Origin of the sequence: Pseudomonas frederiksbergensis, from assembly GCF_003732275.1 — a bacterium.
GTDB classification, from domain to species: domain Bacteria; phylum Pseudomonadota; class Gammaproteobacteria; order Pseudomonadales; family Pseudomonadaceae; genus Aquipseudomonas; species Aquipseudomonas frederiksbergensis_H.
The window spans coordinates 1-56384 of sequence record NZ_MOBM01000019.1 but is presented as its reverse complement, the minus strand read 5'-3'; the positions used below and the strand labels follow the sequence as shown (position 1 = coordinate 56384).

52 protein-coding genes and 1 pseudogene (1 of these 53 running past the window's edge) are annotated in these 56384 nt (G+C 60.0%); 23 read left to right on the top strand and 30 right to left on the bottom strand.

The genetic code is table 11. The features are described 5' to 3' along the window. Nucleotides 1–152 carry the 5' portion of a hypothetical protein gene (locus BK662_RS14315; protein ID WP_008011267.1) on the bottom strand. The gene continues 142 nt to the left of window position 1, outside the view, so 152 of the gene's 294 nt are visible here — the first part of the coding sequence; it begins with the start codon at nt 150–152; the stop codon falls past the left edge of the window. A 182-nt stretch (nt 153–334) separates the two neighbouring features. Here BK662_RS14315 and BK662_RS14310 point away from each other — a divergent pair, with 182 nt between their 5' ends. The 5 genes from BK662_RS14310 (at nt 335) to BK662_RS14290 (ending at nt 4841) form a co-directional block, all read left to right on the top strand. Then, nucleotides 335–637 (top strand): MazG-like family protein, encoded by a 303-nt coding sequence (locus BK662_RS14310; protein ID WP_008011269.1) that lies wholly within the window; start codon nt 335–337, stop codon nt 635–637. Continuing rightward, nucleotides 637–1386 carry a methyltransferase domain-containing protein gene (locus BK662_RS14305; RefSeq protein ID WP_123358602.1) on the top strand — a complete coding sequence of 250 codons (750 nt, stop codon included), beginning with the start codon at nt 637–639 and terminating at the stop codon, nt 1384–1386. Before BK662_RS14310 ends, BK662_RS14305 begins: the two co-directional genes overlap by 1 nt. Before the next feature lie 12 nt (nt 1387–1398). Continuing rightward, complete coding sequence (locus tag BK662_RS14300; RefSeq protein ID WP_123358601.1) at nt 1399–2025, top strand: DUF4136 domain-containing protein; 627 nt, start codon at nt 1399–1401, stop codon at nt 2023–2025. Nucleotides 2026–2078: 53 nt separating this feature from the next. Beyond that, the gene (locus tag BK662_RS14295; RefSeq protein ID WP_123358600.1) at nt 2079–2636 is read left to right on the top strand and encodes a DUF4136 domain-containing protein; all 558 of its coding nucleotides are present in this window, start codon (nt 2079–2081) and stop codon (nt 2634–2636) included. A 222-nt stretch (nt 2637–2858) separates the two neighbouring features. Continuing rightward, complete coding sequence (locus BK662_RS14290) at nt 2859–4841, top strand: pilus assembly protein TadG-related protein (RefSeq protein WP_123358599.1); 1983 nt, start codon at nt 2859–2861, stop codon at nt 4839–4841. On the opposite strand, the gene BK662_RS14285 is transcribed toward BK662_RS14290, so the two are convergent. Continuing rightward, nucleotides 4811–7579 carry a PAS domain-containing sensor histidine kinase gene (locus BK662_RS14285; RefSeq protein ID WP_123358598.1) on the bottom strand — a complete coding sequence of 923 codons (2769 nt, stop codon included), beginning with the start codon at nt 7577–7579 and terminating at the stop codon, nt 4811–4813. The two genes, BK662_RS14290 and BK662_RS14285, sit on opposite strands and share 31 nt — an antisense overlap. After that, a complete protein-coding gene (locus BK662_RS14280; protein WP_007907464.1) occupies nt 7576–8016 on the bottom strand; it encodes a TadE/TadG family type IV pilus assembly protein in 441 nt (146 codons plus the stop codon). The genes BK662_RS14285 and BK662_RS14280 overlap by 4 nt, the downstream gene beginning before the upstream one ends. 75 nt (nt 8017–8091) lie before the next feature. Between BK662_RS14280 and BK662_RS14275 the strand changes: the two genes are divergently transcribed. The 3 genes from BK662_RS14275 to BK662_RS14260 all read left to right on the top strand — a co-directional run bounded on the left by BK662_RS14275 (nt 8092) and on the right by BK662_RS14260 (nt 10859). Continuing rightward, entirely contained in the window at nt 8092–8562 is a 471-nt protein-coding gene (locus BK662_RS14275; protein ID WP_123358597.1) for a prepilin peptidase, read from the top strand. 113 nt (nt 8563–8675) lie between these two features. After that, the gene (locus tag BK662_RS14270) at nt 8676–9464 is read left to right on the top strand and encodes a response regulator transcription factor (protein WP_123358596.1); all 789 of its coding nucleotides are present in this window, start codon (nt 8676–8678) and stop codon (nt 9462–9464) included. Between the two features lie 1020 nt (nt 9465–10484). Next, a complete protein-coding gene (locus tag BK662_RS14260; protein ID WP_123358595.1) occupies nt 10485–10859 on the top strand; it encodes a DUF6124 family protein in 375 nt (124 codons plus the stop codon). 168 nt (nt 10860–11027) lie between these two features. On the opposite strand, the gene BK662_RS14255 is transcribed toward BK662_RS14260, so the two are convergent. The 5 genes from BK662_RS14255 to cpaB all read right to left on the bottom strand — a co-directional run bounded on the left by BK662_RS14255 (nt 11028) and on the right by cpaB (nt 16312). Further along, nucleotides 11028–11918, bottom strand: a complete 891-nt coding sequence (locus BK662_RS14255; RefSeq protein WP_123358594.1) for a type II secretion system F family protein — start codon at nt 11916–11918, stop codon at nt 11028–11030. Next, the gene (locus BK662_RS14250; protein WP_123358593.1) at nt 11915–12799 is read right to left on the bottom strand and encodes a type II secretion system F family protein; all 885 of its coding nucleotides are present in this window, start codon (nt 12797–12799) and stop codon (nt 11915–11917) included. Before BK662_RS14250 ends, BK662_RS14255 begins: the two co-directional genes overlap by 4 nt. Nucleotides 12800–12810: 11 nt before the next feature. Beyond that, nucleotides 12811–14091, bottom strand: coding sequence for a TadA family conjugal transfer-associated ATPase (locus BK662_RS14245; protein ID WP_123358592.1), 1281 nt, complete (start codon nt 14089–14091; stop codon nt 12811–12813). Next, complete coding sequence (locus tag BK662_RS14240) at nt 14088–15293, bottom strand: CpaE/TadZ family protein (protein ID WP_123358591.1); 1206 nt, start codon at nt 15291–15293, stop codon at nt 14088–14090. The genes BK662_RS14245 and BK662_RS14240 overlap by 4 nt, the downstream gene beginning before the upstream one ends. A gap of 89 nt (nt 15294–15382) precedes the next feature. Continuing rightward, nucleotides 15383–16312, bottom strand: coding sequence for a Flp pilus assembly protein CpaB (cpaB, locus tag BK662_RS14235; RefSeq protein ID WP_123358590.1), 930 nt, complete (start codon nt 16310–16312; stop codon nt 15383–15385). 323 nt (nt 16313–16635) lie between these two features. Between cpaB and BK662_RS14230 the strand changes: the two genes are divergently transcribed. Both BK662_RS14230 and BK662_RS14225 read left to right on the top strand, forming a co-directional pair. Next, entirely contained in the window at nt 16636–16833 is a 198-nt protein-coding gene (locus BK662_RS14230; protein ID WP_123358589.1) for a Flp family type IVb pilin, read from the top strand. 84 nt (nt 16834–16917) lie between these two features. After that, nucleotides 16918–17319 (top strand): response regulator, encoded by a 402-nt coding sequence (locus tag BK662_RS14225; RefSeq protein ID WP_123358588.1) that lies wholly within the window; start codon nt 16918–16920, stop codon nt 17317–17319. A 557-nt stretch (nt 17320–17876) separates the two neighbouring features. Here BK662_RS14225 and BK662_RS14215 read toward each other — a convergent pair. Together BK662_RS14215 and BK662_RS14210 are read right to left on the bottom strand one after the other, a co-directional pair. After that, complete coding sequence (locus BK662_RS14215; RefSeq protein ID WP_123358587.1) at nt 17877–18731, bottom strand: MaoC family dehydratase; 855 nt, start codon at nt 18729–18731, stop codon at nt 17877–17879. Between the two features lie 2 nt (nt 18732–18733). Next, on the bottom strand, nt 18734–20086 hold the full coding sequence (locus tag BK662_RS14210) for a 3-oxoacyl-ACP reductase (protein WP_123358586.1): 1353 nt from the start codon (nt 20084–20086) through the stop codon (nt 18734–18736). 184 nt (nt 20087–20270) lie between these two features. Between BK662_RS14210 and BK662_RS14205 the strand changes: the two genes are divergently transcribed. Next, a complete protein-coding gene (locus BK662_RS14205) occupies nt 20271–21548 on the top strand; it encodes an acetyl-CoA C-acetyltransferase (protein WP_123358585.1) in 1278 nt (425 codons plus the stop codon). Nucleotides 21549–21555: 7 nt separating this feature from the next. Here BK662_RS14205 and BK662_RS14200 read toward each other — a convergent pair whose 3' ends face one another. Then, nucleotides 21556–22584: a bile acid:sodium symporter family protein gene (locus tag BK662_RS14200; RefSeq protein ID WP_123358584.1), complete on the bottom strand. Its 1029-nt coding sequence runs from the start codon at nt 22582–22584 to the stop codon at nt 21556–21558. 84 nt (nt 22585–22668) lie between these two features. Here BK662_RS14200 and BK662_RS14195 point away from each other — a divergent pair, with 84 nt between their 5' ends. Further along, on the top strand, nt 22669–23460 hold the full coding sequence (locus BK662_RS14195) for an AraC family transcriptional regulator (RefSeq protein ID WP_123358583.1): 792 nt from the start codon (nt 22669–22671) through the stop codon (nt 23458–23460). Between the two features lie 102 nt (nt 23461–23562). On the opposite strand, the gene BK662_RS35840 is transcribed toward BK662_RS14195, so the two are convergent. Beyond that, nucleotides 23563–24291: a methyl-accepting chemotaxis protein gene (locus BK662_RS35840; protein ID WP_370694720.1), complete on the bottom strand. Its 729-nt coding sequence runs from the start codon at nt 24289–24291 to the stop codon at nt 23563–23565. Nucleotides 24292–24420: 129 nt separating this feature from the next. Continuing rightward, nucleotides 24421–25353 (bottom strand): annotated as a pseudogene (locus tag BK662_RS35835) (cache domain-containing protein); the annotation flags it as partial. A gap of 601 nt (nt 25354–25954) precedes the next feature. Between BK662_RS35835 and BK662_RS14185 the strand changes: the two are divergent. Together BK662_RS14185 and BK662_RS14180 are read left to right on the top strand one after the other, a co-directional pair. After that, nucleotides 25955–26848 carry a PA4780 family RIO1-like protein kinase gene (locus BK662_RS14185; protein ID WP_123358581.1) on the top strand — a complete coding sequence of 298 codons (894 nt, stop codon included), beginning with the start codon at nt 25955–25957 and terminating at the stop codon, nt 26846–26848. A gap of 308 nt (nt 26849–27156) precedes the next feature. Beyond that, nucleotides 27157–28371, top strand: a complete 1215-nt coding sequence (locus tag BK662_RS14180; RefSeq protein ID WP_123358580.1) for an MFS transporter — start codon at nt 27157–27159, stop codon at nt 28369–28371. On the opposite strand, the gene cueR is transcribed toward BK662_RS14180, so the two are convergent. From cueR to BK662_RS14165, 3 genes are all read right to left on the bottom strand, one after another. After that, on the bottom strand, nt 28325–28738 hold the full coding sequence (gene cueR / locus BK662_RS14175; RefSeq protein ID WP_007907120.1) for a Cu(I)-responsive transcriptional regulator: 414 nt from the start codon (nt 28736–28738) through the stop codon (nt 28325–28327). The genes BK662_RS14180 and cueR overlap by 47 nt on opposite strands. Beyond that, nucleotides 28735–31128, bottom strand: coding sequence for a heavy metal translocating P-type ATPase (locus tag BK662_RS14170; protein WP_123358579.1), 2394 nt, complete (start codon nt 31126–31128; stop codon nt 28735–28737). Before BK662_RS14170 ends, cueR begins: the two co-directional genes overlap by 4 nt. Nucleotides 31129–31289: 161 nt before the next feature. Then, nucleotides 31290–31673, bottom strand: coding sequence for a hypothetical protein (locus BK662_RS14165; RefSeq protein WP_123358578.1), 384 nt, complete (start codon nt 31671–31673; stop codon nt 31290–31292). A gap of 159 nt (nt 31674–31832) precedes the next feature. Here BK662_RS14165 and BK662_RS14160 point away from each other — a divergent pair, with 159 nt between their 5' ends. Beyond that, nucleotides 31833–32030 carry a heavy-metal-associated domain-containing protein gene (locus tag BK662_RS14160; RefSeq protein ID WP_008069687.1) on the top strand — a complete coding sequence of 66 codons (198 nt, stop codon included), beginning with the start codon at nt 31833–31835 and terminating at the stop codon, nt 32028–32030. 107 nt (nt 32031–32137) lie between these two features. Beyond that, a complete protein-coding gene (locus BK662_RS14155) occupies nt 32138–33334 on the top strand; it encodes a multidrug effflux MFS transporter (RefSeq protein WP_123358577.1) in 1197 nt (398 codons plus the stop codon). 9 nt (nt 33335–33343) lie between these two features. On the opposite strand, the gene BK662_RS34800 is transcribed toward BK662_RS14155, so the two are convergent. Further along, a complete protein-coding gene (locus BK662_RS34800) occupies nt 33344–33514 on the bottom strand; it encodes a hypothetical protein (RefSeq protein ID WP_167344822.1) in 171 nt (56 codons plus the stop codon). Nucleotides 33515–33777: 263 nt separating this feature from the next. After that, nucleotides 33778–34791 carry a zinc-binding alcohol dehydrogenase family protein gene (locus tag BK662_RS14145; RefSeq protein WP_123358576.1) on the bottom strand — a complete coding sequence of 338 codons (1014 nt, stop codon included), beginning with the start codon at nt 34789–34791 and terminating at the stop codon, nt 33778–33780. A 118-nt stretch (nt 34792–34909) separates the two neighbouring features. On the opposite strand from BK662_RS14145, the gene vimR reads away from it, so the two are divergent. The 3 genes from vimR to BK662_RS14130 all read left to right on the top strand — a co-directional run bounded on the left by vimR (nt 34910) and on the right by BK662_RS14130 (nt 38409). Continuing rightward, nucleotides 34910–35839 carry a transcription regulator VimR gene (gene vimR, locus BK662_RS14140; protein WP_123358575.1) on the top strand — a complete coding sequence of 310 codons (930 nt, stop codon included), beginning with the start codon at nt 34910–34912 and terminating at the stop codon, nt 35837–35839. Between the two features lie 315 nt (nt 35840–36154). After that, nucleotides 36155–36889 (top strand): ArsR/SmtB family transcription factor, encoded by a 735-nt coding sequence (locus BK662_RS14135; protein WP_123358574.1) that lies wholly within the window; start codon nt 36155–36157, stop codon nt 36887–36889. 137 nt (nt 36890–37026) lie between these two features. After that, complete coding sequence (locus tag BK662_RS14130; RefSeq protein WP_123358573.1) at nt 37027–38409, top strand: MFS transporter; 1383 nt, start codon at nt 37027–37029, stop codon at nt 38407–38409. A gap of 221 nt (nt 38410–38630) precedes the next feature. On the opposite strand, the gene BK662_RS14120 is transcribed toward BK662_RS14130, so the two are convergent. The 3 genes from BK662_RS14120 to BK662_RS14110 form a co-directional block, all read right to left on the bottom strand. Next, nucleotides 38631–39584: an adenosine deaminase gene (locus BK662_RS14120; protein ID WP_123358572.1), complete on the bottom strand. Its 954-nt coding sequence runs from the start codon at nt 39582–39584 to the stop codon at nt 38631–38633. 81 nt (nt 39585–39665) lie between these two features. Next, nucleotides 39666–40631 carry a 2-oxoglutarate and iron-dependent oxygenase domain-containing protein gene (locus BK662_RS14115; RefSeq protein ID WP_123358811.1) on the bottom strand — a complete coding sequence of 322 codons (966 nt, stop codon included), beginning with the start codon at nt 40629–40631 and terminating at the stop codon, nt 39666–39668. A gap of 140 nt (nt 40632–40771) precedes the next feature. Next, nucleotides 40772–41854 (bottom strand): BMP family ABC transporter substrate-binding protein, encoded by a 1083-nt coding sequence (locus tag BK662_RS14110; protein WP_123358571.1) that lies wholly within the window; start codon nt 41852–41854, stop codon nt 40772–40774. A 296-nt stretch (nt 41855–42150) separates the two neighbouring features. On the opposite strand from BK662_RS14110, the gene BK662_RS14105 reads away from it, so the two are divergent. Beyond that, the gene (locus tag BK662_RS14105; protein ID WP_123358570.1) at nt 42151–43239 is read left to right on the top strand and encodes a calcium:cation antiporter; all 1089 of its coding nucleotides are present in this window, start codon (nt 42151–42153) and stop codon (nt 43237–43239) included. A 120-nt stretch (nt 43240–43359) separates the two neighbouring features. Here the strand turns inward: BK662_RS14105 and BK662_RS14100 are convergent, their stop codons facing one another. The 3 genes from BK662_RS14100 to BK662_RS14090 form a co-directional block, all read right to left on the bottom strand. Beyond that, on the bottom strand, nt 43360–44718 hold the full coding sequence (locus BK662_RS14100; RefSeq protein ID WP_123358569.1) for an 8-oxoguanine deaminase: 1359 nt from the start codon (nt 44716–44718) through the stop codon (nt 43360–43362). Nucleotides 44719–44973: 255 nt separating this feature from the next. Beyond that, nucleotides 44974–45660 (bottom strand): SDR family oxidoreductase, encoded by a 687-nt coding sequence (locus BK662_RS14095; protein WP_123358568.1) that lies wholly within the window; start codon nt 45658–45660, stop codon nt 44974–44976. 25 nt (nt 45661–45685) lie between these two features. Next, nucleotides 45686–46036 (bottom strand): MerR family transcriptional regulator, encoded by a 351-nt coding sequence (locus BK662_RS14090; protein ID WP_123358810.1) that lies wholly within the window; start codon nt 46034–46036, stop codon nt 45686–45688. A gap of 82 nt (nt 46037–46118) precedes the next feature. On the opposite strand from BK662_RS14090, the gene BK662_RS14085 reads away from it, so the two are divergent. Beyond that, nucleotides 46119–46541, top strand: coding sequence for a hypothetical protein (locus BK662_RS14085; protein WP_123358567.1), 423 nt, complete (start codon nt 46119–46121; stop codon nt 46539–46541). An 84-nt stretch (nt 46542–46625) separates the two neighbouring features. Here the strand turns inward: BK662_RS14085 and BK662_RS14080 are convergent, their stop codons facing one another. The 6 genes from BK662_RS14080 to BK662_RS14055 all read right to left on the bottom strand — a co-directional run bounded on the left by BK662_RS14080 (nt 46626) and on the right by BK662_RS14055 (nt 53197). Then, nucleotides 46626–47552 (bottom strand): ABC transporter permease, encoded by a 927-nt coding sequence (locus tag BK662_RS14080; protein ID WP_123358566.1) that lies wholly within the window; start codon nt 47550–47552, stop codon nt 46626–46628. Further along, entirely contained in the window at nt 47552–48658 is a 1107-nt protein-coding gene (locus BK662_RS14075) for an ABC transporter permease (RefSeq protein WP_123358565.1), read from the bottom strand. Before BK662_RS14075 ends, BK662_RS14080 begins: the two co-directional genes overlap by 1 nt. Nucleotides 48659–48669: 11 nt before the next feature. Further along, complete coding sequence (locus BK662_RS14070; protein WP_123358564.1) at nt 48670–50235, bottom strand: ABC transporter ATP-binding protein; 1566 nt, start codon at nt 50233–50235, stop codon at nt 48670–48672. A 588-nt stretch (nt 50236–50823) separates the two neighbouring features. Beyond that, nucleotides 50824–51405, bottom strand: a complete 582-nt coding sequence (locus tag BK662_RS14065) for an IMPACT family protein (protein WP_123358563.1) — start codon at nt 51403–51405, stop codon at nt 50824–50826. 7 nt (nt 51406–51412) lie between these two features. Continuing rightward, nucleotides 51413–52063: a TetR/AcrR family transcriptional regulator gene (locus tag BK662_RS14060; RefSeq protein WP_038978834.1), complete on the bottom strand. Its 651-nt coding sequence runs from the start codon at nt 52061–52063 to the stop codon at nt 51413–51415. Between the two features lie 213 nt (nt 52064–52276). Further along, the gene (locus BK662_RS14055; RefSeq protein WP_008006295.1) at nt 52277–53197 is read right to left on the bottom strand and encodes a LysR family transcriptional regulator; all 921 of its coding nucleotides are present in this window, start codon (nt 53195–53197) and stop codon (nt 52277–52279) included. A gap of 139 nt (nt 53198–53336) precedes the next feature. On the opposite strand from BK662_RS14055, the gene aptA reads away from it, so the two are divergent. Both aptA and BK662_RS14045 read left to right on the top strand, forming a co-directional pair. Beyond that, entirely contained in the window at nt 53337–54686 is a 1350-nt protein-coding gene (gene aptA / locus BK662_RS14050) for an omega-aminotransferase AptA (RefSeq protein ID WP_123358562.1), read from the top strand. Nucleotides 54687–54750: 64 nt separating this feature from the next. Beyond that, on the top strand, nt 54751–56244 hold the full coding sequence (locus BK662_RS14045) for a CoA-acylating methylmalonate-semialdehyde dehydrogenase (protein ID WP_123358561.1): 1494 nt from the start codon (nt 54751–54753) through the stop codon (nt 56242–56244). Nucleotides 56245–56384 lie beyond the last annotated feature (140 nt).

Below are 56384 nucleotides of genomic sequence, written 5' to 3'. Positions count from 1 at the left end.
GTGTCCATGCCCAGCGCCTGGGCCAACCCTTCGACAAAATTGCTGCCGGCGTTGCTCAACAGGTTGAACAGGCCACTGAGGGCGTCGATGATGAACCGGATGGCCGAACCGATTATCTGGCCGAGCCATTCGAAAAAGCTTTCTACCTGCATGTGTGCGTCCTGATGGAGTAGTGGCGTGGTTGCCTGATCCGAACCTTGGGCTATTTATCGTGCTGCGTAGGAGCTGCCGAAGGCTGCGATCTTTTTGAGTATGACGCAAGTGCGCAGGCACAACGCTGCCACTTGCCTTCACCCGCCATCCCCCTGAAGCTATACGCCTTCAGGAGAGCCCGATGAACCTTGTTGAACTGACCGAACGCCTGCACGCCATTCGCGACCGTAATGACTGGCGGCAATTTCACAGCCCGAAAAACCTGGCCATGGCCGCAAGCGTGGAAATGTCCGAGCTGGTGGAGATTTTCCAGTGGCTGACCGAAGACCAGTCGCGTCAGTTGCCGGCAGACAAGCTCGCCCATGCCGGGCAGGAAATCGGCGACATCGTGCTGTATCTACTGCTGCTGTGCAGCGAGTTGGGGTTGGACATGAATGAAGTGGTGCGCAGCAAACTCGCGGACAGCGAACGGCGGTTCAGCTGATGAGCGACCGTCATTTCGATCAGCTGGCGACTCGCTTCGCCGAAAAAATCTACGGTGGCGCCAAAGGTGCGATCCGGCTCGCGGTGCTGCAAGCCGACCTGGCCGAAACCCTGCCGGACCGCCCGTTGCGCGTACTGGACATCGGCGCCGGGCTGGGCCACATGTCGTTGTGGCTGGCCGAGCGCGGTCATCAGGTGACCCTAGCCGAGCCCGCCGAACCGATGCTTGAAGGCGCCCGTCAGCGCTTCGCCGAAGCGGGGCAGACGGCGACATTCATTCAGGCGCCGTGGCAGGAACTGCTCGGTCAGCTCACCGAACCTTACGATCTGGTGCTGTGCCACGCCGTACTGGAATGGCTGGCCGAACCCCATGCGATTTTGCCGGTGCTGCATCAGTTGACGAAGCCGGACGGCTGGTTGTCCCTGGCGTTCTACAACCGCGACGCGTTGATCTACCGCAACCTGCTCAAGGGCCATTTCCGCAAAATGCGCAAGAACAACATGGCCGGCGAGAAGCAGAGCCTGACGCCGCAGCAGCCACTGGATCCACGGGAACTGGCGGCGCAACTTGAGAGCATGTGGCAGGTCGAAACTCAGAGTGGGGTGCGGGTTTTTTACGACTACATGCCGGTGGAATTCCAGGCCCGCGTCGAACTGCCGGACTTGCTGGAAATGGAACTGGCTCACCGCCGTCACCCAAGCTTCGCCGGGCTTGGGCGCTACCTGCACTGGATCTGTCGGCCGATCTGACCGGAGCGCGAAATGAAAAGTCGTTCAGGGTTACTGGTGATCTGTCTCGGGTTGGCGGCCTGTCAGGGCAGCAACCCTTATGTCGCGACCTCCAATCCCCTGCCACCGGCACCGCCCCAGGCCGCCACCACCTTCGACCGCAGCGCCTACCCGGCGCCACCCCGCGATTACGGACGCTATCGCAGCTGGGCCTGGCTCAACGGGCGCCTGCCTCCGGGCACGGCCTGGGCCGACTCGGCGCAGGTGGCCGAAGCGGTCAGCAATGCCCTCGATCAACGCGGCTTGCGCCCACTGCATGACAACCGCCCGGCGGACCTGTTGGTCAGCGCCGATTTGCATCTGGAAACCCGCTTGCGTCAGGTCCAGGACGACTATGGTTACGGCGGGGGGTATTACGGCGGCGGTTATGGCGGTTACAACCGCTACGGCAGCGGTTACGGCATGTACAACACGGTGCCGGTCATCCGTACTTATCAGGTACAAGTCGTGGTGGTGCGCGTCGATCTGTTCGACGCGAGCACCGGCCAGCCGGTGTGGAGTGCTAGTGCTGAAACCAGCAATCAGGGCAACCAGAGCGAGCGTGCCGATGCCATTCGTGAAGCTGTCGAAAGGGCCATGTCGGCGTATCCTCCTAATTAGCTTCCCATACAGGAAGCCTCCCGCAGGTGCATGTCTTCTATCGGAGAAAAATCATGTTCCGCCGACTCGCTTTACTGGCCATGACCGCGCTGCTCACTGCCTGCGCCGCTAACCAGGTCAACCATGACTTCGATACCAGCCGCGACTTTGCCGCCTATCGTAGCTGGAGCTGGAAAGAGCCCGCCGTGCAATACCGTCCCGATGATCCGCGGATCAAGAGTGACCTGACCGAACAACGCCTCCGCCAGTCCGTTGCCGATCAGCTGGATCAGCGCGGTTTGCGTCCAGCCGCCGCCGGCGCCAGCCCGGATCTGAAGGTGCAGACCTACCTGATCGTCGAAGATCGTCAGCAACAGGTGACCACTAACTATGGCGGCGGTTGGGGTAGCCCATGGAACGGTTATTGGGGCGGGCCGATGTACAACGAAACCCGCAACATCAGCTACAAGGTGGCGACCATCCAGGTCGACCTGCTCGATGGCAAGGACGGCAAACTGGTGTGGCGCGGCAGCGACGAGCAAACGCTCAGCCGCACCCCGAACCCGCAGGACCGCAGCAATACGATCCGCGAGACGGTCGGGCGGATATTGGCTAACTATCCACCGCGCTAAACCAATACCACCGATCCACTGTGGGAGCGAGCCTGCTCGCGATAGCGGTCTGTCAGTCACATCAACTTCGGATGTGCCGCCGTCATCGCGAGCAGGCTCGCTCCCACATGGTTTCTTTGTCATCGGCAGTAGCATGTTGCCAGCAATCTGGTGGACCCTTGTCTACACTGCTTCACATCGTTGGAGGTAGCCCTCGGCAGTGTGCCGGCAAAGGAGTGCGCCATGTCTCCCTGCTTGCAGTTTCGTAGCCCGGCCCGGCAACGGGGAGCGATCGGTTTGATGGCGGTGCTGACCTTGGGCATGGCCTTGGTGTTCCTGCTGCTCGTGGTCGATAGCGGCCGCCTGTACCTGGAAAAACGCAGCTTGCAACGGGTAGCCGATATGGCCGCGCTGGAGGCGGCCACACGCGACGGTGATTGCGCCGTCGGTGCCACGGCTACCGCCTATGCCACCGCCAGCGCAAACCGCAACAATTTCACCCTGCCTGACCCCACGCGCAGCCTGACGGTGGCCTGCGGCGCCTTGACCCTGGACGCCAACAATCTTCGGGTTTTTACGGCTAATCCGAGCAGCAGCGAAGCCATTCGGGTGAGTGTCAGCCATTCGATCCTGCAGAGTTTCGCCGGGGGGATTGGCGCCGTGTTCGGCGGTCCTCCAGCCGGTGCGACCCTCAACCTGACCGCGACCGCCGTCGCAGCGTTGCCGCCACCGCTGGCATCGCTGACCATCCGCACGACGGCACTGAGTATCGATACCAGCAAGTCGGCCACCCTCAATGCGCTGTTCGGTGGTTTGCTGGGCGGTAATCTGAACCTCTCCGTGGCGGGCTGGAGCGGCTTGGTGAGCACCAACATCAGCCTGCTCGGTTACCTCGATCGATTAAAGGTAGACCTCGGCCTCACCGCCGCCGGGTATAGCCAGGTATTGGGCACTTCGGTGGCCGTCAGCCAGTTGATCCAGACCGCCGTCAATGTGCTGGACCCCGGCGGCACTCTCGACACGACGGCGACCATCGTCGGGCTGCAAGCACTCAAGGTTGCCGCGGGCACAACGACCGTGGTGCTGGGCAATATGCTGCACGTCGAGAACGGCAGCAATATGTCGGCGTTGGCGACTAACGTGAGCGTGTTCAACCTGATTGAAGGCATCGTGCAACTGGCCAACAAGAAGAATGGTCTGGTGGCAACGCTGCCGATCAATCTGGCAGGGCTGGCGCAAATCACGGCCCGAGTGCAGGTTCTGGAACCGCCACAACTCTCCGCGATCGGCAATCCAAAAAACGCTGCGCTGAATCCATTGGGACCCAATCGGATCTACGTGAGAACCGCGCAGGTGCGCACATTGCTGTCGATCGACTTGCCGGCGCTCGACGCCATCGTGGCGCTGTTCAATGCGGTAAACGATCTGGCAGGACCGCTGACCAACACCCTCAATGCCTTGCTCAATCTCAACCTGGTGGCGGTGCTCAATTCACTGACCTGCGCCTTGGGCGTGCCCTGCCAGACACCCGACATCAAGCTGTTGCCGGGGCCGATACGGCTCGATGTAGCGCTGGACGTCGCCAGTGCCAGCAGTTACGTCACGGCCTACAGCTGCGTCAGTAACACCAACAAAACCCTGACCACCAGCACCAGTACATCGCTGGTTAACCTGAAAATCGGCCGGATTGATTCGGCCAGCATGTTCGGCAGCAACACCACGCCGCCGGCGGTCACGGTGCAGCCGTTGAAGGTGATCGATATCGGGATTAAAACCTGTCGCAGGCTTCTCTTTCTGCCCATCACCTGCGATCCGCGTGTGCCCGGCGTCGGTGGCGGTATCGATATCGTTGCCGACACCAGCGTGGCGGCGAACGCCAACATTGCCCACGTCTACTCCGCACCACCGGCCAGCAGCCTGCCGGAAATCAACCAGCCACCGTTCTACTACTCGTTCACCACCAGCAGTATTGTCAGCAACCTGCTCAACACCCCGCTTAACATTCACGTGGATATGTATGGTCCGTCGGGCAGTCTCGTCAGTGGTCTGGGGACGATCCTGAGCAGCGTCACCAGCTTGCTGATCAGCGCGATCAACAGCGTGCTCAGCCCGTTGCTCGACAGCTTGATCAACACCTTGCTGTTAAGCCTTGGGATCGATTTGAACAAGGTCGACGTCGGCGCCAACCTCAGCTGTCACTCGGGGCGCGCGACTTTGGTGATCTGATCGCCCGTGGCAATCGGCAACTCGATACAAAACCGCGCGCCCTCGGTCGAGTTTCTTACACTCAACTTACCGCCCATGTTTTCGACGATGCCGTAACTCACCGACAACCCGAGCCCGGTGCCGATGCCCACCGGTTTGGTGGTGAAGAACGGTTCGAAAATCCGCTCCAGCAGCCGTGGATCGATACCGCCGCCGTTGTCCTCGACCCACAGTCGCACCGAGTATTCATCACGTTCGGCGTACACCGAAATCCACGGTTTGAACTCCCGGTCGGCCTCGCGTTTGCTCAGCAGCGCATCCCGCGCATTGACCATCAAGTTGATCAGCACCTGTTCCAGCTGATCGACGTAACCGCGCACCTGCACTTCGAATCCGGTCTCGCTGACCCGCAGTTCGACCCCTTTGCCACGCATCCCTTCGGACAGCAGTGACAGCGTGCCCTCAATGGCTTGAGCCGGATTGAAGGGATGCTGCTCGATCTCCGAACGCCGACCGAATACCCGCATGTGATCCACCACCCGCGCCGCGCGCTGGACTTGCGCGTCGATGCGGTTGAGTTTGTCTGTCAGATAATCGATTTGCGCATCGCCATTGCTCAGGCGCTTGAGCACATTGACGATGGCCATGCGCATCACGTTCAGCGGTTGATTGATTTCATGCGCCAGCCCGGTGGCCATTTCACCGAGGGTGGCCATTTTTGCGCTTTGGGTGAGCTGTTGCTGGGCGCGCCGGACTTCGGTGTTGTCGCGGCCCACGGCTTGAATCTCAAGCAAGCGACCCTGCTCGTCGAACACCCCGCGATCCGACCAGACCCACCAGGCGTGTTCCCGACCCGGCAGTTGCAGGTTGATTTCCGCAGTGCTGACCGGGAACTCCGGGCTCAGGTGACTGAGCCGCTGGAGGAACGCTTCGCGCTGTTCCGGCGACATCCAGCTGCCCAGGTTCACTCCCGGCAGCTTCTCGGGCTGGCATTCCAGGTAGGTCGCCAGCGGGCGGTTGCCGAAGGTCAGTGTCAGGTCTGGAAGGTAGCGACAAATCATCGCCGGGGAGTCTTCCACCAGGATCCGATAGCGCTCTTCACTCTGTTTTACTTTCTCGGCGGCCAGGGTCGCCTCCGTGACATCCAGCCACAGCCCCACAGCTTCCACCGGCAGCCCGAGGTCGTCGCGCAGCAGTTTGGCTTCGTCCAGCAGCCAGTGATAATCGCCGCGACTGTCGCGCAACCGATAACGGGCGCGCACCGAACCTTCGCGCAGCAGCTGCCGGGTGCGCTCGAAATAGCCGTCGCGGTCCTCGGGATGGACGCGTTCCACCAGCGCGCCGGCGGCACAATCGGCGAGCGACCAACCGAGCAGCGGCAACAGGCTGTCGCTGAAAAATGTCGGTTGCAGCGCACCTTCGACATAGCGCTGCACATAGATCACCGCCGGTGAACTGGCGATCAGGTTGTCCAGCCGGGCATGGGCGGCAGCGGCGTTCTGCTGCTGATTTTTGATGTCACTGATGTCGAGCATGAAGCCCACCAACCGCCGGTTTTTGCCGATGCCCAAGGCCTGACCTTGCAGTCGATACCAGATCGGCGTTTGCGCCGTGTCGGGGCGATGCAGGCGCACGCACAGCAGCAACGGCGCGCCTTCGTCCTGCAAGGTTTGCAGGCGAATCGTCAGCTCTTCACGGTCGGCGGGGTGGATCTGTTCGAGCCAGTCGTGCAGTGGCAAACGAGTGCTCGAAAGGTTCAGCATGCTTGCCAGCGACGGCGCCAATTGCACCTCGGCATCGTCGCTGAAAACCTCCCACCAGCCGGTGCCGAGCAAGGCTTGCAGAGACTCCAGCCGCTCCAGTTGCAGATGGTGCTGATGCTCGCGCAAACGCTCAAGCAACGGGCTGGCCAAAGCGGCGGTGAGTTGCAACCAGTCGCGCTCGCTCAGGTCGGGGGCACGTTCTTGCACCGGGTAGAAACCACAGAGCAACCAGGCCACCACGCCCAGGGCATTGTGGTAAGGCACCGCGAACCCTTCGGCATTGCCGAAGATGCCTTGCAGGCGTGGGTGTTCGCTGGGGGTCAGTTGCTGGGGCGCGGAGCCATTCAGACTGTCGAGACCGGTGCCCAGGCGTTGGTCGATTTCCCACAAGCCGGGTGCATCGAAGGCCGCGTAATGCTGGTGGATCAGCCAACCCTCTGCCTGTTCGTCGAGCAAGGCCATGGCGATACACGGGATCTGAAAACGCTGGGCCAGGCCTTGCAGTTGCTCCGCCAGCACTTCGGGCAAGCGCGTCAGGCTGCACAGACGCAATTGTTCGCTGATCTGCGCCGCCAGTAGTTGGCATTGTTCGCGGCTGCGCGCTTGTCGACGTTCGAGCAGCAGGTCGCCGATGTCGATCAACTGCAACAGCCAGTTTTCGCCCAACGGCTGCACCCAGCCCCGCAGATGCAGCGGTTGTTCGCCGAGGCTGAAAAAATCCAGGTCCAGACTCTGCCCCTGCCACTCGGCAGGCGCGCCTTCGACCGACAGGCCGCTATGGGGCATGAGGTAATCGAGCAGATGCGGTGCCTGCGCACCGGGCATTTGTTGCGCCAGCAGATGCCGCAGCGGGCCGGTCAGCTGAATCACTCGGCCCTCGTCATTCAGATGCAGCTGCAAACCGACACGTTGCACGCTCGGAGGGTCCGCACTGGTCGAGGGCTGCGGCGGTTGGCGGTTGAGCAGGCGCCCGAAGAGTTTGTCCCCGGAACTCAAAATTGCAGGCTCGATCGGGCGGTAAGGGTCGCCGGCAGATTGGGCACCGAGCCGATCCCCGGCAGGACCAGGAACGGCAGCACCTGATTCAGTTTACTGGTGGGGTAATTGATGGTGACCGTCAGCACGCCACCGATATAGGTGGCGCTGGCATCGGTGGCCACATTGAAGTTCAGCGCGGCGGGAATCCAGGCCAACTGCCGGGTCAATTCGGTGGTCGCTATGTTTCTGACGGCGGTGTCGTAATTGGCGGTGCTCGGGTCCAGCGCCACACTGCGGCGCACCGCTTCGGCCGTCGACTGATTGAACGATTGCATCAGCAACAGCGGCAGGCTGTAACTCACCAGCCCATAAAACACGGCGAAAAAGATGATGAACACCAAAGCGAACTCAATCGCCACGGCACCTTTTTGTTTGCGGGGGAGGCCTGTTTTCATGAGTGCGTCTACCCTGACCATCACGACGTAGTATCAGCATAGAATCATTCAGCCAAAACGGACGTTTTTTACCGGATGCAGAACTTTGTCCTACTTATCTGGCTGACGCTTTGCGCAGCACAGGATGTCCGAGAGCGGCACATCGCCAATGGCCTGACCCTTGGCGCGGGTGTACTGGCGCTGATGTATCTGTTGTGGACGGGCACCACATGGTTGGGGGCCGAGGCGGTGCAGGGCGGCTGGGCTTTGTTGTTGGCACTGGTCTTCACCTTGCCCGGTTATGCATTGAGACGTCTGGGGGCGGGCGACGTGAAACTGATGGCGACGCTGGGCCTTGCGACGGACGGTATGCACCTGCTCGGCGGCTTCATCGGCGCCGGATTGGCCAGTGCGTTCTGGCTGCTGTTGGCGCCAAGACTCTGGCTGTATATGGGGCAGGGGCTTAGAGATCGTCTTCGTTACCTGGGACCTGGAACGTCAAAAAAGCAGCCCTTTGCGCCGTTCGTACTGGTGGGCATGCTGCTCACGCTGGTCTGGATGCATTAGTCGCCGGGCGCCACTCGTTCTATGTACATAGTTGGAAAGTGCGTCTACTTTCAAAACAGTTGTTGTACAGCTTTTGGAAGTGGGTACAGGAACGGTCAAGTCTGGAGTGACACGTGAACAAGCTTATCTCGGCAATAAAAGTCCTTGTGGTCGATGACGAACCATTGATTGTCGAAGAACTGTGCGAGTTCATCGAGCGCAATGGTTATCGCTGTGTTCCTTGTCAGTCCAGCCAGCAGGCGATCGAGCGTTTCAATGAGTATGAGGATATCGGTCTGGTGCTCTGTGATTTGCAGATGCCTGACATGGATGGCATTCAACTCGTTCAGACGCTGCAACAATTATCCGGCAAGCACCGGGCGTTCGAGGCGATCATGCTCACCGGTCGCGCAGACAAGCAGGATGTGATCAAGGCGTTGCGCGCCGGGTTCGCTGACTACTATCAAAAGCCGATTGATCTGGATGAGTTGCTCGAAGGTTTGCAGCGCCAGGAAGTGCTCTTGCAGGAGCGGCAGAAAAACCTGCAGTTGGGGCATTTGAGTCAGAAGCTGCAGTACCTTTGTGAGTCGATCGACGAGTTGTATCAGGATTTGGACAAGGTTCGCCGGGGACCGTCCTCAGGGTCTTTGTCTGATTCATCTGACGGTGCATTCAGTGAGGCGGAGCGGGTGGAGATGCCGGCGGTTTTCAATCAGCTGTCGCCGCGGCAGTTGGAGGTGGCGCGGTTGGTGGGCAAGGGGCAGACCAATTATCAGATTGCCTGTGAGTTGGGGATTACCGAGAACACGGTGAAGCTTTATGTGTCGCAGGTGTTGCGGTTGACGCATATGCATAATCGCACGCAAGTGGCGTTGGCGTTGTCGCCTGGTAATGCTGGTGTGCGGCGGCTTACTGCGCACTAGTCGAGTACAGCTGATCAACTGTGGGAGCGGGCTTGCTCGCGAAGACGGCCTGACAGCCGACCTGTATTTTGTTGACTGAGTACATATCCATTTCTGCGGTAACGGCGGCTTATGGTTTCGTCCTTACGGCGAGTCCCTTTTGGCAAACGCCCCAAAAGGAACCAAAAGGTCTCGCCCCAAGCGTACGGCCCCTCGCTGAGGCTCGGCGTTCCTTCGCTCCGGTATCCATCTGGGGGCATCGCCCTACGGTCTGCTTCGCTACGACCTACATGCGATGGGTTCGACTGCGTCGAACGGCGCTGCGCGCCAATCCCCAGATGAACACCTCCACTCAGCCTCCCGAAGGGGCGGGCAGATCAAAATCAAAAGCTGCAGGCGAGCTAACGCTCGGCCTGTTGAGTGGTGAGGGGCGGGTGTACGCCGCTCCACTGTGGGAGCGGGCTTGCTCGCGAAGGCGGCCTGACAGTCGCCCAATTTATTGCGGGTATACACAACCTCACGTAGGAGCTGCCGAAGGCTGCGATCTTTTGATCTTGGCGGCCTGACAGCCGACCAATCCCTCTCAGACATACGCCAACCCACTTGTAGGAGCGAGGCTTGCCCGCGAAGGCGGCCTCACAACCGACCAATCTCCCCCAGACATACGCCAACCCACTGTGGGAGCGAGCCTGCTCGCGATGGCGGCCTTACAGACAACAATGTTTATTGATCTGTAAAAACATCAGAACCTTCCCACATGTTTTTCAGGTTGCCCGTCGGACGCTGCGTCTCTAGCCTTTGTCCGTCGCTGACAATTCAGCGTCCGGGCGTCGCGGCTCGATTCTTGAGGCATAATCGCTCCACCGAACAACAGCACTTTTGGGTGTCTGTCGTTTCGTGTCATGGCGACTGTGCGCGGGATACCTTCGGGTATGCCGAGATATGCCTCTGGGATCGGTCCGCGAACCCGCGTACAGCTGCCACCCCAAATTGCGTCGCGGCAATTTGGAAGTGGCTCCATTTCATCCCAGAGGTTTAATCATGTTCAAAGCAACCCCAAATCCCCCTGAAACCGACGATGTTTCGCCCTACGAATCTCTCGATTCAAAAAAATTCCACGAAGCCGCGGACCGCGCGCTCGATCACTACCTCAATCCCACCCCTAAAAAAACCGAAGGCCGCAAGCCAAGCAAGATGTTTATGGTTGCGCCGGATATGGATAACGAAAGCCTGCTGGCCCATGTCTGCGAGTCGCTGGCTTCTGCGAGCGTCATGACCAGCGACATTGCCGCGTATGTCGAAGCCCCACAGCGGCATACGATCCTGGCGATTCAGCAGGTCATCATGCTGGCCGAGCTGGCGGTGAATCAAATGTTGGATAACGTCGACGTGCCGAAGCCTGCGCCACACAGCTGATCCCCCTGTGGGAGCGGGCTTGCTCGCGAAGACGATTTCACATTTAACATTGATGTCGACTGACACACCGCTTTCGCGAGCAAGCCCGCTCCCACAGTTGAACCGTGTACGTCCGCAAGAGATTGGTGGGCTGTCAGGTCGCCTTCGCGGGCAAGCCTCGCTCCTTGGTCAATGATGAAAGGCCCGGGCCAAAGCGGTGAAGCTGGGGCCGGCCAGTACGATCAGCAGCGCCGGGAAGAGAAACAACATCATCACGACGGACATTTTCGCGGACATTTTGGAGATGTATTCCTGCAAGCGTGTCAGGCGCCGGTCATCGAGCAGTAGCTTGAGCCCCAGCAGTGATTTCATGGCGCCGCCGCCCTGGTGGATCAATTGCTGAAGAATCACGCAGGTGTCGGTGAACTCGTCCACCGCCAGCAACTGGGTGGCCTTGTTCAGTTCTTCGCCCAGTTCCAGACCGGAATCGACCCGGGTCAGTATCAGGCGCAATTCATGGGTCAGGGCCGGCAGTAATTGTTTGCCTTCGATGCTCAGCACTCGTAGCGACTGCTCCACCGCCATGCCGGATTCGAACAGGATGCGCAGCAGTGGAATGAAGGTTGAAATCTCAATCGCCAGTTGTTTTTGCCGACGGTACGCGGCGGCGGCCAGCAAGCGTTTGGGCAGCAGATAGCCGAGGGCAGTGGCGAAGGCCGGGGTGATCCAGTGGTTGTTCACCTGCGGGAAGAACACGCTCTGGATTAACAGACTCAGGACCAACGCAAGCACCGGTATGCCGATCTGGCAGGCGGCGAACAGCGAGCGTTGCCGGGCGCTGCGCCAGCCGAGGCGGTTGAGCAGTGTCTGGGTTTCGTTGTCCAGTTTGACCGAGCGCTGACCGATGCGGCTGTCGCCCAACACTTGCAACCAGTGACGGACGCGATGGTCGTTCAGTGGTTTGCCGTCCAGTCGTTGAGCCACCTGGCGAGCACGTCGATGTTGGTCCAGCAGGCCACTGAGCAGCAACAACGTGGCCGCCAGAAACATCAGCGCGCTGATCAGCAGGGCTATTTTCATACGCTACGCAACATGCGCCATAGCGCCAGGCAGCCCACGACCTGCAGGCCGAACGCGGTCGCGAGCATCATTTGCCCCGAGCTGCTGTTCCACATGGCGAGCAGGTATTTCGGATTGGACAGCAAGAAATAAGCAGCGAGCCCCACGGGCATCAGGGCCAACACCACCGCCGTGATGCGGGTTTCTCCCGTCATGGCGCGCAATTGGCGTGCAGCCTGGTCTCGTTCGCGGATTATTTTGATCAGGTTCTCAAACAGCTCACTGGCATTGCCGCCATAGCGGTGATTGACCTTAAGGCCCAGCGCGAACAAGCGAAACTCGTCTTGCTCGTACAGTTCGGCGAAGTCCGTGACAGCGTCAGGCAGGCTGACGCCCAGGTGAACGTTGCGCTGAACCCGGCCCATGGCGTTTTTCAATGGGTCTTCGGCGGCGTCGATGGCGACCAGAACCGCATCGGCCAGGGTGCGTCCGGACTTCAGACTGCGCACCGTGTGATCGAGCAACGACGGCAGTTGTTCGACCATGCGCTTGAGCCGGCGCTGATAGCACCAACTGATGTACAGCCGTAGAGCCAGGGGCGGCATCAGCAACAACGCCAGCAAACCGATCCAGCTCGCGAGGGCAAACCCCAGCAAGATGCCCAAGGCCCAGAGCAACAGCCACAACCCCAGGCGCTCGGTGGGACGACCGAGGCCGGCGCGTAGAAAGGCCCGCTCCAGGCCAGCCCAGGACGATTTCGCCACCGCCAGTTGCGGTTGCCCCTGCGTCAAGCGACCGAGGGTTCGATCGATACCGGTCTGGCGCAGACCGTTGTAGAACAAACGGATCGACAGGCCCAGCAATGTCAGGCAAATCAGGATGAGCAGCGCCGGTTTGAGCATGCCGTGACCCTTCAGTGCGATAAGGGAGAGAGCGCCGACTCGCGGCGTAGTTTATCGCCGGCGGGGTTGACCGCCTCGCGCAGAAAACCGAAACCGGTGCGTCGGTCGAAGCGGAACAGTGTATTGGTCACATACACGTCATCCCGAATACCCACGACCTCCACCACTTCACTGACGCAGCGGCGGCCATCGGGCAGGCGCGTCAGTTGGATTACCACGTCCAGCGCCGCACAGATCATTTGCCGCAGGGTCCGTTCAGCGATGGAGCGCCCGGTCAGGCCTACCAACGTCTCCAGGCGCAACAGCGCATCCTGGGCATTGTTGGCGTGCACGGTGCTCATGGAGCCGTCATGCCCGGTGTTCATCGCGGTGAGCACGTCGACCACTTCGACGCCGCGAATCTCGCCGAGGATGATCCGGTCCGGGCGCATCCGCAGCGCGTTGCGAATCAGGTCGCTGGCCTTTACTTCGCCGTGGCCTTCGGCATTCGGCGGTCGGGTTTCCAGACGCACCACGTGAGGATGGCCGAGTTGCAGTTCGGCGACGTCTTCGATGGTGACCAGGCGTTCGTGAGGGGCGATCAACTGGCTGAGAATGTTCAGCAGCGTGGTCTTGCCGGTGCCGGTACCGCCGCTGACAAGGATGTTGCAGCGCTTGCCCACGGCCTCCTGAATAAATTCAAAGATTGCCTGATCGATGGTTTGCATCGCCATCAGATCGGAGCTTTTGAGCATGTCCTTGCGGAATTTTCGAATCGACAGGCACGGACCATCGAGGGCAATGGGCGGGATGATCGCGTTGACCCGGCTGCCGTCGGGCAGGCGCGCATCGACCATTGGCGAAGACTCGTCGAGCCGTCGGCCCAGGGGGGCGAGAATCCGTTGCATTACCCGTTCGACGTGATGGTCGTCGATGAATCGCAGGTCACTCAGGTGCAACACACCCTCGCGCTCGACGAACACCCGGTGTGGGCCGTTGACCAGGATTTCGGTCACCGTCGAATCACGCAGCAGCACCTCCAGCGGGCCGAAACCGGTGAGCTCGTCGACGATTTCTTCAGCCAGCCGCTCCATCTCATAACGGGAAATCGCCAGGTGCAGTCGGGCGATGTACTCGGCGACTTTGTCGATGACGAACTGCGACAGCATTGGCCGCGAACCTTCCAGCAGGTTTTTCCCGGACTCTTCGATGGCGTCGATGATGTAGCGGTGCAGCACCAGTTTCAGGCCTTCGTGGTCGGTATTGCCGGCCGGCCCGTGGGAGGGCGCGCCGAAGAGTTTTTCCCCGCTCATTGCGCGCCCCTCAATCGGTCAAACCAGCCAGCCTTGGGTTTGTCCAGGTCTTCGGAGCGTTTGGCCAGTCGTTCGCCGAGGGCGCGCAGGCTTTGGGTCAGGTTTTCGCGCGGGGCCAGTTCGAACAGGCTCACCCCCTGATTCTTGGCGTTGAGCCGTACTTCCGGGCTGTAGACAAGGACCGCCATAACCTCCATGCCGAAGCTTTTGCTCAAGGTGTCGGAGTCTGGCGCAACATTGCGCAGATAGCGGTCCACCAGCAACCTGGCGTGGTCGAGCTTCAGGCCTTTTTCGCGCCAGCGGCCGAGCACCTCAAGGTTGCGTCGGCAGTCGAGCACATTCTGATCGGTGTACCACAGCAACTTGTCGCAATGGCTGACGAAGGTGCGCAACGCTTCGCTGTCCGACTGGCCGGTGAGGTTCACCATAATGTGCTGGAAATGTTGGCGCAAGGCGCTGAGCAGCATGTACAGCTCGGCGGCACTGGTCTGTTCCAGCGGTTCGTCGTTGCTGGCGTAGGCGAGAATCCGCAGCCCGGCGTCACAGGTGGTAAAGGCACTGTCGATCAGCGTTGCGTCGAGGCGCCGCAGATGTCGCAACGCATCGCCAAAATGAAACGAGCTCTCCAGCCCCAGCAACGCGAGGCTGTCGCCACGCGGCAGGCCCAGATCCAGCAACAGTGTCTGCTGACCGCTCTTTTGCACCACGTGCGCCAGGTGGTTGGCGAGTAGCGCTCCGTCGGCATTGCTCTGCGCGCCGTAAAGTACGGTCAGGCCACCCTGTTGACTCTGTTGCAGGTTCGGCGCCACGGTCGGCAGGCGTTTGCTCAGGCGTCGCACCAGGCCGGCAACTTCACTGGAACGCGAACCGTAAGAGACGAAATCCCGCGCACCGGCGCGCATGGCGTTGAGCACGAGTTGGTTGTCCATGCCGTCGCCCAAGGCGACGATCGCCAGCATCGGTTTGGCTTCAAGGGCACCCTCGATCAACGCGCTCTGGGCTACCACATGCTCACGGTCCAGCCCCACGAACACCAGGCTGGCGAAAGTCACGTCCACCAGCGTCAAGAGCTCGTCGAGGTTGCCGCCACCGGCGCTGATCACTCGGCCCAAAGGGGCGAGCGCACCTTGCAGCCACTCGAAGTCGGTGCTGTTGCGCGTGATCGCGAGGAACGTCTGACTCAGGTTCTGGGGCTGACTCATTGCGATAACCCGCTGCATTTATCGAAGCAGCCGTTGTCGAGCAAGTACTGCGTGAAACGTCTGCGCATGGAGAAGCGTCCTCGCTCGATTCAGGGCGTTTGTTGGGTGACTTCATTGCCGCGGATGACTTCCACGCTCGTCTTGCGCGGTGCTGCGCCGCCGGTGGCGGGTTTGGGTGTGCCGGCCAGGGCCAGTTGACTGAACTGCACCAGTTCGCGATTGGCACTGGCCAGGCTCGCCTTTGAATCGCGGTTGCCGGCCCAGTATTGGTTCAGGCGTTTTTCCTCGGCGCTGCGCACGGCCAGGCGCAAAACCCCGACCTGAGCCGCGAGCATCAGGCGACTCAAGAGGGGTTCGGGGACAGCGAGCAAAACGGTGCGTGCGCTGGCGCGCTGCTGTTCCTGCTTGAGTCTTTCTTCGGTGCTGCGCGCCGGGTTGACAGGCTGCCCATCGTTCATCAGCCCCAACTGGTCGCCGACACCGAGCACCCGCAACGCCGGGACCACGACCTGGGCCGATTGCTGGAGGTTGTTGGTGTCCATGCGCAGAAACAGCAGGACGTCGACATAGTCGCCGGGGCTCAGTTGACCGCCGACATTGACCACGTCATCCGCCGCCACGGCCAGGGCACGCTCATCGGGGCGGATCATTCGCGCCAGCGCCCCGCCGGTTTCGAAACTTTCATCATTGAGCCAGCTGCCGGCAGTCAGCGTGCGCCAAGGCATACGACCAATGGCCTGATCAAGACGGGACAGGCTGCCGGCCGGGGCGGTACGGAGTTTTTCCACGGTCACGTCGGCAGCGGTGATTTGTTCGAACGGCGCGATGTCACGTAGCAACACAACCACCGGCTGGCGGGTCGGGTCGTCCACCGGTGCCAGTATCGGGGCCGATGATGTGCCGGGTTGCGCGATGGATTCGGGTGCCGGTTGGCGACTCAGCGTCAGCCCCCAGTAACCGGCAATGATGGCGCCTACCAGAAACAGCCCGGCCAGGCCCATGGTGACGCGACTGTTCATGAAGGCTCTCCCTTTCCTGCTGCGTAACGCCCCCAAGAGTTCTAACGAGATGACTTCGCAATCAGGCAGCTATGAACATCGAACTATTTCGCTATTTGACGGTAGCGCAGGTAGAGCAAAAAGCCATTACAGGGCGGTAAATATCTGACAAAAGTAACAGGTTGAAGCCAAAAGGGCTGCTTTATTACGTCAATGAACCGGTTATTACTTAAGTATTAATGCGTTCTTACAGTTGTTGGTCCGGGGTTTGCCGACAATGCTGATGCTGGCATAGGGGAATCATGTTGCAGCTGTGCAACATCCGCTGTCATAGGAGACACATCATGTCCTTTACTAAAGTTGTTCAGAAGATCAAATCCGAATTCGTTTTTTACAAAGGTCTGGCCAAAGATACTGAAGGTGCTTCGGGTATCGAGTACGCGATTATCGCGGGTATGGTGGCTGTCGCGCTGGCGGCGTTTGCGGGACCCATCGCCACGAGTGTCACCGCAATATTCACCACCATTTCAGCCGCGCTTTGATTTTAAGGCTGGCAATGGGCAGTCATTTGCCAATCCCGCAAAGGGCTTCTAACGTCAAGGCTTAGTCCATTGCAGGTATTACCCATGAACGCTCCAGCGCTCCTTCGCCAACAGCTGCTTCTGGTCGACGATGAGGAGGATGCGTTACTGGAACTGGCCGAGTTGCTGGAGGGCGAGGGCTTTACTTGTTTTACGGCAACGTCGGTCAAACTCGCCCTTCATCATTTGACTTGTCATCCTGATATTGCGCTGGTGATTACTGATTTGCGGATGCCGGAGGAGAGTGGCATGTCGTTGATCAAGCGGTTGCGTGAGCATACGTCTCGTCAGCATTTGCCGGTGATTGTGACGTCGGGGCATGCGGATATGGATGATGTGAGTGATATGTTGCGGTTGCAGGTGCTGGATTTGTTTCGCAAGCCGATTTATCACGTGCGGTTGTTGGAGACGTTGAATAATTTGTTTCCTGGGGTGGTTAGTTCCTGAGTGTACATATCCGTTGCTGCGGTAACGGCGGCTTAGGGTTTCGCCCTTACGGCGAGGCACTTTTGGCAAACGCCCCAAAAGTACCCAAAAGGTCTCGCCCCAAGCGTACGGCCCCTCGCTAAGGCTCGGCGTTCCTTCGCTCCGGTATCCATCTGGGGGCATCGCCCTACGGTTGGCTTCGCTTCAACCTACATGCGATGAGTTCGACTGCGTCGAACGGCGCTGCGCGCCAATCCCCAGATGAACACCTCCACTCAGCCTCCCGAAGGGGCGGGCAGATCAAAATCAAAAGCGGCAGGCGAGCTAACGCTCGGCCTGTTGAGTGGTGAGGGGCAAGTACGCACCGCTCCACTGTGGGAGCGGGCTTGCTCGCGAAGGCGGCCTAACAACCGACCAATCTCTCGCAGAGCACACGATTCAATTGTGGGAGCGAGCCTGCTCGCGAAGACGGCCTCACAACCGACCAATCTCTCCCAGACATACGCCGACCACTGTAGGAGCGAGACTTGCCCGCGAAGGCAATCTCGCAGGCGCTAATCCATTACAGCACCGAACAATCAAGCAACAGGCCGCCACTGCCCAACCATGTGTTCCAGATCCCCCGCGCCCATCAACTGAAAATCCCCGCTGGACCCCGCCGCGCTGGACATCAGCGTCACTTCACTGGGAAGGCGCACCGGTTTCCTGAACTGCACCGCAATCTCGACGTTTGCCGTCGGCAAATGATCGGTCAGTGCTGCCAGCGTACGTGCCTTGTTCCACAGGCCATGGGCGATGGCACTAGGGAAGCCGAAGAGTTTTGCGCTGATCGCACTCAGGTGGATCGGGTTGTAGTCTCCGGACACCTTGGCGTATTTGCGGCCAATATCCGCCGGCGCTTTCCAGTGGGCCACTTCGGTCAGCGACAGCGTCGATGCAAACGCTTCCTCGACGGGCTCACCTTCCAGTTTGACGCCGCGACAGAGCATTTGGCTTTCAGCCTCCCACAGCACTCCCAACTGATCGTCGAGCGTCGTCACCAAATCGAAAGTCGCCCCCTTGGCATGAGGTTGCAGGTTCTGCACTTTCACGCTGACCCGCACCCGGTGTACGCCGCCCATGGGGCGCAAGATGCGGATGCGATTGCTCAAGTGAATCAGCCCCAGCAGCGGAAACGGAAACGCTTTGGCGGTAAGCAATTGCATCTGCAAGGCAAACGCCAGGATGTGTGGATACGTCGGTGGTAGCAGCCCGTTGTCGGCGAAACCACACACCTTGCGATAAGCCTCCAGGCGTTTCGGATCGACATTGACCCAGCAGTGATAACCCAGGTCAGGCAGTGTGGTGCCGGTGATTTTGCGGCGCGTTGCCGCTTTCGCATACAGCGTTTTCAGGCCCGGTTCGCTATGGAGTGTGTGCCAGTCGGTGGTCATGGTCAGGCTCCCAAAACGCTTTGTCCACACACGCGCAACGCTTGCCCGGTAAACGCTCCGGTGCCCGGTTGTGCCAGCCAGGCCACGGCTTCGGCGACGTCTTGCGGCAGGCCGCCCTGGCCCAATGAACTCATGCGTCGCCCGGCTTCGCGCAGGCCGAAAGGCAGGTGCGCGGTCATTTGGGTTTCGATGAACCCTGGCGCTACGGCATTGATGCTGATGCCGCGCTCACTCAGCAGCGGCGCCCAGGCTTGGGCCAGGCCGATCAACCCGGCCTTGCTTGCCGCGTAATTGGTTTGCCCGCGATTGCCGGCGATGCCGCTGATGGACGCCAGCAGGATCACTCGGCCGTTGTCGCGCAAGGTGCCGCTGTCGAGCAAAGCCTTGGTCAGCACTTGCGGCGCGTTGAGGTTGACCGCCAGCACCGCGTCCCAGAATTCCGGGGTCATGTTGGCCAGGGTTTTGTCCCGCGTGATGCCCGCGTTGTGGACGACGATGTCGATGCCGTCGGGCAGCTGTTCGATCAGTTGCGTGGCGGCGTCTTCGGCGCAGATGTCCAGGGTGATGCCGCGCCCGCCGAGGCGTGCGGCCAGGGCTTCGAGATCGGCTTTGGCCGGTGGCACGTCGAGCAGGATCACCTCGGCGCCGTCGCGGGCCAGGGTTTCGGCGATCGAGGCGCCGATGCCGCGAGCCGCGCCCGTCACCAGTGCCTTGCGCCCTGACAAGGGGCGACTCCAGTCCATCACCTGTGCCTCACACGCCTTCAAGCGAATGACTTGCCCGGAAATGAACGCGCTTTTGGGCGAAAGGAAAAACCGCAATGGGCCTTCCAGTTGATCTTCGGCACCTTCGCCGACATAGATCAGCTGCAAAGTACCGCCGCTACGCAGTTCCTTGGCCAGCGAACGGCTGAACCCTTCCAGGGCGCGTTGGGCGCTGGCGGCGAACGGGTCGCTCAAGGTCTCCGGCGCCCGGCCAAGAATCACCAGATGCGCATGATGATCGAGGTTTTTCATCAGCGGCTGGAAGAACTCGCGCAGCTGTTTCAACTGATCGACCTGCACCAGATCGCTGGCGTCGAACACCACGGCTTTGAGTTTCTGGCCGTGGCCGGGAATCCACGCGGTGGCCAGGGTCGGATCGGTGCCGTAGCTGTAAATCGTATCGGTCAGGCGGTTGGCGAGGGTGCTGACTTTTTCCGCCAGCGGGCCACCGCCAATCAACAGCGCCCCCTCGATAGGCCGTAGTCGGCCTGCTTGCCAGCGTTCTAGCCGTACCGGCGACGGCAGACCCAGGGCACCGACCACACGATGGCCGATGGACGAATTGGCGAAGTCGATATAGCGGTCAGACATGAATCACGCTCCAGCAGCTGGGATTAAAAGTGTGGACCATGAACGGCAATTAGTCGTTCGACCCACGAGATACGGCCTACGCTTGATCATTGCAGGTTAGTTTGAGATTGGGTTTAGCAGGACTTTCAGGAAATGCAGCCCCCTGTGGGTTTGGTGTTCATATTTGATTAAAAGGAGCTTTTTCATGACTCAGCTGCGCCGCGTCGCGATTATCGGTGGTAACCGTATTCCCTTTGCCCGGTCCAACGGGCCGTACGCCACTGCCAGTAACCAGGCGATGTTCACCGCAGCGCTGGAAGGCCTGATCGAGCGCTATAACCTGCACGGTGTGCGCATGGGTGAAGTGGCGGCAGGTGCATTGCTCAAGTATTTGCGCGATTACGGCCTGACCCGCGAATGTGTGCTGGGCTCGCGGTTGTCACCGACGACGCCGGCCTACGACATCCAGCAAGCCTGCGGCACGGGGCTGGAAGCGACGCTGTTGGTGGCGAACAAAATCGCCCTGGGTCAGATCGAATGTGGCATTGCCGGCGGTGTCGATACAGCCTCGGACGTGCCGATCGGGGTCAACGAAAGCCTGCGCAAGATCCTCCTGCAAGCCAACCGCGCCCGAAGCACCGCTGACAAACTGAAAACCTTCCTGCAACTGCGTCCCCGCCACTTGATGCCCGACTTTCCAAGCATCGGCGAGCCGCGCACCAACCGGTCGATGGGCGAACACTGTGAAATGATGGCCCAAACCTGGAGCATCCCGCGTGACCAGCAGGATCAGCTGACCCAGGAAAGCCATCAGAAACTGGCCGCGTCTTACGCCGAAGGCTGGCACAACGATTTGATGACGCCGTTCCTCGGCCTGATCCGGGACAACAACCTGCGCCCGGACCTGACCCTGGAAAAACTGGCGTCACTGAAACCGGCCTTCGAGAAAAGCGCCAAGGGCACCCTGACCGCAGGAAATTCCACGCCACTCACCGATGGCGCGTCGGTAGTGTTGCTGGGCAGTGAGGAATGGGCGAAAGAGCGCGGCTTGCCGATCCTCGCCTATTGGCGTGACGGCGAGGCGGCAGCGGTGGATTTCGTCAACGGTGCCGAAGGCCTGCTGATGGCGCCGGCTTATGCGGTGCCGCGGTTACTGGCGCGCAATGGCCTGACCTTGCAGGACTTCGATTACTACGAAATCCACGAAGCGTTCGCCGCGCAAGTGCTATGCACATTGAAGGCCTGGGAAGATCCGGAGTTCTGCAAAACCCGTCTCGGCCTCGACGCACCGCTGGGCTCCATCGACCGCAGCCGGCTCAACGTCAAGGGCAGCTCACTGGCCGCCGGGCACCCGTTTGCCGCCACCGGTGCGCGCATCGTCGCCAACCTGGCGAAGCTGCTGGACGCGGCCGGCAAGGGCCGAGGGTTGATCTCGATCTGCGCAGCGGGCGGTCAGGGCGTGACGGCGATTATCGAGCGCTGATTGCTGATTACTGGGGGTTGAGTACTGCCGCGTGTTGCTGCGCGGCCAGTTCCCGGTTGCGGTTGGCGTAACCCTCGGCCATTACCGAGCAGACGATCAGCTGCAACGGGTGATAGATCATGATCGGCAGCAGGATCAGGCCAAGGCCGGGGTTGGCACCGAAGATCAGCGCCGCCATCGACGCACCGGCCGCCAGGGATTTCTTGCTGGCGCAGAACACCGCGGCAATCTCATCGGCAGGGCCGAACTTCAGCGCGCGAGCGGTGCGGGTGGTCATCCACAGGATGATTGCCAGCAAAATCGCACTGCCCATCAGCGCAGTCAGAATCACGCTGTTGCCCTGTTGCTGCCACATCCCCGAGACCATCGAGTTGCAGAACGCCGAGTACACCAGCAGTAGAATCACCAGTTTGTCGGCGATGTTGGTGTAGCGCTTGTGCCGAGCGAAAAATTTGCCCAGTAACGGCCGCAGCAATTGCCCGAGCACCAGCGGCAATAGCAGCATGGCGCACAGGTCGAGCAGGGTTGCACCGAGGTCGATGCCGCCAGCACCGCTGCCGACCACGAAACTCACCAGCAACGGTGTCAGAAAAATCCCCAGCACGCTGGACAGGCTCGCGTTGAGAATCGCTGCCGGTACGTTGCCGCCCGCGCTGCCGGTCAGGGCCACGGACGAGGAAATGGTCGAGGGCAGGGCGCAGAGGTAGAGGAAGCCGAGCATCAGCAGCGATGGAATGTGCGAACCCAGCAGTTTGTCGCTCAGCAGCCAAATCAATGGAAACACCGCAAAGGTGAAGATTTGAACCATCACGTGCAGCTTCCAGTTTTTCAGCCCGTGGCGGATCTGCTCGCTGGAGAGGTTGACCCCATGGAGGAAGAACACCAGAAACACGCCGATGTTAATCACATACTCCGCGTGCATCCCGCCGCCGGTGGCGCCGAAGGTCGGGAAGACATACGCCAGCAGCGTGGCGATCAGCATGCCGCACAAGAACCAGTCGGTGACCACGCGTTTGAGGTGTTTGAAGGCATGCATGACCGGCACCGAATACGTTTGTAAGAATTGATGACTTAGCCTAACGTCGGTCTCATCAGCCGTCTTGCGACATAAGGCCAATCAATGCCGACTAACGGACAACTTTCCCTCGAACGGACCATCCCGGCGCTGACGACGTTGCCGCGTCCGTTGTATGCGCGGGCGGAAAGTCTGAACGCCGGTTCGTGGACGCCGCCGCATCGTCACGATTGGGTGCAGTTTTCCTACGCCATCAGCGGCGTTCTCGGTGTGCATACCGCCGAGGGCAGTTTCTTTGCGCCGCCGCAGTGGGGCATCTGGATTCCGGCGGATCTCGAGCATCAGGTCGTGACCTCGACGCGTGCCGAGATGCGCAGCCTGTACGTGCGCCGCGAGGATTGCCAATGGGCGGACGGGCGTTGCCGGGTACTGGAAGTCACGCCATTGGCGCGGGAGCTGATCAAGCGTTTTTGCCTGTTGCCGGTGGAATATCCACAGGGCGACAGTCAGGAGGCGCGATTAGTGGGCGTGCTGCTGGATCAGTTGGCGAGTCTGCCGGAGGTGGGGTTTTCCCTGCCGCTGCCCCGGCATGAACGGTTGTTGGGCTTGTGCAACGAGTTGATCGACAGCCCTGAGCGCAATGCGACCTTGCAGGAGTGGGCCGAGCGTTTGGGCACGTCGGAGAAAACCTTGATGCGCTTGTTCCAGCGTGAAACCGGCTTGAGCTTCCGCGGCTGGCGGCAGCGCATGCGGCTGCTGTCGTCGTTGAGTTTGCTGGAGGAGGGGAACAGCGTGACCAATGCCGCGCTGTTTTGTGGGTATGACTCGACGTCGGCGTTTATTGCGGCGTTCAAGGGATTGTTCGGGTTTACCCCGGGGGAATTGTTCAGACAGTGACGGCCTCATCGCGAGCAGGCTCGCTCCCACAGGGTTTTGCGCTGTCCTTGTGGGAGCGAGCCTGCTCGCGATTGGCCGCGAAGCGGCCACCGGGATTTTGGATCAGGTTCTGAACCGCCGAACCAAACCATCCAGCTCATTCGACAACCCCGCCAGACTCTGAGAATCCAGGCGCGCCGAGTTCGCCAGTTCTGCCACCAACTGCGCATCGCCATGAATCTGGCTGATGTGGCGATTGATGTCTTCCGCCACTTGATGCTGCTCTTCCGCCGCTGTAGCGATTTGAGTGTTCATGTCGCGAATCACATCCACCGATTCACGAATCTGCCCGAAGCTGCTGCGCGCTTCGCCGATACGTGTCACCGATTGCTGAGACACCTCCAGGCTCGCATGCATCTGCTGCGTCACCTGGCTGGTGCGCTTGGCCAGGTTGCCCAGCAGCCCGTCGATTTCCGCTGTGGAATCGGCCGTCCGTTTGGCCAGGGCGCGAACTTCATCCGCCACCACCGCAAAACCACGACCCTGTTCACCCGCCCGGGCCGCTTCGATGGCGGCGTTCAGCGCCAACAGATTGGTTTGTTCGGCGATCGAACGAATGGTCCCGAGGATCGACTGAATGTCGTTGCTATCGCGCTCAAGCTGTTGCATCGATTGCGCCGACTGTTCGATTTCCTGGCTCAAGCGATCAACACTGCTCACGGCGGCATCGATCTGCTGCTGACCTTCGCGCGCTTGGCGCTGGCCGCTGTCCGCCGACTCGGCGGCCTGGCTGCAGGAGCGTGCGACTTCGTTGGCGGTGGCGACCATTTCGTGGAACGCCGTGGACACCATGTCCACCGCTTCACGCTGGCGTCCGGCGGCTTCGGCCATGTCGCGGGACACTTGCGTCGAGCTTTGGGAGGTGGCGAGGATCTTGGTCGCGGCGCCGCCGATGCTTTGAATCAGGTTGCGAATCGCCGCCAGAAACTGGTTGAACCAGTTGGCCAATTGCGCGGTTTCGTCGCTGCCACGGATTTGCAGATTCTTGGTCAGGTCGCCTTCACCCTGGGCGATGCCTTCCAGACCGCTGGCCACGCTGCGGATCGGTCGCACGATCAGGCTGGCGAAACTGGCGCCGACAATGGCGAAGAACACCGCCAGTACCGCCGCGATGATCGCGATCAGCCAGGTCAGTTGAGTGGCCGAACTCATCACGTCGGTCTGCTTGATCAGACCGATAAAGGTCCAGCCCAGTTGTTCCGACGGCCAGACGTTGGCCATGTAGCGTTCACCATTGAGCTCGACTTCCACCAGCCCTTTACCGGCCTTGGCCAGTTGCGCGTAGCCGTCGCCGAGACTATTGAGCGCTTTGAAGTTATGTTCCGGTTGCTTCGGATCGACCAGTACCGTGCCGGTGTTTTCCACCAGTATCAGGTAGCCGGTTTCGCCGAGTTTGATCTGTTTGACAATTTCGGTGAGCTGTTTGAGAGAGACATCGATGGCAAGCACACCGCCCTGAGCCCCGAGCTGATTGGCCACGGCACGCACGGTGCTGACCAGCACGGCGTCATCGCCGGCCCAGTAATAGGCCTCAGTGCGTAACGTCTTGCCAGGGTTGGCCATGGCTGTCTTGTACCAGGGGCGAACACGTGGGTCGTAATTGGCCATCTTCGGGTCAGCCGGCCATGTGGCATAACCACCGCTGGACAAGCCGTAAGACACATAGGAATAGGCCGGGTGGCTGCTAGCCAGCCCGGTGAACAAATCCAACAGCTTTGTGTCCATCTCACTTTCGGGAAGTTGCGCTGCGTCGGCACCGACCCGGCTTTTTACGCTGGCGTCGCCTGCTTTGATCAGCGGCTGGCCGGCCAGGTAATCGACGTTCTGGCTGATGCCGTCAAAGAACAGCTGCATGGCATTACTGACCTGACGAATCTCGCGGCCGCTGCCGTCGACAAAATTATCCTTGGCATCGCTGCGCAAGTTCAGCACCACGAGGGTGGCGACCAGCACCACGGGCAAGCAGGCGATGATTGCAAACGCCCAGGTCAACTTCTGTTTGATGTTCATCCGCGCTCCAGTTTTTTCTTGTAGGCCCACGCAGTGCAGATGACTCGCGGATTATTGGCAGCCGAAAACGTTAGATACCCCGATCCTTGAGTGCGCCCTCGTTATCATTGTCGGGGCGATTTGTCGGACAATTCCTTTTCTCTCTAATGACTTCGGCTGAGGAACGTGGAAATTTAGGCCTGTTGAGAAAAATCCGGCGAAGGGTAGGGGCTACATGTCAGATTCTGTCGCAAATGCCCCTGTAGCCCTTCGTCAACAAGTGGCGCAGGCTCAGCTATGATCCTGAGCGGTCAATGAGTTGTGCCCGATTAATCCGGCACATTGTGTGCTTCTTGATGTTCATGGGAACGTTCATAGGTCGGCAACCCCTCCCGCGAATGAGAGGATTGCCGTATAACGAATGACTTTCGCGTGTTTGGTAATAAAGGACCCACAATAAAAGCTGATGAAGACTCCAAAACGCATTGAACCCCTGATCGAGGACGGTCTGGTCGACGAGGTGCTGCGCCCACTCATGAGTGGTAAAGAAGCAGCTGTTTATGTGGTGCGCTGCGGCAACGAGCTGCGTTGTGCCAAGGTCTACAAGGAGGCGAATAAACGCAGTTTTCGTCAGGCGGCCGAGTATCAGGAAGGCCGTAAGGTGCGCAACAGCCGGCAGGCTCGAGCGATGGCCAAGGGCTCCAAGTTCGGCAAGAAAGAAACCGAAGACGCCTGGCAGAATGCCGAAGTGGCGGCGTTGTTCCGGCTGGCCGGTGCCGGTGTGCGGGTACCCAAGCCGTATGACTTCCTCGAAGGCGTGCTGCTGATGGAGCTGGTGGCCGACGAGTACGGCGATGCCGCGCCGCGTCTGAACGATGTGGTGCTGGAGCCGGACCAGGCGCGCGAATATCACGCGTTTCTGATTTCGCAGATCGTGCTGATGCTGTGTACCGGTTTGGTGCATGGTGACCTGTCCGAGTTCAACGTGCTGCTGACGCCGACCGGCCCGGTCATCATCGACCTGCCGCAAGCGGTGGATGCGGCGGGCAACAACCACGCGTTCAACATGCTGGAACGGGACGTGGGCAACATGGCGTCCTACTTCGGTCGCTTTGCACCGGAGTTGAAACGCACCAAGTACGCCAAAGAGATGTGGGCGTTGTACGAAGCCGGCACCCTGCACCCGGCCAGTGTATTGACCGGCGAGTTCGACGAGCCGGAAGAGCTGGCAGACGTTGGCGGGATCATGCGCGAGATCGAGGCGGCCCGTCTCGATGAAGAGCGGCGTCAGGCGGTTCGGGCGGCGGACGATGCGCCACCGAGCAAGGCCGAAGAGCCGCCTCCACCGTGGATGCAGTAATCGGTTGACCCAAAACCCGGCTTCGGCCGGGTTTTTTGTAGCTGCCTGCCCGAATCCTCCAAACACCGAAGAACCAATGTGGGAGCGGGCTTGCTCGCGAAAGCGGTAGATCAGTCGACATTGATGTTGAATGACACACCGCATTCGCGAGCAAGCCCGCTCCCACAATAGTTTTGCGCCAACACTAAATCTGCGCCCGGCACCGATTTATTGTGGGAGCGAGCCTGCTCGCGAAAGGGCCATCGCCTTCAACATAAAACCTCCTACATACTGCACCGCTCGAAACACCCCACACTCAAGGACTGAATGTGAATTCCACCCGCAACGCCCAACTGATCATTGCCGCCCGACTGATTTCGGACTTCGGCGCTTTCCTCAACATGGTCGCCCTGGCCACTTACGTCTATCTGCTCAGCAACAGCGCCATGAGTGTCGGCATTTTCCTCGCCAGTCGTGTGGCCGGGGGGATCTTTGCCAGTCTGATCGGCACCCGGTTCTATCGCCGCTGGGCCGGGCGCCTGCCGCTGATTGCCTTCGACCTGCTGCGCGCCGGTTTGCTGGGCTTGCTGTTGGTGCTACCGATCAGCCAACAAGCGCTGCTGCTACCGCTGATCGCCTTCGGCCTGGGGTTCGGCAATTCGATGTTCGCCATCGGCCTCAACAGCCAATTACCACACATGATCGATAAGGCGCAGCTGCTCAAGACCAACGCCTGGATTACCTCGGCGTCGTCTGCGGCGATGGTCGGCGGGAGTCTGGTGGCGGGGTTGTTGGTGGCGGGGTTTGGCTTTGAAACGGTGTTTGCCCTGAACGTGATCACTTACCTGCTGGCGGCGTTGTTGGTTGTGCCGCTGCGGTTTCCCAGACCTGCCCCCAGTGATGAACCCCATCACCCACAAGGCGAATGGTCGGCCCTGCGTCAGGGCCTGCGTACGGCGCCAGTGCTGGCGGCGATGCTTGCCGTTGCCATGGCCGATACGCTGGGCAGCGCCGCACACAACGTCGGTTTACCGATCATCTCAAAACTGCTGACACCCGAGTCGGCCAGCACCACCCTGGGCCTGATGCTGGCGGTCTGGGCCAGCGGTAAATTCATCGGGGCGCGAATCGCCAGTCGCCTGAAAGGTACGGACAACGCGCACCTTGAACGGCGATTTTTCTTCGGCGTTTTGCTGATGTCCTGCGGCTTCATCCTGATGTTCCAACAGCAAACCCTTTACGGCTTGCTGCTGTTTTCGTTGCCCGCAGGCTTGGGTGACGGCTTCTCGGAAGTCGGCCTGATGTCGCGCCTGCAACGTGAACCGGACAACCTGCGCCTGCCGATTTTCAGCTTTCTGACGCTGCTGCAAATGACTGGGTTCGGCATCGGCATGTTGATCGCCGCGCCGTTCTATTCGTGGTGGACGCCCGGCGCGGTGGTGCTGTTGTTCCACGGCATTCCCCTCACCACGTTGCTGGTGGCGAAGGGGTTGGCGCTCAGGAATGAGCGGGTTCGGCGCAGCAGCCCGACGCCAGCTCCTTGAGGATCGGGCAGTCCGGGCGGTGGTCGCCATGGCAATGTTCTACCAGGTCTTGCAGGGTGTCGCGCAATTGCCCGAGTTCGCGAATCTTCTGGTTCAACTCGTCGATGTGCTGGCGGGCCAGCGCCTTCACATCGGCACTGGCTCGCTGACGGTCTTGCCAGAGGGTCAGCAGCTTGCCGACCTCTTCCAGCGAGAAACCCAAATCCCGAGAGCGCTTGATGAACGCCAGAGTATGCAGATCGTCGTCGCCATAGACCCGATAGCCACTGTCGGTGCGATGGGCCGCCTTGAGCAGGCCGATGGATTCGTAGTAACGAATCATCTTCGCGCTCAGACCGCTCTGGCGGGCCGCTTGGCCAATGTTCATCGGTTGTCCTCCAGGTCTTTGGGTTTCCAGGTTTTCAACAGTAACGCATTGCTCACCACGCTGACGCTCGACAACGCCATGGCCGCGCCGGCCAGCACCGGGTTGAGAAAGCCGAACGCCGCCAGTGGCAGGCCGATCAGGTTATAGACGAAGGCCCAGAACAGGTTTTGGCGAATCTTCGCGTAGGTCTTGCGGCTGATCTCCAGCGCCGCCGGCACCAGCCGTGGATCGCCGCGCATCAAGGTGATCCCGGCAGCGTGCATGGCGACGTCGGTGCCGCCACCCATGGCGATGCCGATGTCTGCCGCGGCAAGGGCCGGTGCGTCGTTGATGCCATCGCCGACCATTGCCACCACGCCGGTTTTTTTCAGTGCGGCGACGGTGGCGGCTTTGTCCGCCGGCAATACTTCGGCGTGGACATCGCTGATGCCCAGCGCCTCGGCGACCACCTTGGCGCTGCCGCGGTTATCGCCGGTCAGCAGGTGGCTGCTGATGTTCCGTGCATTCAGCTGTTGCACCGCTTGCAAGGCGCCGGGTTTGAGCGTGTCACCGAAGGCGAACAGGCCGAGCACTCGCGGTTCAGGGCTTTGTTCAATTAGCCAGGACAGGGTCCGGCCTTCGGTTTCCCAGGCGGTTGCGGAGTCGGCCAATGGCCCTGCGCTCAGTCCGCTTTCCTCCAGCAGACGCCGATTGCCCAACGCCAATCGCCGACCATCGAGATTGCCGGCAATGCCGCGCCCGGTCAGCGATTGACTGTCGTTGACATCAGCCACGGTCAAGCCGCGCTCGGTGCAGGCATCCAGCACAGCCTTGGCCAGCGGGTGTTCACTACCACGTTGCAGCGCACCAGCCATTTGCAGCAGGGCAGGTTCATCACCCTCGATGGCACTCAGATGCGCGATGCGCGGCGTGCCCGAAGTCAGCGTGCCGGTCTTGTCGAACACCACGGCGCTGACTTCATGGGCACGCTCCAAAGCTTCGGCGTCCTTGATCAGAATCCCGTAGCGCGCCGCCACACCGGTGCCGGCCATGATTGCCGTCGGCGTGGCCAGCCCGAGAGCACAAGGACAGGCGATCACCAACACTGCGACCGCATTGATCAACGCCGTTTCCAGTGGCGCGCCGTACAGCCACCAACCGATCAAGGTCACTAGCGCGATCAGCAGCACTGCCGGCACGAACACCTGGCTGACTTTATCCACCAGTTTCTGGATCGGTGCTTTTGCCGCCTGCGCGTCTTCCACCAGGCGGATGATCCGCGCCAGCACGGTTTCTGCACCGAGCGCCAAGGTCCGAACCAGCAGCCGACCTTCGGCATTGATCGCGCCGCCGGTGACCTTGTCACCCGGTTGTTTTGGCACCGGCAGGCTCTCGCCGCTGATCAGTGCTTCATCCGCGTGGCTCAGGCCTTCCACCACTTCGCCATCCACCGGGAAGCGTTCACCGGGTTTGACCATGACCAGATCATTGAGGCGCAAAGCGCTGATCGCAACGTCTTGCTCGCGACCATCGATCACCTGAATGGCTCGCTCCGGACGCAAGGCTTCAAGGGCGCGGATGGCGCTGGCGGTCTGGCGCTTGGCGCGGCTTTCCAGGTATTTGCCCAGCAACACCAAGGCGATCACCACCGCCGAGGCTTCGAAATACAGATGCGGCATGCGACCGGCAGCGGTGGCCCATTCGTAAACGCTCAAGCCGTAGCCGGCGCTGGTGCCCAGGGCTACCAGTAAATCCATGTTGCCGGCACCGGCGCGCACGGCTTTCCATGCAGCGACATAAAAGCGTGCGCCGAAGATGAACTGCACCGGCGTCGCCAACGCGAACTGCACCCACGCCGGGAGCATCCAATGCACGCCGAAAGGTTGCAGCACCATCGGCAGCACCAGCGGCAAGGCCAGGGCGATGGCCGCCAGCAAAGCCCAGCGTTCGCGGTGCAATCGTTGTTGTTGATTGTCTGTTTGCGGGTGTTCGACTTCCCAGACGCTGGCGGAGTAACCGGCCTTGGTCACGGCGCCGATCAGGGTTTGCGGGTCGACCTGGCCGAGCAGTTCGAGGTGCGCACGTTCGTTGGCCAGGTTGACGCTGACACTTTTGACCCCCGGCACCTTGGCCAGCGCCCGTTCGACGCGGCCGACGCAGGACGCGCAGGTCATGCCGTCGATGCTCAATTCCAGGGTCTGCTGCGGCACGCTGTAACCGGCCTGCTGCACTGCGTCCATCAACGCCGGCAGGCTGTCGCTGGGTGCTTGAACCCGGGCCTGTTCGGTGGCCAGGTTGACGCTGACGGCCGTAGCGCCGATGACTTTGCTCAAGGCACGCTCGACACGCCCGGCGCAACTGGCGCAGGTCATGCCGGCAATCGGCAGATCGAAGGTGGTGGATTCGGACATCGGTCACGCTCCCTGTAGAAATTACCTACAGGATCAACCTTGCCATGCGGGCAAGGTCAAGCGCCATGTCTCAGATCAAAAGATCGCAGCCTGCGGCAGCTCCTACAGGATCACGCGGTCCATGTAGGAGCTGCCGAAGGCTGCGATCTTTTACAGGCGACTCAATATTCGAGGGCGGCAGGCTTGAGGTACATCCCTTCCTGCGCCATCGCAATCCGGAACTTCAACACGTCCCCGGCCTTGAGCGTGATGTTCTGCGAACCCGGCGCGAGCATGCCCGGGTTGCAACCCGGCGCCTGGCCCGGCAGCAGTTTGAGGCGCAGGGACACATTACCCGGTGGCAGGTTGAACGAGGTGCTCTGTTCCTGAAACAGTCGCGCCGATAACTGATCCTGGATGTACACGCCGATCTCGCAGGAAGTCGACACTTCCAGACGCTCGCGGGAAATGATCAGCACGCCGTAGTCCTCCCCGGCGGCTAGAACCGAAGGTGTCGCGGCAAATAGGCTGAGGAAGCCAAACAGGCTGAGAGCTGACCAGCGCATGGCTGAATCTCCTGATGTCGAGTCATAGATGGACGCAGCTTGGCCGAGCACGGCGCCGATTGCCAGCCCGGCAGCTTGCTTCAGAACTTGACCTTGCCATAGTGGCAAGCTCGAGACTGCCCTCAACCCTATTGAAGGGCCCCATTAAGGAGACGTCCCATGCAAGTGTTCAATGTTGAAGGTATGTCCTGCGGTCATTGCGTCAAGGCCATCACTCAGGCGCTGCAAGCCAAGGATCCCGCGGCTAGCGTGCGCATTGATCTGGCGGCAAAAGAAGTCGGCGTTGAAAGTGCGCTGACGGCCGATCAGGTGATCGCCGCGATCAGCGAAGAGGGTTATGGCGTCAAACTGGCCTGAGTTTTTTAATAGTTAGCGACCTAACGGAATGTTCAAGGCGTCCACGCCCGGCTAGACTGTTGGCCTGCCGATCCATGGCCAACCTGCATGCCTAACCTGGACGCCTGATGAACTTCCGCACAATCATGATTCTCGGCGCCTTGAGCGCTTTCGGTCCGCTGGCGATCGATTTCTATTTGCCGGCATTCCCGGCGATGGCGCTCGCTTTCGGCACCGACGAAAAACACGTTCAACTGACCCTGGCGGCCTATTTCCTTGGCCTGTCCATTGGCCAACTGGCATACGGCCCGGTGGCTGATCGCTTCGGGCGACGGATTCCCTTGCTGACAGGTGTCGGCTTGTTCACCGTCGCTTCATTGGCCTGTGCTTATGCGCCGACTCTGGAGTGGCTGATTGGCGCACGTTTCGTCCAGGCGCTGGGCGGTTGCGCGGGCATGGTGATTTCGCGGGCGGTGGTCAGCGATAAATGCGATGCGGTGGGTTCGGCGAAGGTCTTTTCGCAATTGATGCTGGTGATGGGCCTGGCGCCGATTCTTGCGCCGATGCTGGGCGGGTTGCTGGTCAACACGACTGGCTGGCAATCGATCTTTCTCGTGCTGACCGGTTTCAGTGCATTGGCAGGGCTGGCAGTGGCCCTCGGGCTGCCGGAAAGTCTGCCGGCCCATGTGCCGCGCCAACCGTTGTCGGGCGCACTGCGTCAGTACGGTCGGTTGTTGGCGGATCCGATATTCCTCGGCCATGCCCTGACCGGTGGTGTCGCCATCGCCGGGATGTTTGCCTACATCGCCGGTTCACCGTTCGTCTTCATCAAACTCTATGGCGTGCCGGCCGAGCATTTCGGCTGGCTGTTCGGCATTAACGCGGCGGGTTTCATTCTGGTGGCCCAGGTAAATGCCCGGATGCTGGCCAAGCGCGGTCCGGCTTTTTTACTGGCGCGTACCGTCTGGCTCTATCTGGCGGGTGGTCTGGCCCTGTTGGCGGTCAGCGCGTTGCATACCGCGCAGTTGTGGCCGTTGCTGATTCCGCTCTTCCTCTGCATCGCCAGCCTGGGTTGTATTGTGCCCAACGCCTCGGCCTGCGCCATGAACGGTCAGGGCGCGCGGGCGGGCAGTGCCTCGGCGATGCTCGGTTGCCTGCAGTTCAGCGTCGCCGCCGGGGCCGCAGCATTGGTGGGTGTTTTACATGATGGCAGCGCCATGCCGATGGCCATGGTCATCAGCCTGTGCGGGATTCTGGTGGTGAGCGCGGCGACGCTCACCCGACGTTTGCAAAATGCCCGGGCGCTGACGCAAGCCCAGGTCTGAGGATGGGACTCAGCCAGCAGCACGCTGCTGACGGTCGGGAAACTGATGGGGCGCATGCAAGCGCGCTTCAAGCGTTTTAGTGAAGGCCAGGGCTTCGGCCTCACTGCGGAACGTCACGGCGTGTTGATCCAGGCGGACCTGCCAGCGGGATGTTGCCACTTCTTTTATCAGGATCTTCATTGCTGAGCTCCTTTCGTAAAAGACGTCTCGTAAAAGACATCACGTAAATGATTGTTCGCAGAGTTTTCGATTGTAGACCTGAATACGATCGCAATTGTGACAACGGTCAATTCTCTGACTGACGGCAACAGGGATCGACGTATATCCCGGATTTTTCGGTCGTACCCTGTAGGAGCTGCCGAAGGCTGCGATCTTTTGATTTTGCTTTTAAAACACAAGATCAAAAGATCGCAGCCTTCGGCAGCTCCTACGAAGGTTGTTCTTTAGAACCCTTCAAGCACAATCTTGCCCTTGGACTTGCCGCTCTCCAACAGCTCATGGGCACGCCGCAAGTTAGCCGCGTTGATGACCCCGAAGTGCTCGCCGACCGTGGTTTTCAGCGTGCCCGCATCGATCAGCCCGGCGACGCGGTTGAGCAGTTTGTGCTGCTCGATCATGTCTGCGGTTTCGAACAGCGAGCGGGTGTACATGAATTCCCAGTGCAGTGACAGGCTCTTGCGCTTGAGTTTGGTCACGTCCAGCGACTTCGGATCATCGATCAGCGCCAGTTTGCCTTGCGGCGCCAATGCCTCCACCAATTGATCCAGGTGTTGATCGGTCTGGGTCAGGCTGGCGACGTGGGTCACCTGCTCGAACCCCGCACGTTTGAGTTCTTCACTCAGTGGCTGACGATGATCGATTACCTGATCGGCGCCCAGGTCACGCACCCAGCTCTGGGTCTGGGCACGGGAAGCGGTGCCGATGACCTTCAGCCCGGTGAGCTGGCTGGCCAATTGCGTGAGGATTGAACCGACGCCCCCTGCAGCACCGACAATCAGCAGGCTCTGGCCCTCATCGGTTTTGCCTTCGCGCACTTGCAGGCGTTCGAACAGCAATTCCCACGCGGTAATGGCGGTCAGCGGCAGGGCGGCGGCTTCGGCGAAACCGAGGGTTTTCGGCATGTGGCCGACGATTCGCTCATCCACCACATGCAACTCGCTGTTGCCGCCGGCACGGGCGATGGAGCCGGCGTAGAACACTTTGTCGCCAGTCTTGAACAAGGTCACTTCGCTGCCTACGGCCTTGACCACACCAGCCACGTCCCAGCCCAGCACTTTTGCCGCGCCACCTTCAGGCTGGACGTTCTGGCGAACCTTGGTGTCCACCGGGTTGACCGAGATGGCTTTGACCTCCACCAACAGGTCACGCGGGCCGGCGACTGGTTCTGGCAGTTCGATGTCTTGCAGGGCTTTTTCGTCGCTGATGGGCAGCGAGGCGTAGTAGGCAATGGCTTTCATGGTGGGTTCCTGAGAGGGAATGATTTCGATGGGACAGATGATTGGTTATTTCCCGGCAAGATAAAACCCGCTAAAAGAGCAGTCTCTTTCAATATTTTTTTGATAATCGGGGCTGACGATGTTGCGTTTCGATGACTTGCAGCTGTTCGTTCGAGCCGCGGACCTGGGCAGTCTGTCGGCGGCGGCGCGGGGGATGGATATGTCGGCGGCAGTGGCCAGCGCGGCGTTGAAGCGTATCGAACAGCAACTCGGCGCGCGCTTGCTCACCCGTTCTACCCGTAGCCTGCGCCTGACCGCTGAAGGCGAGGGCTTTCTGGAATACGCCCGGGCAGCCTTGAGCAATCTTGATGAGGGCCGCCGCCTGCTGGCCAGCGGGCAGGATCAGGTCAGCGGGATTTTGCAGCTGTCGGCTCCGTCGGATTTCGGTCGCAACTTGCTGTTGCCCTGGCTCGACGAGTTTCAGCGCGAGCATCCGAAACTCACGGTTCGGTTGCTGTTGGGCGACCGCATTGCCGACCTGTTCCGCCAACCGGTAGACATCGCCCTGCGTTATGGCGAGCCGGAAGACTCGAGCCTGGTGGCGTTGCCCATCGCCCCGCAGAACCGTCGCGTGCTCTGTGCGGCGCCGGGTTACCTGGCCAGGAATGGCGAACCTCGGCATCTGGAGCAACTGGCTCAGCACAATTGCCTGTTGTTCATGCTCGGCGGCCGGGTTCACGATCACTGGAGTTTCTACGATGGCAAACGCGAAGTAAGCCTGACAGTCAGTGGCGATCGCTTCAGTGACGACGCCGATGTTGTGCGTCTGTGGGCCGTAGCGGGAGCGGGGATTGCGTATAAGTCCTGGCTCGATGTCGCCGCCGATGTGCTGGCCGGTCGGTTGAAAGTGCTGATGCCGGAGCTGCTCTGTGAGCGCGCACCGCTGAATTTGCTGTGCGCCCATCGCGCACAATTGAGTAAGCCGGTGAACCTTTTGCGGGAAATGCTTGCCAGCCGATGCGCTCGCATAAGCAGTCAATTTCCGACGAAATCGGATGTCGATCATTAGTCGCAGGCAAATAGCGAAATTTCTGTCAGGAACTATCACCACCAATGGATCCCCGAGGGCAGGAACCGGCGGTTATCCCGCTTATACTAGCGCTCGCCTCATGTACGCACCGTCGACCTCGCAATGGCGAGTTCAGGTTCGATTCGGTCAGACCCGATGGTCATCACCGGACCTTCGTTGCACCCGCGAAGCAGTGGCTTGGGTGAGTGGGTGGCTTTGCCGGTTTATGGCGGTTTTCGCGTCTTGGCCGACGACACATTACTGGTCAAGATGTCTCTGAGCAGTAGACGAAACGATTCAACAGGGAGTGAATACATGGAACATGCACCTTGCATCAGCCAGATCGCCACATTGCTGGCTGACCCAAAGCGCAGCGCAATGATGTGGGCCTTGATGGACGGCTCGGCGCGGCAAACCGAAGAGCTGGCGTTGCTGGCTGGCCTGTCGCCATCTTCGGCCAGTGCGCATTTAGGGCGTTTGTCCGCCGGAGGTCTGTTGAAAGTCGAAACCCGTGGACGCAAACGGTTTTTCCGGCTTGCCGCGCCCGAAGTCGGCGCCGCGATAGAAGCGCTGGCCAGCGCGACCCTGGCCAGCGCCCCTCGGGACATTCCAGAGGTTTTCAAACGCACCAGCCCTATCGCCAAACCTCAGGCGGCGCCTTCGTCACTGCTACGGGCCAGGCTCTGCGACGACCATCTAGGCGGCACCCTGGCCGCCGATCTCTACCAGCGTCTGCTGGATGCGGGCTGGATCGAGCAACTCGATCAACGGGTCATGATCACTCACAAGGGCGCCACACAATTGGCTACACGCGGTGTGTTCATCCAGGCGCTGGCTCATCGCAACAGCAGAGTCGCCTGCGCTTGCCCGGACTGGAGCGAAAGACGCCCGCACATGGGGGGCTCATTGGGCGCGGCATTGTTGCAGCTGTTCATGCAGTCCGGCTGGTTGAGCCTGCCCAACGATTCGCGAGCGTTACTGATCACCGCTGCGGGGCAACGGGAAATCCATCGTTTCGCCAAGGAAACCGAACTGGAAATGGCGCTTTAGAGCCATTGAGGTACGACGTCCGGGATCTTGGGTTTCAGGCGTCGTTCAGAGCTGTGGACAGGTCGCATCCAGCAATAATCCCCAACCGCTATCGCGCACACTCGATCCGGGGACTTTCAGGATTGGGGGAATATGGCATGGAAACACGAAGCTTCAGCGCGGCAGAACGATTGGAACGGCTGCCCGTCAGCGGTTATCACCGCATCATTTTCATCATCATTGCCCTGGCGTTTTTCTTCGACTCCATGGATTTGGCGATGATGACCTTTCTGCTCGGCTCGATCAAAACCGAGTTCGGCCTGAGCACGGCGCAGGCCGGATTGCTGGCCAGTTCGAGTTTCTTCGGCATGGTCATGGGCGCATCGCTGTCCGGTATGTTGGCCGACCGCTTCGGACGCAAACCGGTGTTCCAGTGGAGCATTGTGCTGTGGGGCATCGCCAGCTACCTGTGCTCCACGGCGCAGAACGTCGAAACGCTGACGCTATTCCGAGTCCTGTTGGGGATCGGCATGGGCATGGAGTTTCCGATTGCGCAGTCGATGCTGTCCGAGCTGATTCCGGCCAAGAGGCGTGGGCGTTACATCGCGTTGATGGATGGTTTTTGGCCGCTCGGTTTCGTCGCAGCGGGGGTGCTGTCGTACTTCCTGTTGCCGGTGATTGGCTGGCGCGACATCTTTCTGGTGTTGGCGGTGCCGGCGGTGTTCGTCCTGGCGATTCGTTTTTTCATTCCCGAGTCACCGCGCTGGCTGGAGCAGGCCGGGCATCATGACGTGGCGGATAAGGTCTTGCGCGGCATCGAAGATCGAGTTCGGGCTTCACTGGGCCGTGCGGATTTGCCTGCCCCGATTCGCCTGCCCCGGGTGGCGAGTCAACCGGGCACTTTCTTCTCTGCGCTGCGGGAGATCTGGTCGCCGCAATATCGTCAGCGCACGATGATGATCTGGAGCGTGTGGTTCTTCGCCTTGCTGGGTTTCTATGGCCTGACGTCCTGGCTCAGCGCGCTGCTGCAACAATCGGGTTTCGCCGTGACCCAGTCGGTGTATTACACGGTGCTGATTTCCCTCGGCGGGATTCCCGGTTTCCTCATGGCTGCCTGGCTGGTAGAGCGTTGGGGGCGTAAACCAGTGTGCGTCGTGACGATGCTCGGCGGCGGGGTCATGGCGTTTCTTTACGGCCAGAGTGCGGTATTCGGCGGCAACGTCAGTCTGTTGATTACCTCGGGGCTGTTGATGCAGTTCTTTCTGTTCGGCATGTGGGCGGTGCTCTACACCTACACCCCTGAGTTGTACCCGACGTCGGCACGCGCCACGGGCTCGGGATTCGCGTCAGCGATCGGCCGCGTGGGGTCGTTGCTCGGGCCATTAGTGACCGGGCTGGTATTCCCGATGACCGGGCAGGGCGGAGTGTTTGCGCTGGGGGCGATGTGTTTTGCGATTGCGGCGGGGGTAGTGTGGATGTTCGGGATGGAGACCCGGGGCAAGACGTTGGAAGAGTTGAGTGAGCCGGTGATTATCAATTAATCACCGATTAAATGTGGGAGCGGGCTTGCTCGCGAAAGCGGTATGCCAGTCGACATCATCGTTGACTGACACGCCGCCTTCGCGAGCAAGCCCGCTCCCACATGGGTTGTGCGGTGATTTCTATTGTGGGGTAGATGCAAAAAAAGATCGCAGCCTTCGGCAGGTCCTACAAGGTTATGTGTACACCTGTAGGAGCTGCCGAAGGCTGCGATCTTTTGATTTTAAGGTTTCACCAACCGCGCATCCAGGCTGTTCTGCGCCAGGCGCTTGGCCTGATCCTGGGTCATGCCCAGATCGGTATACAGCGCGTGGAAGTTCTCGGTGACATACCCGCCGAAGTAGGCCGGGTCATCGGAGTTCACTGTGACCTTAACCCCGCGCTCGAGCATGTCGAGAATATTGTGCTGGGACATGTGATCGAACACGCAGAGTTTGGTGTTCGACAACGGGCACACGGTCAGCGGGATCTGCTCGTCGATGATCCGCTGCATCAAGCGCTCGTCTTCGATGGCGCGCACGCCATGGTCGATGCGCTGGATTTTCAGCAGGTCGAGGGCTTCCCAGATGTACTCGGGCGGGCCTTCTTCACCGGCGTGCGCCACGGTCAGGAAGCCTTCGTTGCGCGCACGATCGAACACCCGCTGGAACTTGCTCGGCGGGTGACCCATCTCCGAACTGTCCAGGCCCACGGCGACAAACACATCGCGGAATGGCAGCGCCTGGTCGAGGGTTTTCTGCGCTTCGTCTTCGCTCAAGTGACGCAGGAAACTGAGGATCAAACCGCTGGTGATGCCCAGCTGCTGCTCGCCATCCTTCAGTGCGGCCGCGATGCCGTTGAGCACTACTTCGAACGGGATGCCACGGTCGGTGTGGGTTTGTGGGTCGAAGAACGGTTCGGTATGAATCACGTTCTGCGCCTTGCAGCGCAACAAGTAGGCCCAGGTCAGGTCGTAGAAATCCTGAGACGTGCGCAACACGTCGGCGCCCTGGTAATACAGGTCGAGAAACTCTTGCAGGTTATTGAAGGCGTAAGCCTTGCGCAGGGTTTCAACGTCGCTCCACGGCAGGGCGATCTTGTTGCGTTCGGCCAGGGCGAACAGCAGCTCAGGTTCCAGCGAACCTTCCAGGTGCAAGTGCAATTCTGCCTTGGGCAGAGCGTTCAGCCAGTCGTACATTTTTGAAATCTCATCAGGTGCAATGAGGGCATTCTACAGATGCCCGCAGAAACAATGAGCAAAACCTGACCAGCCGGTTCATTACACGGTTTCCTGTTCCCGTCGATAGGCGTAGGTATCGGCAAAGCGCGACAGCAGGAACTCGGCGCAGGTGGTGGAAGGATATTTCGCCGGATGCTGATCGTCCTGGCAACCGGGCAGGCATTCAATGACGGTGTCGGGATGCGGTTCGGCAAAGAACGGCATCGAGTACCGGTCCACCCCAAGCGGGCTGATCACCCGGTGCGGCGTCGACAGGTAACGGTCGTTGCTCCAGCGCGCCATCATGTCGCCGAGGTTGACCACGAACGTGCCTTCGATCGGCGGCGCATCGATCCATTCGCCCTGCACGTTGCGCACTTGCAGACCGCCAGCGGCATCCTGGTAGAGCAGGGTGATGCAGCCGTAATCGGTGTGAGCGCCGGCACCTTGCTGATCTTTGGTGCTGGCAGTATGGCGCGGCGGGTAATGAATCATCCGCAGGACACTGACCGGTTCTTTGAAACGGGAATCGAAGAAATCACGCTCAATGCCCAGCGCCAGGGTCGTGGCCCGCAGCAGGGTTTGAGCGAGCGCCTGCATGTCGACGTAGTGTTGCTCCATCAGCGATTCCCAGCCGGGCATCGACGGATGACGATTGGGACCGCGCAAAGGTTTTTCCGCAATAACCTCGGGATGATCGGCCGGCAGGTGCAGGCCCATGTCGAAGGTTTCTTTCAGATCGCTGGGTTTGCTCGGGTCGAGTTGCTCGGTGGCGATGGCGCCATAGCCGCGGTGGTGGCGGGTCTGGGTGATGTCGATCTTGAGTTTTTCGGCGGTGGGCAGGGCGAAGAAACGTTGGGCATGGTCGAGCACGGCATCGATACGCGACGGGGCGATCGGGTGACCCTTGATATAGAAGAAGCCCCATTCGCGGCAGGCATGGTCGATTTGTGTGGCGATCGACTGCCAGGCATTTTGATCAGCGCTGTAGAGCGGGCTGATGTCGATGATTGGGAGTTGGTTCATGCGCAGTCCTTCAGAACGCTGAAAATCCATTGTGGGAGCGAGCCTGCTCGCGATAGCGGACTTACATTCAACATTGATGCTGAATGTAATGGCTTCATCGCGAGCAGGCTCGCTCCCACGGGGTTTCGTGTCTGGCTAAGTCACTTCGGTATCTCGGCCTTCATCCCTTCGACGTAGTAGTTCATCGACGCCAGTTCTGTATTGGTTGCCGTCGCGCCCGCCGGAATTTTCTCCACGCCGGCCTGATCCTTGATCGGCCCGCTGAACGGATGCAGGGCACCGCTCTTGATGTCGGCAATGATCTGCTCGGCTTCGGTTTTCACCGCAGCCGGCACCAGGTCGCTGATCGGCAGCTCAACCGTGCCTTCCTTCAGACCGCCCCAGTAATCCTGGGATTTCCATGTGTGGTCGAGCACGCTTTGGGTCGCCTGAATGTAATGCGGCCCCCAGTCGTTGACGATAGACGTCAGCACCGCTTTCGGCCCGAAGTGCGCCATGTCCGATGCATAACCGACGGCATACACGCCGCGCCGTTCGGCCGCCTGGATCGGTGCCGGGCTGTCGGTGTGCTGGAACACCACGTCCACGCCCTGGTCGATCAGCGCATTGGCGGCGTCGGCTTCCTTGCCCGGGTCGAACCATGAATTGACCCACACCACTTTGATCTCGGTGCCAGGGTTGTACTTGTTCAGGGCCAGTTGAATGGCGTTGATGTCGCGGATCACTTCCGGAATCGGGAAAGAAGCGACGTAGCCGATTTTCTTGGTCTTGGTCATCTTCGCCGCAAGGAAACCGCCGACATAGCGACCCTCGTAAGTGCGCGCCAGGTAAGTGCCAAGGTTCTTGTCCTGCTTGTAGCCGGTGGCGTGTTCGAAAGTCACCTTGGGAAATTGCTTGGCGACTTTCAGGGTCGGGTTCATGTAGCCAAAAGACGTGGTGAAGATCAGGTCGTACTTGTCCTTGGCCATGTTACGGATCACCCGCTCGGCATCGGCGCCCTCGGCGACGTTCTCCACGTAGTTGGTGGTGATCTGCTCGCCGAATTTCTCAGCCAGCGCCTTGCGTCCCTGTTCATGCTGATACGTCCAGCCGTGGTCACCGATCGGACCGATATAGACGAAGCCGACTTTCAGCGGGTCGGCGGCACTCGCGGTCAGGCTGGCGCTCAGACCGATGGCTGCGGCGACAGCGCAAAGCAGCTGCTTCAACGGACGGTTATGCATGAACTGGAACTCCATTTTGTTGTGAGATGGAGGAGGGCAATGCAAATTGCTGACCAACAGGACAACAAAATCAAAAGATCGCAGCCTGCGGCAGCTCCTACATGATTTCGCGTACCCCTGTAGGAGCTGCCGCAGGCTGCGATCTTTTGATGTTCAATTCACCACAGAACCATCCCGGTGCGCCCTCACCAATCCACGCCATCCACTGGTGCGCTAAGGTGTAACGAAACGTTGGCGCCGCCCCGCAGTCAGTAGCTCATCACGCCGATTTCGCTCCGTTCGGCAAAAGGTCCGCGATGCTCACACTCCTCAAGCAAGAAAAGTTTCTGCTGCTGGCCCTGATCGCCGCCTTCGTCGCCTACCCGATGGAGCACTGGCTGCTGCACAGCGGCCAGACCATCGCACTGACCGCCGGCCTGGTACTGATCGCATTCATCGTCGCCGCCTCGATGCGCGTCGCCCATCAAGCCGAGCTGCTCGCTGAAAAAGTCGGCGACCCTTACGGCACGATGATCCTGACCCTGGCAGCGGTATTGGTGGAAGTGGTGATCCTGGCGATCATGATGAGTAACGAAGCCTCAAAAACGCTGGTTCGCGACACGATTTATTCAGCGGTGATGCTCGACATCAACGGCATCCTCGGCCTGGCCGCGTTGATGGGCGGGCTCAAGCACGGTGAACAGTCTTACAACGACGATTCGGCGCGCAGCTACAGCGTGATGATCCTAACCGCCATGGGCGTTTCCATGGTGGTGCCGGAGTTCATTCCCGAGGCCAACTGGAAACTCTATTCAGCCTTCACCATCGGCGCGATGGTCGTGCTCTACGCCTTGTTCCTGCGCATGCAGGTCGGGCCGCACAGTTATTTCTTCAGCTACAGCTACCCGGAAAAACGTCGCAGGAAGGAACCGGACGAAGAGCCCGAACCGATCAATCTGGCGTTGAGCATCGGCACGTTGGTGTTTGGCGTGGTGGTGATCGGCGCATTGGCCGAAGTCATGTCCAAGACCCTCGATCTGGGCCTGGAAGGAACAGGCGCACCGCCGGTGATCACGGCGATTCTGGTGGCGGCAATTTCCGCGGCGCCGGAGATTCTGACCGCGTTGCGGGCGGCATTGGCCAATCGCATGCAGTCGGTGGTCAACATCGCCATGGGTGCATCGCTATCGACGGTGATCCTGACGGTGCCGGTGATGGAAGCGATGGCGCTCTACACTGGCCAGCCATTTCAGATGGCGATGACCCCGGTGCAAACCGTGATGATCTTCATCACCCTGATCGTCAGCGCGATCAACCTCAACGATGGCGAAACTAATGCCATCGAAGGCATGACCCACTTTGTGCTGTTTGCGACGTTCATCATGTTGTCGTTGTTGGGCCTCTGAAACACCACAAGCCACTGTGGGAGCGAGCCTGCTCGCGATGGCGGTGTGTCAGGCACCATTGATCCGACTGACACTCCGTCATCGCGAGCAGGCTCGCTCCCACATGGGACAGGTGTCGTATCAGACGCCGCTGATCAACTGCCGAGCCGCCTGGCTATGATCGGCAATCAACCCTTTCAGATCCAACCCCTCAACCTGACCATCGATCACCCGCCACTTTCCGCCGATCATCACCCGGTCCGCCCGATCCGCGCCGCACAGCAGCAGCGCCGACACCGGATCATGGCTGCCGGAGAAGCGCAGTTCATCCAGTTTGAACAGCGCCAGATCCGCCTGCTTGCCCACCGCCAGTTCACCGATATCGCTGCGCCCGAGCAAACTCGCCGAGCCCTTGGTCGCCCAGCCCAGTACCAATTCCGGCGTAATCTTTTGCGCGCCATAACGCAGCCGCTGGATGTACAGCGCCTGACGGGTTTCGAGGATCATGTTCGACGCATCGTTGGACGCCGAACCGTCCACACCCAGACCCAGCAACGCACCCGCAGCGGTCAGGTCCAGCGTCGGGCAAATGCCGGAGGCCAGGCGCATGTTCGAACTCGGGCAATGGCAAATACCCGTGCCGGCCGCGCCGAGACGGACGATTTCGTCGGGGTTGAAATGAATGCCGTGGGCCAGCCAGGTACGCGGCCCGAGCCAGCCGACGCTGTCCAGATAATCGACAGTACGCAGGCCGAAGCGTTGCAGGCAGAAGTCTTCCTCATCGAGGGTTTCTGCCAGGTGCGTGTGCAGGCGCACGTCGAGGGTGTTCGCCAGTTCGGCGCTGGCGGACATGATTTCCGGGGTCACCGAGAACGGTGAGCACGGCGCCAGGGCGATTTGAATCTGCGCACCATCACCACGCTCGTGGTACGCGGCAATCAAGCGTTGGCTGTCGTCGAGGATCACTTCGCCTTCCTGGACGGTTTGCTGCGGAGGCAGGCCGCCGTCTTTTTCGCCGAGACTCATGGAACCGCGAGTGAGCATGGCGCGCATGCCCAGTTCGCGAACACTCTCGACCTGCACATCGATCGCGTTTTCCAGGCCTTCCGGAAACAGGTAATGGTGATCGGCCGCGGTGGTGCAACCGGACAGCAGCAACTCGGCCAACGCGACTTTCGTAGCGAGGGCAAGTTTTTCAGGGGTGAGACGAGCCCAGACTGGATAGAGGGTTTTCAACCACGGGAACAACGGCTGATTAACCACCGGCGCCCAGGCACGGGTCAGGGTTTGATAGAAGTGGTGATGGGTGTTGATCAGCCCCGGCAGGATCACGTGTTCGCGAGCATCGAAAACGTGGTCACAGGGCGCGGAGGGTTGCTGGCCGGCGCTGAGCACTTCGACGATCAAACCGTCTTGCAGCACCAGACCGCCACGGGCATCGAGCGTGTTGGCTGTGAAAATGGCGAGGGGATTTTTTAACCAGGTACGGGTCGCAGGCATGGTGGCCGGCTCCTCTGAAAGTTGGGTTCAGGGTTGCCAGCTCAGTGTTGCCCTGTCTGCTGATCCAGGGTCGCCACGGGGGCGAGGTGCGGAGTTTCGAACAAAAAAGCTTCGCGGGCAAGCCCGGCCCGACAGGACAACGCGAAACCCCTGTGGGAGCGAGCCTGCTCGCGATGGGGCCATTGCATTCAGCATTAATTTTGAATGTCAGACCGCTATCGCGAGCAGGCTCGCTCCCACAGGGGAATGTGGTGATTACCAGGGAATGGTCTCACCCCTGTAGTTCACAAAATGATGTCCACCCTTGCCGGCATACGCATTCACCTGATCGATCAGCCCGCGGGTGCTGGTTTCCACATCAATGTCCGCGCCTTCACCGCCCATATCAGTCTTCACCCAACCCGGATGCAGCGACAGCACGGTGAGTTTCTGTTCACCCAATTGGGTGACGAAGCTGTTGGTCATGGAGTTCAGCGCCGCTTTGCTGGCCTTGTACAGCGCCAGCTCCGGCGCGTCGGGCATGGTCACGCTGCCCAGCACCGAACTCATGAACGCCAGCACGCCGCTGTCTTCACGAATCTGCCCGACAAAACGCTGGGCCAGATTGATCGGCGCCACGGCGTTGGTGAAGAACAATTGACCGACCTCGGCCAACGTCGCGCCGCCCGGCGTCTGGACCTCCGGGCCCTTGACCCCGGCATTCACGAACAACAGGTCGAACACTTCATTCTTGAGTTGTTGGCTCAGGGCGATGACCGCTTGCTGATCGTCCATGTCGAGTTTTTCGATCCGCACCTTGCCCAACGCTTGCAAGGCTTCGGCGCTCTGCGGGTTGCGCACGGTGGCGGTGACTTGCCAACCGTCGGCCAGCAGCGTTTTCACCAGACCGAGGCCCAAGCCTCGGGAGGCACCGATGATGAGTGCGGTTTTTACCGTAGACATGAATGGCTTCCTTGATGGATGAGAATCACGGATTTAAAGGACAACGTTGACCGAGCCGATGTTGCAGTTCCTGACGCAAGACATCGAGCTCGGCCATGCGGGTTTCGATCAGGTTCAGTTTGTCTTGCAGCAGCTGGGTAATGGCATTGGCTGGGTCGGGTGCCTGCCACAACGCGGCGACGCTGCTGCCGATCTCGCCAAGGGTAAAGCCCAACCGCTGAGCGGTCTTGATGTACAGCACCAGTTGCACCATCTCCGCCGGATAGTCGCGATAACCGTTGGCACTGCGTTGCGCCGCAATCAGTCCGCGCTGCTCGTAGAAGCGCAGCGTGTCGCGGCTCACAGCGCTGGCCAGGGCTAATTCACCGATGCGCATCATGACGTCTCGAGAGGGCTTGACCCTGGAGCATACTCCAGGCTTTAGCCTTGTTGCTCCCTGAATTTATGGAGCAATGCCGATGTGGACTTCAACGCAATATCGTCAAGTGGTGCGTGGCAGTGCGTGGTACGACCTGATCGTGACCGCTGCTTTTGTGACACCGTGGAGTTTTGCGGCGTTGCATGGTGTGTTGTTGAGCGTGAGTCAGGCTTTCAATCTGCCTGGTGAGCTACCGTCGTTCGAGCCGATGCACATGCTGATGGCGAATTTGTTGGGTTCGATTGTGTGTGTCTGGGCGGTGCTGCGGATTCGTGATCCGCAGCAGGTGTTTGGGCGGTATGACGCGGTGGGGCGGTTTCTGTTTTCGGCTTGGCAGCTGTATGCCTTGCTCCACGGCGCCAGTTCATTGCTGGTTGTTTTCTTGGTCTTTGAATTGGCGTGGGGCGTTGTTCAGGTGATGCCAGTGCGGCAGCCATCGCGAGCAGGCTCGCTCCCACAGTAGATTTGTATTCATCACAAAAATCCGATTCGACTCGGTCAACTGTGGGACCGAGCCTGCTCGGGATAAGGCCCGTGCAGGCAACCACTAATGCCCGGCCTGCCACGGCTGCCCCAACGAAACCGGCGCATACAACCGTGTGCGCACGGCATCCCGGGACAACAGCACCAACACCACAATGGTCGCGACATACGGCAGCATCGCCAGCAGGCTCGACGGAATCGCCAGCCCCAACCCCTGCGCCACCAAATGCAGGATGCTGGCGAGCCCGAACAGATACGCCCCGAGCAGCAATCGCCATACCCGCCAACTGGCAAACACCACCAGCGCCAAGGCAATCCAGCCACGACCGGCGCTCATGTTTTCCGCCCACATCGGCGTGTACGCCAGGGACAGATAAGCTCCGGCCAACCCCGCCATTGCCCCGCCAAACAGCACCGCCAGCGTACGCACGCGCAACACCGGCAAGCCCATGGCGCTGGCCGCGTCCGGGTTTTCGCCGACCGCCTGAATAATCAACCCGACGCGACTTTTCAGAATCAACCAAGCCACTAACGTGAACAGCGCGAACGACAGATACACCAACAAGTCCTGGGCAAACAGCATCCGCCCGATCAGCGGGATTTCACTCAACAACGGAATCGCCACCGGCTCAAAACCCGCCAACGGTTTACCAACCCACGCTGCGCCGACAAAGGTCGACAGGCCCACGCCGAAGATCGTCAGCGCCAACCCGGTCGCCACTTGATTGGCGTTGAACACCAGTGCCACCAAGGAAAACAGCGACGACAACAGCATCCCGGCGAGCATTGCCAGCAACACGCCGAGCCAGAGATTGCCGCTGTTCAGCGCGACGATAAAACCGATCACCGCGCCAAACAGCATCATGCCTTCCTGCCCGAGATTGAGGACGCCACTCTTTTCGCAAATCAGCTCGCCCAGCGCCACCAGCAACAACGGCGTACCGCAACGGACCATGGCGTAGAAAATATTGCTCAGCAGATCGATATCCATCACAAGGCTCCTGCGTGTACGGCGGTGGTCGAAGTGCGTCGTACCCAGAGCAAGTTCAAACGCGGTCGGTAGAGAATCAGTACGTCACTGGCCAGCAGGAAAAACAGCATCATCCCCTGGAACAATTGAGTGATGGCTTGCGGCAGGTTCATGCTCATCTGCGCGCTCTCGCCACCGATGTACAGCAGCGCCATCAACAGGCTGGAAAACAGAATGCCGATGGGATTCAGTCGCCCGAGAAACGCCACAGTGATCGCCGCATAGCCGTAACCCGGCGAGACCTGCGGCACCAGTTGGCCGATCGGCCCGGTGACTTCGCACACGCCGGCCAGCCCCGCCAAACCGCCGCTGATCAACAGCGCCAACCAGATCAGCCGCTTCTCACGAAAGCCGACGAAACCGGCGGCGCGCTTGTCCAGCCCGAGCACTTTGATCTGAAACCCGACAAAGCTTTTCTGCAGCAACACCCACACCGCCACCAGCGCGAGCAAGGCGAAATACACACCGGCATGAACCCGACCGTCCTCCATCAACAGCGGCAGTCGACTGGCATCGCCGAACATCGCCGACTCTGGAAAGTTGAACCCGGCCGGGTCCTTCAGCGGTCCGTGGACGCAGAACAGCAGCAGGTTCAGGGCGATGTAATTGAGCATGATGCTGGTGAGGATTTCATTGGCGTTGAAGCGCGTGCGCAACCACGCCGTCAGCCCGGCCCACGCGGCGCCGGCCAAGGTGCCGACCACCAGGATTAGCACCAGCGCCCAGCGACTTTGCATCTCGATAATGTTCACTGCCAACGCACTGCCGGCGAGGGCGCCGAGCAACAACTGACCTTCGGCGCCGATGTTCCAGATCCGCGCCTGATACGCCACCGCCAGGCCCAATGCGCAGAGCAGAATCGGCAACGCTTTGACCAACAATTCGGAGACGCCGTACAAGTCGCTGATCGGTGCAATCAGCAACGTGTGCAAGGTCAGCAACGGATCGTGGCCTAGCGCGATAAACAGCATTGAGCCACAGCCCAGCGTCAACACGGCCGCCAGCAAGGGTGAGCACCACAACATCAGGCGCGATTGCTGGCCACGGGGTTCGAGAGAAAGCAGCATGTGAAACTCCGTTAAAGCGCTACGGGGGCAGGTGATTGAGGGGCGACGAACTGGCCGGCCATCCAGCCGCCGACGTCGCTCAGGCGGGTGTCGACGGTGGCCTGCAATGGCGATAGCAGACCGCCGCACAGGGCGCCGAGGCGGTCGCTGATCTGGAACAGTTCGTCGAGGTCTTCAGAGATCACCAGAATCGCCGCGCCAGCGTCGCGCAAGGCAATCAACGCCCGGTGAATGGTCGCGGCTGCGCCGACGTCCACGCCCCAGGTCGGGTGCGCGGCCACCAGCAATTTAGGCTGCTGAAGGATCTCCCGGCCGAGGATGAATTTCTGCAAGTTGCCGCCGGACAGGCTGCGAGCCGGTGCCTGGGCATCGGGTGTCTTGACCCCGAAGCGGCGAATGATGTCTTCGGCCAGCGCTTCGACCTTGCCGCGCTGGATCAGACCGTTGCTGACCAACCCTTGTTGAAAGGCGGTGAGCAGGGCGTTATCTGCCAGGCTCAGCTCCGGCACCGCGCCATGGCCCAGACGCTCGGCGGGGACGAACGCCAAGCCAAGTTTGCGTCGTGCATCCGGCCGCAAATGGGCCACCGGTTGCCCGCCGAAACTGATCGTTGCGCTGTCATCGCGGGGCAACCGTTCTTCACCACTGAGCAAGGCCAGCAACTCATCCTGACCATTGCCGGCCACCCCGGCGACTCCTACGATTTCGCCGCTGCGCACGTCGAAATCAATATTCTTCAGAGAGCAGCCGAACGGGTCCGGGTTGTGCCAGGACAACCCCGTCACGTTCAAAAACGCAGCAGCGCCAATGACCTTTGGATACTCGGTGATCAGCTCGGCGGCTTCACCAACCATCAATTGCGCCAGTTGCCGGTCCGAACACTCGGCCGGCACGCAATGCCCGGCCACCCGGCCACCGCGCAACACCGTGGCGCTGTGGCACAACGCGCGCACTTCGCCGAGCTTGTGGCTGATAAACAGAATGCTGCAGCCCTCGGCGGCCAGTCGACGCAAAGTGACAAACAATTCGTCGGCCTCTTGCGGAGTCAGTACCGACGTCGGCTCATCGAGAATCAATAGGCGGATGTCTTGCATCAGGCAGCGAATGATTTCCACCCGCTGACGCTCGCCGATGGACAGGCTGTGGACAAGTCGCTCTGGTTCCAGGGCCATGCCGTAGCGTTGGGACACTTCACGAATCTTCGGCTCAAGCTGCTTCGGTGTTCCTGCCGCAGCGCCCATTGCCAGCGCGATGTTCTGCGCCACGCTCAGGGTTTCGAACAGCGAGAAATGCTGGAACACCATGCCAATCCCGAGGCCGCGAGCCTGGGCCGGATTGCGCATGGTCACGCGCTGGCCCTGCCAGATCATTTCCCCTGAGTCGGCGTGAGTGACGCCGTAGATGATCTTCATCAGGGTACTTTTGCCCGCACCGTTTTCGCCGAGCAGGGCGTGGATTTCACCGGGCGCAATGCTCAAGTCGATGGCATCGTTGGCCAGGCAACCGGGATAACGTTTGCTGATTCTGCGCAATTGCAGGCGGGGTATTTGATCGAGGATCGGCACGGGGTTGGACATGACAGGCTCAGGTCGACAGAAGTTATACCTGGGGATAAAGCAATTTCCTGGCCATTGAGTCAGGAAATCGGCAAAGCCTTGCTGGCATAGGCGTTGTGGAGGATGCCCCGTCATATTCCAATTCCGAATCAGGCACCACTTGAGGGCACGTTCTTTGATCAGGCTCTGGTTTTGCGCGCGGTGAATTGATCAAAAAACGAGCAATACCCTGCAAGCTATGTCGGACTTGGGGCTGCGCCAGCCATGAACGGGTTATCCACAGGTTGTTCCACAGTATTTGTGCGCAAGCCGACTGGAGGGGTATAAGCACTGAGGGGCTTTCTTCTAATGGCGATAAACCGCTCTAACTGATTGTTTTTGCATGGAATAAATGTTGTTGCTCGGGATTTGGATGAAAAATGAGCAAAGCCCGCAAAGCCGCATGACAGAAGGGTTACAGCAGAATGTGCTCAGGTTATCCACAGCCGGGTACACAGCAGATGTGGGCAAGTATCGAAGGCAGGGCAAATCGGGGCGCCCCAAAAGATCGCAGCGCCCACAGGCGCGTAGGAGCTGCCGCAAGCTGCGATCTTTTGATCTTTTGATCTTTTATTGCTGCAACAAAATGCGCCCGCGACTCAAATCCGCCAGTTGCATCTGCAAGGTCGCTATTTGCCCCTCGCCGATCGCCAATTGCAGTTCCACGCCATTGGCCGTGAAGGTTTCCTCCACCACCAAACCGCCCAGTTCCGCTACCCGGAGCTTCACCAGCGCCAACTCGCCAAACGCACAGGCACAACTGACCGGCACCCGGCTGATCAGCTCGACCTTCGGTGCCCCTTGCAGGCATTTGTTGGCACCGCCGCCATAGGCCCGGGCGAGGCCGCCGGTGCCCAGTTGAATGCCGCCATACCAGCGGATCACCAGCACCGCGACCTGATCGCAATCCTGCGCTTCGATCGCTGCCAGAATCGGTCGGCCAGCGGTGCCGCCGGGTTCGCCATCATCGTTGCTGCGATATTGATCGCCGAGTTTCCAGGCCCAGCAATTGTGCGAGGCGTTCAAATCACTGTGCTGCTCGATGAACGCCTGGGCGTCGACTGCGCTAGTGATTGGCCCGGCGAGGGTGATGAAGCGGCTTTTGCGAATCTCTTCGCGGTATTCGCAAAAGCCGCTGAGGGTAAAAGGCATAGGTGTCTTAGATAGCAGGCGTCAGGCCGCAGCCTTTGAGAATGATGCGGATCAGGTTGTTGCCGGCGTCCTCCATGTCTTGCTTGGTCAACTTGGTGCGCCCGGTGACACGGCAGATCTGCGTGGCAAAATCGGCGTAATGCTGGGTGCTGCCCCACAGCAGGAAGATCAGATGCACCGGGTCGACCGGGTCCATTTTGCCGGCGTCGATCCACGCCTGAAACACTGCGGCCCGGCCCTGAAACCAGATGCGGTAGTCCTGGTTGAAATGCGCGCTCAGGCATTCGCCGCCGCTGATGACCTCCATGGCGAAGACCCGCGAAGCCTGCGGCTGGCGCCGGGAGAATTCCATTTTTGCGCGGATGTATCGCGTCAATGCTTCTGCCGGATCATCCTCGACGGTCAGGGTATTGAAGGTGCTGTCCCACAATTCAAGGATGTTACTCAGCACCGCCACGTACAAACCGAGTTTGTTGGTGAAGTAGTAATGCAGATTCGCTTTGGGCAACCCGGCATTCTGCGCGATGGTGTTCATGCTGGTGCCTTTGAACCCGTGACGGGCGAACTCGTCTTCGGCGGCTTTGATGATGGTCTCTTCGTTCTTCTGACGAATGCGGCTGGCGGGTTTGCCGCCGTGGGCTGGGACTTCAAAGGTCATAGGCACTTCCGAACAGGGTAGATGGGTGCAACCAGATGCGTTGATAGCGCACCCGCAGGTCTCAGACAAGTCCTGTTGCGATAAAACCTGAACACCATAATCCCTGTGGGAGCGGGCTTGCTTGCGAAGGCGGTGTGTCAGTTGCATAAATATTGACTGACACTCCCTTTTCGCGAGCAAGTCGGATCGCCGCACCGCCGTTCCCACAAGTTCTCAGCGCGTCGCCGCCAGGCTCTCCAGAAAACTTTCCAGCACCAAGTGGGGACGACGGCCCTTGCGGGTGACCGATGCCAGACTCAGGTCATAAAAACGCGCCTTGGGTTTCAGTGCACGCAATCGGCCCTGCTGCACCCAGAGGCTGGCGTAATGATCCGGCAGATAACCGATGTAGCGCCCGGTCAGAATCAGAAATGCCATGCCTTCGCGATCCGACGCACTGGCGGTGCAGTTGAGCGCTTGATAGTGGGCCTGGATCTCGGCGGGCAAGCGGAAGGTCGGGGCGATGGCGTCCTGGCTGTTAAGGCGTTCATCGTCCAGTTGTTTGTCGTCGACATAGAACAACGGATGGCCGACCGCGCAATACAGCAGCGAGCGTTCGCTATAGAGCGGCTGATATTCCAGGCCCGATAGCGCACTGGCTTGCGGCACCACGCCAACATGCAAGCGACCGTCGAGCACGCCTTGTTCGACTTCATTGGGCGCGATCATGCGGATCTGGATTTGCACGTCCGGACCACGCTCCTTCAACTGCGCCAGGGCGTGAGTAATGCGCATGTGGGGCAGGGTAACCAGATTGTCGGTCAGACCGATGGTCAACTCGCCACGCAAGTGTTGGTGCAGGCCGTTGACCTCGGTGCGGAAACTTTCCAGCGCACTTAATAGCTGCAACGCCGATTGGTAAACCTCACGGCCTTCTTCGGTCAGGGAAAAACCGGCACGACCGCGTTGGCACAGACGCAGGCCGAGGCGTTGCTCCAGATCGCTCATCTGCTGGCTGATCGCCGAGCGACCGATCCCCAGCACCGATTCTGCCGCGGAGAAACCGCCGCATTCCACGACGCTGCGAAAAATCCGCAACAGGCGGATATCAAAGTCACTGACTTGCGCCAGCGGATCGGGACGACGGCTGCTCATGCTTTGTTTACTCAAAGTTTAGTAGCGGGCTGACTGAAGGTTAGAAAAGTTGGATTTCACCGACTTTATCTCCGTGGCAATTTAGCTGCAAGAAAGCTTTTCATCTCCACGCCGCTTATTGCCCTGCGAGGTTTTGCCCATGAACGTGCCTGAAAACGCCCCGACTTCCCTGGCCAGCCAGCTCAAGCTCGATGCTCACTGGATGCCCTACACCGCGAACCGCAATTTCCAGCGCGACCCGCGACTGATCGTGGCAGCCGAAGGCAGTTGGCTGACAGACGACAAGGGCCGCAAGGTCTACGATTCGCTCTCGGGTCTGTGGACCTGCGGCGCCGGGCACACCCGCAAGGAAATTCAGGAAGCGGTGGCCAAACAGTTGGGCACCCTCGATTACTCGCCGGGCTTCCAGTACGGTCACCCACTGTCGTTCCAGTTGGCCGAGAAAATCACCGACCTGACGCCGGGCAATCTGAATCACGTGTTCTTCACCGACTCGGGTTCCGAGTGTGCAGACACGGCGGTGAAAATGGTGCGTGCTTACTGGCGCCTGAAAGGCCAGGCCACCAAAACCAAAATGATCGGTCGCGCTCGTGGTTATCACGGCGTGAACATCGCCGGCACCAGCCTCGGCGGCGTGAGCGGTAATCGCAAACTGTTCGGTCAGGCGATGATGGACGTCGATCACCTGCCGCACACTTTGCTGGCGAGCAATGCGTTTTCCCGTGGGATGCCGGAGCAAGGTGGTATCGCCCTGGCCGATGAACTGCTCAAGCTGATCGAGCTGCACGATGCCTCGAACATTGCTGCGGTATTCGTCGAACCAATGGCTGGCTCCGCTGGCGTACTGGTTCCTCCGCAGGGTTACCTCAAGCGTCTGCGCGAGATCTGCGATCAGCACAATATCCTGCTGGTGTTCGACGAAGTGATCACCGGTTTCGGTCGTACCGGTTCGATGTTCGGCGCCGACAGCTTCGGCGTGACTCCTGACCTGATGTGCATTGCCAAGCAAGTCACCAACGGCGCGATCCCGATGGGTGCAGTGATTGCCAGCTCCGAGATCTACCAAACCTTCATGAACCAGGCGACGCCTGAGTACGCAGTGGAATTCCCGCACGGCTACACCTATTCCGCGCACCCGGTGGCTTGCGCTGCGGGCCTGGCGGCACTCGACCTGCTGCAAAAGGAAAACCTGGTGCAGAGCGTGGCGGAAGTGGCACCGCATTTCGAAAATGCGTTGCATGGTTTGAAGGGCTCGAAAAACGTCATCGACATTCGTAACTACGGGTTGGCCGGTGCCATCCAGATTGCACCTCGCGACGGCGATGCCATCGTGCGTCCGTTCGAAGCCGGCATGGCTCTGTGGAAAGCCGGGTTCTACGTGCGCTTCGGCGGCGACACCCTGCAGTTCGGCCCAACCTTCAACAGCAAGCCGCAAGACCTCGATCGCTTGTTCGACGCGGTCGGCGAAGTGCTGAACAAAATCGACTGATTTTTCCTTCTATATAAAGGCGTCCTTTAGTGGGCGCCTGTGGACAACTTTTCAGGAGCCCCGCATGAGCCTTATCCCGCATTTGATCAATGGCGAACTGGTGACCGAAGACGGTCGTACGGCCGACGTGTTCAACCCGTCCACCGGTCAGGCGATCCACAAGCTGCCATTGGCCAGCCGTGAAACCATTCAAAAAGCCATCGATTCGGCCAAAGCTGCGTTCCCGGCCTGGCGTAACACTCCGCCGGCCAAGCGTGCTCAGGTGATGTTCCGCTTCAAGCAACTGCTGGAACAGAACGAAGCCCGCATTGCACAACTGATCAGCGAAGAGCACGGCAAGACCCTGGAAGATGCGGCCGGTGAATTGAAGCGCGGGATCGAGAACGTCGAGTTCGCCTGTGCTGCACCGGAAATTCTCAAGGGCGAGTACAGCCGTAACGTAGGGCCGAACATTGATGCCTGGTCGGATTTCCAGCCATTGGGCGTGGTGGCCGGTATTACCCCGTTCAACTTCCCGGCCATGGTGCCGCTGTGGATGTATCCGCTGGCGATCGTCTGCGGCAACTGCTTTATTCTGAAACCGTCCGAGCGCGATCCAAGCTCGACGCTGCTGATTGCTCAGCTGTTGTTGGAAGCCGGTCTGCCGAAAGGCGTGCTGAGTGTGGTGCATGGCGACAAGGTTGCGGTGGATGCCTTGATTGAAGCGCCGGAAGTCAAAGCGCTGAGCTTTGTCGGTTCGACGCCGATTGCCGAATACATTTACGCCGAAGGCACCAAGCGCGGCAAACGCGTCCAGGCGCTGGGCGGGGCGAAGAACCACGCGGTATTAATGCCGGATGCGGATCTGGATAACGCCGTCAGCGCACTGATGGGCGCGGCGTACGGTTCGTGCGGTGAGCGCTGCATGGCGATCTCGGTGGCCGTGTGCGTCGGCGATCAGGTGGCCGATGCGCTGGTGGCCAAACTGGTGCCGCAGGTCAAGGCGCTGAAAATCGGTGCGGGTATGACCTGTGGCCTGGATATGGGGCCGCTGGTTTCCGGTCAGGCTCGCGATAAAGTCAGTGGCTATATAGAAGACGGCGTTTCAGCAGGTGCGACCTTGGTGGTGGATGGTCGTGGTCTGAGCGTGGCCGGTCATGAAGAAGGTTTCTTCCTGGGTGGTTGCCTGTTCGATAACGTCACGCCAGAGATGCGCATCTATAAAGAAGAAATCTTCGGTCCGGTGCTGTGCGTCGTTCGGGTCAACAGCCTGGAAGAGGCGATGCAACTGATCAACGATCACGAGTATGGCAACGGCACCTGTATCTTCACGCGTGATGGGGAAGCGGCGCGGTTGTTCTGCGATGAGATTGAAGTGGGCATGGTCGGCGTCAACGTGCCATTGCCGGTGCCAGTGGCTTATCACAGTTTTGGCGGTTGGAAGCGTTCGCTGTTTGGCGATCTGCATGCGTATGGTCCGGATGGCGTGCGTTTCTACACTCGTCGCAAGGCTATTACCCAGCGCTGGCCGCAACGAGCGAGCCATGAGGCTTCGCAGTTCGCATTCCCTAGCTTGTAAGTAGAAGGGAAGAAGGCCGACCTCTTGAGGTCGGCCTTCGTGTTTTCGGGCTTTTTTGGCCTATATGACAGAAATGTGAAAATTGGTGTTGACGGCAGATTCTGGAAGTCTATAATTCGCCCCACTTCCGGCGCAGTCGA

What these genes read in the sequence shown, in the direction of transcription:
- aptA (WP_123358562.1), top strand. Translation starts at nt 53,337, where the DNA reads ATGAACGTGCCTGAAAACGCCCCGACTTCCCTGGCCAGCCAGCTCAAG.
- BK662_RS14085 (WP_123358567.1), top strand. Translation starts at nt 46,119, where the DNA reads ATGTGGACTTCAACGCAATATCGTCAAGTGGTGCGTGGCAGTGCGTGG.
- BK662_RS14300 (WP_123358601.1), top strand. Translation starts at nt 1,399, where the DNA reads ATGAAAAGTCGTTCAGGGTTACTGGTGATCTGTCTCGGGTTGGCGGCC.
- BK662_RS14155 (WP_123358577.1), top strand. Translation starts at nt 32,138, where the DNA reads ATGAACTTCCGCACAATCATGATTCTCGGCGCCTTGAGCGCTTTCGGT.
- BK662_RS14165 (WP_123358578.1), bottom strand. Translation starts at nt 31,673, where the DNA reads ATGCGCTGGTCAGCTCTCAGCCTGTTTGGCTTCCTCAGCCTATTTGCC.
- BK662_RS14080 (WP_123358566.1), bottom strand. Translation starts at nt 47,552, where the DNA reads ATGGATATCGATCTGCTGAGCAATATTTTCTACGCCATGGTCCGTTGC.
- BK662_RS14115 (WP_123358811.1), bottom strand. Translation starts at nt 40,631, where the DNA reads ATGAACCAACTCCCAATCATCGACATCAGCCCGCTCTACAGCGCTGAT.
- cpaB (WP_123358590.1), bottom strand. Translation starts at nt 16,312, where the DNA reads ATGAACAGTCGCGTCACCATGGGCCTGGCCGGGCTGTTTCTGGTAGGC.
- BK662_RS14145 (WP_123358576.1), bottom strand. Translation starts at nt 34,791, where the DNA reads ATGAAAGCCATTGCCTACTACGCCTCGCTGCCCATCAGCGACGAAAAA.
- BK662_RS14065 (WP_123358563.1), bottom strand. Translation starts at nt 51,405, where the DNA reads ATGCCTTTTACCCTCAGCGGCTTTTGCGAATACCGCGAAGAGATTCGC.
- BK662_RS14210 (WP_123358586.1), bottom strand. Translation starts at nt 20,086, where the DNA reads ATGTCTGACCGCTATATCGACTTCGCCAATTCGTCCATCGGCCATCGT.
- BK662_RS14275 (WP_123358597.1), top strand. Translation starts at nt 8,092, where the DNA reads ATGCAGAACTTTGTCCTACTTATCTGGCTGACGCTTTGCGCAGCACAG.
- BK662_RS14090 (WP_123358810.1), bottom strand. Translation starts at nt 46,036, where the DNA reads ATGCGCATCGGTGAATTAGCCCTGGCCAGCGCTGTGAGCCGCGACACG.
- BK662_RS14230 (WP_123358589.1), top strand. Translation starts at nt 16,636, where the DNA reads ATGTCCTTTACTAAAGTTGTTCAGAAGATCAAATCCGAATTCGTTTTT.
- BK662_RS14160 (WP_008069687.1), top strand. Translation starts at nt 31,833, where the DNA reads ATGCAAGTGTTCAATGTTGAAGGTATGTCCTGCGGTCATTGCGTCAAG.
- BK662_RS14060 (WP_038978834.1), bottom strand. Translation starts at nt 52,063, where the DNA reads ATGACCTTTGAAGTCCCAGCCCACGGCGGCAAACCCGCCAGCCGCATT.
- BK662_RS14310 (WP_008011269.1), top strand. Translation starts at nt 335, where the DNA reads ATGAACCTTGTTGAACTGACCGAACGCCTGCACGCCATTCGCGACCGT.
- BK662_RS14110 (WP_123358571.1), bottom strand. Translation starts at nt 41,854, where the DNA reads ATGCATAACCGTCCGTTGAAGCAGCTGCTTTGCGCTGTCGCCGCAGCC.
- BK662_RS34800 (WP_167344822.1), bottom strand. Translation starts at nt 33,514, where the DNA reads ATGAAGATCCTGATAAAAGAAGTGGCAACATCCCGCTGGCAGGTCCGC.
- BK662_RS14250 (WP_123358593.1), bottom strand. Translation starts at nt 12,799, where the DNA reads ATGCTCAAACCGGCGCTGCTCATCCTGATTTGCCTGACATTGCTGGGC.
- BK662_RS14195 (WP_123358583.1), top strand. Translation starts at nt 22,669, where the DNA reads ATGCCGACTAACGGACAACTTTCCCTCGAACGGACCATCCCGGCGCTG.
- BK662_RS14280 (WP_007907464.1), bottom strand. Translation starts at nt 8,016, where the DNA reads ATGAAAACAGGCCTCCCCCGCAAACAAAAAGGTGCCGTGGCGATTGAG.
- BK662_RS14255 (WP_123358594.1), bottom strand. Translation starts at nt 11,918, where the DNA reads ATGAAAATAGCCCTGCTGATCAGCGCGCTGATGTTTCTGGCGGCCACG.
- vimR (WP_123358575.1), top strand. Translation starts at nt 34,910, where the DNA reads ATGTTGCGTTTCGATGACTTGCAGCTGTTCGTTCGAGCCGCGGACCTG.
- BK662_RS14055 (WP_008006295.1), bottom strand. Translation starts at nt 53,197, where the DNA reads ATGAGCAGCCGTCGTCCCGATCCGCTGGCGCAAGTCAGTGACTTTGAT.
- BK662_RS14070 (WP_123358564.1), bottom strand. Translation starts at nt 50,235, where the DNA reads ATGTCCAACCCCGTGCCGATCCTCGATCAAATACCCCGCCTGCAATTG.
- BK662_RS14200 (WP_123358584.1), bottom strand. Translation starts at nt 22,584, where the DNA reads ATGCATGCCTTCAAACACCTCAAACGCGTGGTCACCGACTGGTTCTTG.
- BK662_RS14120 (WP_123358572.1), bottom strand. Translation starts at nt 39,584, where the DNA reads ATGTACGACTGGCTGAACGCTCTGCCCAAGGCAGAATTGCACTTGCAC.
- BK662_RS14105 (WP_123358570.1), top strand. Translation starts at nt 42,151, where the DNA reads ATGCTCACACTCCTCAAGCAAGAAAAGTTTCTGCTGCTGGCCCTGATC.
- cueR (WP_007907120.1), bottom strand. Translation starts at nt 28,738, where the DNA reads ATGAACATTGGCCAAGCGGCCCGCCAGAGCGGTCTGAGCGCGAAGATG.
- BK662_RS14305 (WP_123358602.1), top strand. Translation starts at nt 637, where the DNA reads ATGAGCGACCGTCATTTCGATCAGCTGGCGACTCGCTTCGCCGAAAAA.
- BK662_RS14135 (WP_123358574.1), top strand. Translation starts at nt 36,155, where the DNA reads ATGGAACATGCACCTTGCATCAGCCAGATCGCCACATTGCTGGCTGAC.
- BK662_RS14240 (WP_123358591.1), bottom strand. Translation starts at nt 15,293, where the DNA reads ATGAGTCAGCCCCAGAACCTGAGTCAGACGTTCCTCGCGATCACGCGC.
- BK662_RS35840 (WP_370694720.1), bottom strand. Translation starts at nt 24,291, where the DNA reads ATGGTGTCCACGGCGTTCCACGAAATGGTCGCCACCGCCAACGAAGTC.
- BK662_RS14290 (WP_123358599.1), top strand. Translation starts at nt 2,859, where the DNA reads ATGTCTCCCTGCTTGCAGTTTCGTAGCCCGGCCCGGCAACGGGGAGCG.
- BK662_RS14130 (WP_123358573.1), top strand. Translation starts at nt 37,027, where the DNA reads ATGGAAACACGAAGCTTCAGCGCGGCAGAACGATTGGAACGGCTGCCC.
- BK662_RS14185 (WP_123358581.1), top strand. Translation starts at nt 25,955, where the DNA reads ATGAAGACTCCAAAACGCATTGAACCCCTGATCGAGGACGGTCTGGTC.
- BK662_RS14295 (WP_123358600.1), top strand. Translation starts at nt 2,079, where the DNA reads ATGTTCCGCCGACTCGCTTTACTGGCCATGACCGCGCTGCTCACTGCC.
- BK662_RS14225 (WP_123358588.1), top strand. Translation starts at nt 16,918, where the DNA reads ATGAACGCTCCAGCGCTCCTTCGCCAACAGCTGCTTCTGGTCGACGAT.
- BK662_RS14100 (WP_123358569.1), bottom strand. Translation starts at nt 44,718, where the DNA reads ATGCCTGCGACCCGTACCTGGTTAAAAAATCCCCTCGCCATTTTCACA.
- BK662_RS14075 (WP_123358565.1), bottom strand. Translation starts at nt 48,658, where the DNA reads ATGCTGCTTTCTCTCGAACCCCGTGGCCAGCAATCGCGCCTGATGTTG.
- BK662_RS14095 (WP_123358568.1), bottom strand. Translation starts at nt 45,660, where the DNA reads ATGTCTACGGTAAAAACCGCACTCATCATCGGTGCCTCCCGAGGCTTG.
- BK662_RS14205 (WP_123358585.1), top strand. Translation starts at nt 20,271, where the DNA reads ATGACTCAGCTGCGCCGCGTCGCGATTATCGGTGGTAACCGTATTCCC.
- BK662_RS14245 (WP_123358592.1), bottom strand. Translation starts at nt 14,091, where the DNA reads ATGAGCGGGGAAAAACTCTTCGGCGCGCCCTCCCACGGGCCGGCCGGC.
- BK662_RS14215 (WP_123358587.1), bottom strand. Translation starts at nt 18,731, where the DNA reads ATGACCACCGACTGGCACACACTCCATAGCGAACCGGGCCTGAAAACG.
- BK662_RS14045 (WP_123358561.1), top strand. Translation starts at nt 54,751, where the DNA reads ATGAGCCTTATCCCGCATTTGATCAATGGCGAACTGGTGACCGAAGAC.
- BK662_RS14260 (WP_123358595.1), top strand. Translation starts at nt 10,485, where the DNA reads ATGTTCAAAGCAACCCCAAATCCCCCTGAAACCGACGATGTTTCGCCC.
- BK662_RS14170 (WP_123358579.1), bottom strand. Translation starts at nt 31,128, where the DNA reads ATGTCCGAATCCACCACCTTCGATCTGCCGATTGCCGGCATGACCTGC.